Annotated in this window: 55 protein-coding genes; 41 read left to right on the top strand and 14 right to left on the bottom strand. The window is 32.7% G+C overall.

Annotation, left to right across the window (positions count from 1 at the left end; genetic code table 11):
- Window positions 1-26: 26 nt before the first annotated feature.
- From ACVC43_RS11615 to ACVC43_RS11585, 7 genes are all read left to right on the top strand, one after another.
- Entirely contained in the window at window positions 27-482 is a 456-nt protein-coding gene (locus tag ACVC43_RS11615; RefSeq protein WP_452224694.1) for a LysM peptidoglycan-binding domain-containing protein, read from the top strand.
- 49 nt (window positions 483-531) lie between these two features.
- Complete coding sequence (gene porQ, locus ACVC43_RS11610) at window positions 532-1,551, top strand: type IX secretion system protein PorQ (protein WP_452224693.1); 1,020 nt, start codon at window positions 532-534, stop codon at window positions 1,549-1,551.
- Window positions 1,552-1,644: 93 nt separating this feature from the next.
- Entirely contained in the window at window positions 1,645-2,505 is an 861-nt protein-coding gene (locus ACVC43_RS11605) for an alpha/beta fold hydrolase (protein ID WP_452224692.1), read from the top strand.
- Between the two features lie 167 nt (window positions 2,506-2,672).
- Window positions 2,673-3,368, top strand: a complete 696-nt coding sequence (cmk, locus tag ACVC43_RS11600; protein ID WP_452224691.1) for a (d)CMP kinase — start codon at window positions 2,673-2,675, stop codon at window positions 3,366-3,368.
- 188 nt (window positions 3,369-3,556) lie between these two features.
- Entirely contained in the window at window positions 3,557-4,504 is a 948-nt protein-coding gene (locus tag ACVC43_RS11595; protein ID WP_452224690.1) for an NAD(P)H-dependent flavin oxidoreductase, read from the top strand.
- 142 nt (window positions 4,505-4,646) lie between these two features.
- A complete protein-coding gene (locus ACVC43_RS11590) occupies window positions 4,647-5,210 on the top strand; it encodes a DUF4870 domain-containing protein (RefSeq protein WP_452224689.1) in 564 nt (187 codons plus the stop codon).
- Between the two features lie 15 nt (window positions 5,211-5,225).
- Window positions 5,226-5,666 (top strand): hypothetical protein, encoded by a 441-nt coding sequence (locus tag ACVC43_RS11585; protein ID WP_452224688.1) that lies wholly within the window; start codon window positions 5,226-5,228, stop codon window positions 5,664-5,666.
- Window positions 5,667-5,674: 8 nt separating this feature from the next.
- On the opposite strand, the gene ACVC43_RS11580 is transcribed toward ACVC43_RS11585, so the two are convergent.
- Entirely contained in the window at window positions 5,675-7,771 is a 2,097-nt protein-coding gene (locus ACVC43_RS11580; protein ID WP_452224687.1) for a DUF3857 domain-containing protein, read from the bottom strand.
- 99 nt (window positions 7,772-7,870) lie between these two features.
- On the opposite strand from ACVC43_RS11580, the gene ACVC43_RS11575 reads away from it, so the two are divergent.
- Together ACVC43_RS11575 and ACVC43_RS11570 are read left to right on the top strand one after the other, a co-directional pair.
- Window positions 7,871-9,142, top strand: coding sequence for a hypothetical protein (locus ACVC43_RS11575; RefSeq protein WP_452224686.1), 1,272 nt, complete (start codon window positions 7,871-7,873; stop codon window positions 9,140-9,142).
- Between the two features lie 326 nt (window positions 9,143-9,468).
- Window positions 9,469-10,422 (top strand): Fic family protein, encoded by a 954-nt coding sequence (locus ACVC43_RS11570; protein WP_452224685.1) that lies wholly within the window; start codon window positions 9,469-9,471, stop codon window positions 10,420-10,422.
- Window positions 10,423-10,586: 164 nt separating this feature from the next.
- On the opposite strand, the gene ACVC43_RS11565 is transcribed toward ACVC43_RS11570, so the two are convergent.
- Complete coding sequence (locus ACVC43_RS11565) at window positions 10,587-11,219, bottom strand: alpha/beta hydrolase (RefSeq protein ID WP_452224684.1); 633 nt, start codon at window positions 11,217-11,219, stop codon at window positions 10,587-10,589.
- A 48-nt stretch (window positions 11,220-11,267) separates the two neighbouring features.
- On the opposite strand from ACVC43_RS11565, the gene ACVC43_RS11560 reads away from it, so the two are divergent.
- From ACVC43_RS11560 to ACVC43_RS11540, 5 genes are all read left to right on the top strand, one after another.
- A complete protein-coding gene (locus tag ACVC43_RS11560) occupies window positions 11,268-11,693 on the top strand; it encodes a PaaI family thioesterase (RefSeq protein WP_452224683.1) in 426 nt (141 codons plus the stop codon).
- A gap of 3 nt (window positions 11,694-11,696) precedes the next feature.
- Complete coding sequence (locus ACVC43_RS11555) at window positions 11,697-12,824, top strand: chorismate-binding protein (RefSeq protein WP_452224682.1); 1,128 nt, start codon at window positions 11,697-11,699, stop codon at window positions 12,822-12,824.
- Between the two features lie 85 nt (window positions 12,825-12,909).
- Window positions 12,910-14,658 (top strand): 2-succinyl-5-enolpyruvyl-6-hydroxy-3-cyclohexene-1-carboxylic-acid synthase, encoded by a 1,749-nt coding sequence (gene menD / locus ACVC43_RS11550; RefSeq protein WP_452224681.1) that lies wholly within the window; start codon window positions 12,910-12,912, stop codon window positions 14,656-14,658.
- 120 nt (window positions 14,659-14,778) lie between these two features.
- On the top strand, window positions 14,779-15,120 hold the full coding sequence (locus tag ACVC43_RS11545) for a DUF2853 family protein (RefSeq protein WP_452224680.1): 342 nt from the start codon (window positions 14,779-14,781) through the stop codon (window positions 15,118-15,120).
- 129 nt (window positions 15,121-15,249) lie between these two features.
- Window positions 15,250-16,080, top strand: coding sequence for a CvfB family protein (locus ACVC43_RS11540; RefSeq protein ID WP_452224679.1), 831 nt, complete (start codon window positions 15,250-15,252; stop codon window positions 16,078-16,080).
- 117 nt (window positions 16,081-16,197) lie between these two features.
- Here ACVC43_RS11540 and ACVC43_RS11535 read toward each other — a convergent pair whose 3' ends face one another.
- From ACVC43_RS11535 to ACVC43_RS11525, 3 genes are all read right to left on the bottom strand, one after another.
- Window positions 16,198-16,635, bottom strand: coding sequence for a hypothetical protein (locus ACVC43_RS11535; protein WP_452224678.1), 438 nt, complete (start codon window positions 16,633-16,635; stop codon window positions 16,198-16,200).
- A 188-nt stretch (window positions 16,636-16,823) separates the two neighbouring features.
- A complete protein-coding gene (locus ACVC43_RS11530) occupies window positions 16,824-17,246 on the bottom strand; it encodes a hypothetical protein (protein WP_452224677.1) in 423 nt (140 codons plus the stop codon).
- A 141-nt stretch (window positions 17,247-17,387) separates the two neighbouring features.
- Entirely contained in the window at window positions 17,388-17,837 is a 450-nt protein-coding gene (locus tag ACVC43_RS11525) for a hypothetical protein (RefSeq protein WP_452224676.1), read from the bottom strand.
- A gap of 306 nt (window positions 17,838-18,143) precedes the next feature.
- Between ACVC43_RS11525 and ACVC43_RS11520 the strand changes: the two genes are divergently transcribed.
- From ACVC43_RS11520 to ACVC43_RS11485, 8 genes are all read left to right on the top strand, one after another.
- Complete coding sequence (locus ACVC43_RS11520) at window positions 18,144-18,983, top strand: 1,4-dihydroxy-2-naphthoyl-CoA synthase (RefSeq protein WP_452224675.1); 840 nt, start codon at window positions 18,144-18,146, stop codon at window positions 18,981-18,983.
- Window positions 18,984-18,992: 9 nt separating this feature from the next.
- Window positions 18,993-19,895, top strand: a complete 903-nt coding sequence (menA, locus tag ACVC43_RS11515) for a 1,4-dihydroxy-2-naphthoate octaprenyltransferase (RefSeq protein WP_452224674.1) — start codon at window positions 18,993-18,995, stop codon at window positions 19,893-19,895.
- Between the two features lie 136 nt (window positions 19,896-20,031).
- Window positions 20,032-21,066 carry an o-succinylbenzoate synthase gene (locus ACVC43_RS11510; protein WP_452224673.1) on the top strand — a complete coding sequence of 345 codons (1,035 nt, stop codon included), beginning with the start codon at window positions 20,032-20,034 and terminating at the stop codon, window positions 21,064-21,066.
- Between the two features lie 3 nt (window positions 21,067-21,069).
- Window positions 21,070-22,026, top strand: coding sequence for a CPBP family intramembrane glutamic endopeptidase (locus ACVC43_RS11505; RefSeq protein ID WP_452224672.1), 957 nt, complete (start codon window positions 21,070-21,072; stop codon window positions 22,024-22,026).
- A gap of 3 nt (window positions 22,027-22,029) precedes the next feature.
- Window positions 22,030-23,088, top strand: a complete 1,059-nt coding sequence (locus tag ACVC43_RS11500; protein WP_452224671.1) for an AMP-binding protein — start codon at window positions 22,030-22,032, stop codon at window positions 23,086-23,088.
- Between the two features lie 117 nt (window positions 23,089-23,205).
- The gene (locus ACVC43_RS11495) at window positions 23,206-24,840 is read left to right on the top strand and encodes a carboxypeptidase-like regulatory domain-containing protein (RefSeq protein WP_452224670.1); all 1,635 of its coding nucleotides are present in this window, start codon (window positions 23,206-23,208) and stop codon (window positions 24,838-24,840) included.
- Window positions 24,841-25,003: 163 nt separating this feature from the next.
- Window positions 25,004-25,660, top strand: a complete 657-nt coding sequence (locus tag ACVC43_RS11490; RefSeq protein WP_452224669.1) for a hypothetical protein — start codon at window positions 25,004-25,006, stop codon at window positions 25,658-25,660.
- Window positions 25,661-25,679: 19 nt separating this feature from the next.
- The gene (locus ACVC43_RS11485) at window positions 25,680-26,051 is read left to right on the top strand and encodes a carboxypeptidase-like regulatory domain-containing protein (RefSeq protein WP_452224668.1); all 372 of its coding nucleotides are present in this window, start codon (window positions 25,680-25,682) and stop codon (window positions 26,049-26,051) included.
- Window positions 26,052-26,085: 34 nt separating this feature from the next.
- Here the strand turns inward: ACVC43_RS11485 and ACVC43_RS11480 are convergent, their stop codons facing one another.
- The 3 genes from ACVC43_RS11480 to ACVC43_RS11470 are packed head-to-tail and all read right to left on the bottom strand — an operon-like array spanning window position 26,086 to window position 29,473.
- A complete protein-coding gene (locus ACVC43_RS11480; RefSeq protein WP_452224667.1) occupies window positions 26,086-26,952 on the bottom strand; it encodes a hypothetical protein in 867 nt (288 codons plus the stop codon).
- Between the two features lie 48 nt (window positions 26,953-27,000).
- A complete protein-coding gene (locus ACVC43_RS11475; RefSeq protein ID WP_452224666.1) occupies window positions 27,001-27,843 on the bottom strand; it encodes a hypothetical protein in 843 nt (280 codons plus the stop codon).
- 1 nt (window position 27,844) lies between these two features.
- Complete coding sequence (locus tag ACVC43_RS11470; RefSeq protein WP_452224665.1) at window positions 27,845-29,473, bottom strand: acyl-CoA carboxylase subunit beta; 1,629 nt, start codon at window positions 29,471-29,473, stop codon at window positions 27,845-27,847.
- Window positions 29,474-29,661: 188 nt separating this feature from the next.
- Here ACVC43_RS11470 and ACVC43_RS11465 point away from each other — a divergent pair, with 188 nt between their 5' ends.
- The 4 genes from ACVC43_RS11465 (at window position 29,662) to ettA (ending at window position 32,705) form a co-directional block, all read left to right on the top strand.
- A complete protein-coding gene (locus tag ACVC43_RS11465; protein WP_452224664.1) occupies window positions 29,662-30,192 on the top strand; it encodes an NADPH-dependent FMN reductase in 531 nt (176 codons plus the stop codon).
- Entirely contained in the window at window positions 30,192-30,629 is a 438-nt protein-coding gene (locus ACVC43_RS11460) for a MarR family winged helix-turn-helix transcriptional regulator (protein WP_452224663.1), read from the top strand. The genes ACVC43_RS11465 and ACVC43_RS11460 overlap by 1 nt, the downstream gene beginning before the upstream one ends.
- Before the next feature lie 162 nt (window positions 30,630-30,791).
- Window positions 30,792-30,974, top strand: coding sequence for a CAL67264 family membrane protein (locus ACVC43_RS11455; protein WP_452224662.1), 183 nt, complete (start codon window positions 30,792-30,794; stop codon window positions 30,972-30,974).
- 39 nt (window positions 30,975-31,013) lie between these two features.
- Window positions 31,014-32,705 carry an energy-dependent translational throttle protein EttA gene (ettA, locus tag ACVC43_RS11450; protein ID WP_452224661.1) on the top strand — a complete coding sequence of 564 codons (1,692 nt, stop codon included), beginning with the start codon at window positions 31,014-31,016 and terminating at the stop codon, window positions 32,703-32,705.
- Window positions 32,706-33,023: 318 nt separating this feature from the next.
- On the opposite strand, the gene ACVC43_RS11445 is transcribed toward ettA, so the two are convergent.
- Entirely contained in the window at window positions 33,024-33,812 is a 789-nt protein-coding gene (locus tag ACVC43_RS11445) for an MBL fold metallo-hydrolase (protein ID WP_452224660.1), read from the bottom strand.
- 218 nt (window positions 33,813-34,030) lie between these two features.
- Here ACVC43_RS11445 and ACVC43_RS11440 point away from each other — a divergent pair, with 218 nt between their 5' ends.
- The 8 genes from ACVC43_RS11440 to ACVC43_RS11405 all read left to right on the top strand — a co-directional run bounded on the left by ACVC43_RS11440 (window position 34,031) and on the right by ACVC43_RS11405 (window position 44,075).
- Window positions 34,031-35,371, top strand: a complete 1,341-nt coding sequence (locus ACVC43_RS11440) for a microtubule-binding protein (RefSeq protein ID WP_452224659.1) — start codon at window positions 34,031-34,033, stop codon at window positions 35,369-35,371.
- A 290-nt stretch (window positions 35,372-35,661) separates the two neighbouring features.
- Window positions 35,662-36,717, top strand: a complete 1,056-nt coding sequence (locus ACVC43_RS11435; protein WP_452224658.1) for a hypothetical protein — start codon at window positions 35,662-35,664, stop codon at window positions 36,715-36,717.
- Between the two features lie 48 nt (window positions 36,718-36,765).
- A complete protein-coding gene (locus tag ACVC43_RS11430; protein WP_452224657.1) occupies window positions 36,766-37,161 on the top strand; it encodes a hypothetical protein in 396 nt (131 codons plus the stop codon).
- A 12-nt stretch (window positions 37,162-37,173) separates the two neighbouring features.
- Entirely contained in the window at window positions 37,174-39,132 is a 1,959-nt protein-coding gene (locus ACVC43_RS11425; protein ID WP_452224656.1) for an AAA family ATPase, read from the top strand.
- Between the two features lie 177 nt (window positions 39,133-39,309).
- Window positions 39,310-40,545 (top strand): DUF6638 family protein, encoded by a 1,236-nt coding sequence (locus ACVC43_RS11420; RefSeq protein WP_452224655.1) that lies wholly within the window; start codon window positions 39,310-39,312, stop codon window positions 40,543-40,545.
- 40 nt (window positions 40,546-40,585) lie between these two features.
- On the top strand, window positions 40,586-41,113 hold the full coding sequence (locus ACVC43_RS11415; RefSeq protein WP_452224654.1) for a hypothetical protein: 528 nt from the start codon (window positions 40,586-40,588) through the stop codon (window positions 41,111-41,113).
- Window positions 41,114-41,174: 61 nt separating this feature from the next.
- Window positions 41,175-42,926, top strand: a complete 1,752-nt coding sequence (locus ACVC43_RS11410; protein WP_452224653.1) for a hypothetical protein — start codon at window positions 41,175-41,177, stop codon at window positions 42,924-42,926.
- 96 nt (window positions 42,927-43,022) lie between these two features.
- The gene (locus ACVC43_RS11405) at window positions 43,023-44,075 is read left to right on the top strand and encodes a T9SS type A sorting domain-containing protein (protein ID WP_452224652.1); all 1,053 of its coding nucleotides are present in this window, start codon (window positions 43,023-43,025) and stop codon (window positions 44,073-44,075) included.
- Between the two features lie 99 nt (window positions 44,076-44,174).
- On the opposite strand, the gene ACVC43_RS11400 is transcribed toward ACVC43_RS11405, so the two are convergent.
- Window positions 44,175-44,555, bottom strand: a complete 381-nt coding sequence (locus ACVC43_RS11400; protein ID WP_452224651.1) for a LysM peptidoglycan-binding domain-containing protein — start codon at window positions 44,553-44,555, stop codon at window positions 44,175-44,177.
- A gap of 311 nt (window positions 44,556-44,866) precedes the next feature.
- Here ACVC43_RS11400 and rpsA point away from each other — a divergent pair, with 311 nt between their 5' ends.
- From rpsA to ACVC43_RS11375, 5 genes are all read left to right on the top strand, one after another.
- On the top strand, window positions 44,867-46,705 hold the full coding sequence (gene rpsA / locus ACVC43_RS11395) for a 30S ribosomal protein S1 (RefSeq protein ID WP_452224650.1): 1,839 nt from the start codon (window positions 44,867-44,869) through the stop codon (window positions 46,703-46,705).
- A gap of 196 nt (window positions 46,706-46,901) precedes the next feature.
- Entirely contained in the window at window positions 46,902-47,441 is a 540-nt protein-coding gene (gene pyrR, locus ACVC43_RS11390; protein WP_452224649.1) for a bifunctional pyr operon transcriptional regulator/uracil phosphoribosyltransferase PyrR, read from the top strand.
- Window positions 47,442-47,502: 61 nt separating this feature from the next.
- Window positions 47,503-48,432, top strand: coding sequence for an aspartate carbamoyltransferase catalytic subunit (locus ACVC43_RS11385; RefSeq protein ID WP_452224648.1), 930 nt, complete (start codon window positions 47,503-47,505; stop codon window positions 48,430-48,432).
- A 3-nt stretch (window positions 48,433-48,435) separates the two neighbouring features.
- A complete protein-coding gene (locus ACVC43_RS11380) occupies window positions 48,436-48,768 on the top strand; it encodes a ribonuclease Z (protein WP_452224647.1) in 333 nt (110 codons plus the stop codon).
- A gap of 97 nt (window positions 48,769-48,865) precedes the next feature.
- Window positions 48,866-49,771, top strand: a complete 906-nt coding sequence (locus ACVC43_RS11375; protein WP_452224646.1) for a ribonuclease Z — start codon at window positions 48,866-48,868, stop codon at window positions 49,769-49,771.
- Here the strand turns inward: ACVC43_RS11375 and ACVC43_RS11370 are convergent.
- Window positions 49,768-50,082: a DUF3784 domain-containing protein gene (locus ACVC43_RS11370; protein WP_452224645.1), complete on the bottom strand. Its 315-nt coding sequence runs from the start codon at window positions 50,080-50,082 to the stop codon at window positions 49,768-49,770. The genes ACVC43_RS11375 and ACVC43_RS11370 overlap by 4 nt on opposite strands.
- 103 nt (window positions 50,083-50,185) lie before the next feature.
- Here ACVC43_RS11370 and pdxH point away from each other — a divergent pair, with 103 nt between their 5' ends.
- Window positions 50,186-50,833, top strand: coding sequence for a pyridoxamine 5'-phosphate oxidase (pdxH, locus tag ACVC43_RS11365; RefSeq protein WP_452224644.1), 648 nt, complete (start codon window positions 50,186-50,188; stop codon window positions 50,831-50,833).
- Window positions 50,834-51,020: 187 nt separating this feature from the next.
- Complete coding sequence (locus tag ACVC43_RS11360) at window positions 51,021-51,509, top strand: CAP domain-containing protein (protein ID WP_452224643.1); 489 nt, start codon at window positions 51,021-51,023, stop codon at window positions 51,507-51,509.
- 354 nt (window positions 51,510-51,863) lie between these two features.
- Here the strand turns inward: ACVC43_RS11360 and ACVC43_RS11355 are convergent, their stop codons facing one another.
- The 3 genes from ACVC43_RS11355 to ACVC43_RS11345 form a co-directional block, all read right to left on the bottom strand.
- Window positions 51,864-53,801 carry an OmpA family protein gene (locus ACVC43_RS11355; RefSeq protein WP_452224642.1) on the bottom strand — a complete coding sequence of 646 codons (1,938 nt, stop codon included), beginning with the start codon at window positions 53,799-53,801 and terminating at the stop codon, window positions 51,864-51,866.
- Window positions 53,802-53,806: 5 nt separating this feature from the next.
- A complete protein-coding gene (locus ACVC43_RS11350; RefSeq protein WP_452224641.1) occupies window positions 53,807-54,754 on the bottom strand; it encodes a PorP/SprF family type IX secretion system membrane protein in 948 nt (315 codons plus the stop codon).
- Between the two features lie 9 nt (window positions 54,755-54,763).
- Window positions 54,764-57,671 (bottom strand): DUF7507 domain-containing protein (locus tag ACVC43_RS11345; protein WP_452224640.1); only part of this gene is annotated, 2,908 nt, incomplete at its 5' end.

Here is a 57,671-nt window from a genome sequence, read left to right as displayed (position 1 = left end):
TTCTGGCACTTGCATGCTTAATAAGCATGAGTGCATTCGCTCAGAACTCTGTTGTAGATGTTGTAATAGATGGCAAACCAGCAAAAATGAACACCACCACTGGTGTTTACACATTTACTAATGGAACGCCAAGTAGTTATAATACTTCTGTAAAAGTATCTGCAAATGTGGTCGATGGCTCTACACATACAGTAAGTAGAGGAGAAACACTTTATTCCATTGCCAACAAATATGGTATAAGCATGGCGCAGATTAAAAGTTTAAATAAACTTAAATCAAACACACTTAGTGTAAACCAAAAATTAAAAATCGGCTATAATGAAGCCGCTCAAATTGCCGATAAAACAACACATATAGTTAAAAAAGGCGAAACCTTATATAGCATTGCCAAAAATGCAAGTATCACAGTAGAAGCGCTTAAAGCAATTAATGGCTTAGAAAGTAACACAATAAGCGTTGGGCAAACGCTAAAACTAAAATAAAAAAGACATCTTAACGTTTTAAGATAGATTTAGTTACTTTTGCAGCTTTATGCTTAAAAAAATTGTCCCGTTTTACTTTATTTTATTCAGCTCCTTTTGCTTCGCGCAATTGGGTGGACAATCTACTTACCAGTTTTTAAATTTAGTGTCCTCGCCAAGACAGGCAGCTTTAGGTGGCAAAGTATTAACCAATGTCGATTGGGATGTAACGCAAGCACTCTATAATCCTTCCACCATTAATGTGGAAATGGATAACCAGTTTGCCCTTAATTATACAAGCTATTTAGGAGGTGTAAAATACGGTACAGCAGCTTATGCTTATACTGTAGACAGACGTGTGCAAACCTACCATGGAGGTATAACCTATATTAATTACGGTGATTTTGAAGGTTATGATGAAAACGGACAAGAAACAGGCTCATTCTCTGGGTCGGAGACTGCCCTGTCTTTAGGTTATGCAGCGCAAATAGGTTACAGCGATTTTTACGCAGGAGCAAACGTTAAACTTATTAATTCCAGTCTGGAGCAATACAATTCGCTTGGTGTGGCTACAGATTTAGCCATTTTGTATATAGACGAGCGTTTGGAGTTTCAGGGCACATTAGTGGTTAGGAATTTGGGAACACAAATTACCACATATGCAGACAGGCGCGAATCTTTGCCATTAGAAATAGATATAGGTTTGTCTCAAACCTTGGAAAACGTACCACTACGCTGGCATTTAACTTTCGAGAATTTACAACAATGGCCAATTGGCGAACCTAATCCAGCACGAGCAACAACAGATTTAGAAGGTAACCAAGAGCAGGAACGAGTAGGTTTTTTATCGCAAGTAATAAGACACACCATATTGGGAGCCGAGCTGTTTCCCAGCAAAGGGTTTAATATACGATTGGGTTATAATTTTAGACGTGCCGAAGAACTCCGCATCGAAGACCAACGTAACTTCTCTGGGCTTTCTGCTGGATTTTCTGTAAAGCTTAATAAAATGCGTTTTAGCTACACACACGCTAAATATACTGCTGCTGCAAACTCCAACTTCTTTGGTTTACAGATTGATTTGAGGTAGGTTCTGTTTGACTATGTTGTTATATTCTTCTAATTTGCTTTAAGACATAATTAACTGAAACGACTTTATATATTATATCTTTAAGGCAACATTATGAAAAAAGCCTGTTTCCTTTTAAGCCTAATTTTTGTTTTAGTTTCAAGTTCTTCTTGTACTGTGTTGCAATGGCGGAAATCTGATAAGGAAATTCAAGAAAATTTTAAGGATTTAAAAATTGATAGTAAAATTTCCTATGTTAAAGTGGATAGCCTTGACTTGAATGTTCGTATTCAAGAAATTAAGTCTGATACAAAAATTATTAATTTAGTTTTTATTCACGGAGCACCAAGTTCGCTTTCCACTTGGGAAGGCTATCTAAAGGATACGTCACTTATTGCAATGGCAAATATGTATGCTATAGATAGGCCAGGTTATGGTTACACAAATTTTGGAAAAGAAATGGCAACTATAGATGGACAAGCTAAAATATTTAGTGCCATTCTTAAAGCAAAAGGCTTAGACAATATAATTGCCATTGGCTCATCGTATGGTGGTCCTATTGCAGCGAGGGTAGGATTTTTAAACGCAAATGTTAAAGCTGTAGTCATGATTTCACCAGCAATAGACCCAAGCATTGAAAAAGATTTTTGGGTATCTCGGTTTACCCAATGGAAATTAACGAGGTGGCTGGTGCCAACTGCATATCGGGTGGCAGGAGACGAAAAGAAAATCCACGCAAAAGAACTGTCCTTAATTGAAACGGATTGGAAAAAACTTACAATTCCAGTTTTACATATTCATGGAGAAAACGACAAGATTGTACCCTATGAAAACGTGTATTTCAGCAAAAACAATTTCCAGAATATAGACGTTATTTCAATTCCAGATAAAGGACATGAGATTTCATTTAAAAATGTAGACCTTATCATACCACACGTAATTGAACTTATTCATCAAATAAAAGTCGCTAATTAAAAACAAAAAATAAATCTGCTATTTTGTTTTCAATTATTGATGATTATGCGTTTACCTCCTCAAAGTTTGCACCACATGGTTCAGAAGTATAAATTTTAAAAAACTTCCAAAAACGCAATTCATCATTTTCAATTTAATAATCTTATTTTTGCATTTCAAATTATAGTATGCAAAACATAACCATAGCCATAGACGGGTTTTCATCTACAGGAAAAAGCACAGTTGCCAAGCAGCTGGCTAAACATTTAGGTTACATTTATGTAGACTCTGGCGCCATGTATCGCGCAGTAACGCTGTTTACTATGCAACAGGGTTTTATTAGTAAAGACCATTTTAATGTTAATGGTCTGGTAGAAAAGTTGGGTGACATTTCCATCTCTTTTAAATTTAATCCGGATTTAGGTTTCGCAGAAGTCTATTTAAACGGTAAAAATGTTGAAAAAGAAATAAGAACCTTAGAAGTTTCAAGTTATGTAAGTAAAGTTGCAGCCATTCCAGAAGTGCGATACCAGTTGGTAAAACAACAGCAACAAATGGGAAAAGACAAAGGCGTGGTAATGGATGGCAGAGATATTGGCACCGTAGTATTTCCATACGCAGAACTAAAATTGTTTATGATTGCGTCTGCTGAAAAAAGAGCCAAGAGACGCTACGACGAATTAATAGAAAGAGGAGACGACGTCGATTACCAAGCGGTACTTAAAAACGTACAGGAACGTGATTATATAGATTCTAACAGAGAAGATTCTCCTTTGCGCAAAGCAGACGATGCTATTGAAATAGATAATAGCGATTTATCCTTAGAAGAACAGTTTCAGAAAGTTTTGCAATTAGTAAAAATGACATTTGAGGATTTGGAATAGTCTTCAGTTTTCAGCTTCCAGTCTTCAGTCTTAGTTTTATAGTGGAAGTATGTAATAGTGTTTCAAATACTTCTTATTCATAAAAACTATGCATGCATAATAAATATTCCTTATCTTTGTTATTGCTTTTTAAAAGCAGAAATTTTTAATTTAATTACAAATAATTCAAACCTTCGTTAAAAATAGCTATGCAAACCAAACTCACACAACTTCTAAACATAAAGTACCCAATTATTCAAGCACCAATGTTTTTGGTCTCTAACGTAGCCATGGTTACCGAGGCGATGAAAGGTGGCATTGCAGGTTGTATTCCTGCACTTAATTATAGAACTTTAGATGAGTTGCGTGCAGCACTCAAAGCATTAAAAGCGAATAAAGTGGAAGGTGGTTCTTTTGGGTTTAATTTAATTGTAAATAAATCTAATCCAAAATACAAAGGACAGTTAGAAGTGATTTGCGAAGAAGGCTGCGATTTTATTATCACATCCTTAGGAAGCCCAGAAGAAACTATAAAGCAAGCACACAAAGTTGGTATTAAAGTATTTTGCGATGTAACCGATTTACGTTTCGCCGAAAAAGTACAGCAGTTAGGTGCAGATGCTGCCATTGCTGTTAATAGTGAAGCTGGAGGACACAGAGGTAATTTGTCGCCAAAGGATTTAACCAATTTGTTAAGTGAGAAATTAACGATTCCAGTAATTTCTGCAGGTGGAGTGGGTTGTAAGGCAGACATCGATAAAATGATTAGTTATGGAGCCGAAGGCGTAAGTGTTGGTAGTCCGTTTATAGCATCGATAGAAGCAGGTGTTACAGACGACTACAAGCAAGCTTGCGTAGATTATGGAGCGGATGATATTGTGATGACACAACGTATTTCTGGTACACCATGTACAGTGATTAATACACCTTATGTTCAAAAAATAGGTACTAAAGAATCGTGGATTGAATCGGTTTTAAATAAAAATAAGAAATTGAAAAAGTGGGTAAAAATGATTCGTTTTTCAATAGGTATGAGAGCCACAGAAAAGGCCGCTAAAGGAGCTACTTATAAAACTGTCTGGGTTGCTGGACCAAGTATTGAGCATACAAAAGCTATATTACCGGTTAAGGATATTATTGCTAACCTTGTAAACTAAAATCTTATTGTTAAGTTATTGTATTTAAAAGTACTGTTTTATTGACTTGGGCAGGAATGTCGTATAAATGTCGTAAACTAACCGTTACCAAAAGCTGTGGTTATTTATAGTTTTGTTTCAAACTAAAATTAAAAACCCTATTATGAAAACTATTGGAAACAAAATTAAAGACATAAGAAAAAGAAAAGGATATTCTCAGGAAGAATTAGCGGAATATTCTAAAGTTAATTTAAGAACAATACAGCGTATTGAAAATAATAAAAGCGAACCTCGTGGCACCACTTTAAATTTAATATGCACCGCTTTAGATATTACCACAGAAGATATTTTTGATTATGGCAAACAAGACAATGTAAACTACTTAGTGCTTTTTCATTTATCTGTACTTTCTTTTATTATTATCCCATTAGGAAATATTATTCTTCCTCTAATCTTATTCTTTTCTAAAAAAGATAAAATAAATGGTCTAAACAGTCTTGGTGCAAATGTTCTAAATTATCAAATAGTATGGACAGTATTAACTTATGCGTGTTTAATTTTTTATCTGTATGTTAAAATCACCCACATTTCAGGTTATAAATGGATAGCATATGTGTTTTTTGCGCTGTATCTTACCAATATAATTGTACCAGTTAGTCTGGCAATAGTTACCAATAAAAGAAAAACAACGGTCAAGTATCCATCAATAGTTTCAATTATTAAATAATACTAATAGCATGTAATGGCAATATCTAATAAAATTGTACTAAGAGTATTATTAGCAATTGCCATAGGTTTTCTATTACTTTTTGGCTTCGTTATTTTTTCAATATTATATGAATCGAAAAAGGATATTTCAACTAAAATGCCTTTTGCTAAGGTTTTAAATATTCCGCAAGAAGTTAAAAGGGTGAGTACCATTAGATGGAATAAAAACAACTTGAGATTTAGCAACTATGCTTTAGTTGTTAACGAAGCATCTTATTATAATGAGGACGATGTAAAGTCGGTAAAAATTTATGAGCCTGGCGACAAAATTACCTTTCACGCAGCAAAAACCTATTACAGTATTCATGTAGACAGAACCTATTATTTAATAGGAAGAGATACCTTAGATACTGGAGAAGTTATAGAGTTTGAATATTATTATTCACCAAGCAATACTGCGGTATTGTGGAGATAAAATAAGGATTACTCGCGCCTAACACGATAGAACAAAAAGTAAATAAGCGCAAACAAAGCGCATACTATTAACGCAGCATAAATAATGGTTTTAAAAAATGAACCCAGATTATCTGTTAAGTTATCCATATCATTAAAACCATCGAGATTCGCTACATTTTTAGGAATAAAAATAGTGTAACCCAAAGAGCTGTTAACCTTATTAGCGTCTTTAATATAAGTGCTTAAATCTTTACTTTCTAAATAGTCTTTTTGAAATTTCAAGTAGTAACTAATATCCAGAACTTTTGTACGATCGTTGTATTTAACTTCGTCTGAATAATAAAAAGCATCAGAGCTTATAACTTGATCATCCTTCTCTATAGCCCAAGATTCTGGTAAATGCACTTTTATTTTATGTTCTTTAACGGCTGGATAATACATGTCGATTTCTGCATGACGTTCAGTTTTATTAGGAACATAAAGCAAACTTTGTAGTGTAGTTGGAGCAAAATAGGCAGCGATGTAGCCTTTTTTATCTTCCATTGGGCTCCAAAGGCTATCAATTTTATATTCTTCGATAACAGTAAACGTATTGTCTTTTAAATTATCGGTGATTTCAGGATTTTTAGTCGCTTCAATATCGAAGTAGTAATTAGAATAAAATTTTTCGTATTCCTTGGCAATAGCATTAATACTGTTGTTTTTAAAATAATTACGCATGCCATCGGCTTCATTTTCATGATAAACAGATTTCACCTTTAACGTAGCGCCTTTACCAACAGCCTCGAGGATATATTCGTCCAGAACTTCAACTTTATTGTCTGCTCCATTATATATGGTGTCGAAAGCTGTGTTGTTTGGTTTTAAAACTAAACCATACTTATAGTTTGGAAAATACACTTTTTCATACGTGCCACCTTGATTAGTAATTGTTGGGTCGTACCATAATTCTCTTTCATCCATTGCAATAACTTTAACCACACAATGATCGAAGAAAATTGGTGATGGTAAAATTTCGGTAATGGTATGTTTAAGCGATGTGTTTACTAACATTGGGTAGGCTTCAATACCCATTTCGTTTAGCATGGTCGTCATCATTAAACTTTTGTCTTTACAATCGCCAAAACGTTGCTCAAACACTTTATTAGGTGTAAACGGTTTATAAGCACCAATACCATCTTCTAAACCCAAATACCTGATATCGTTTTGTACAAAATCTAAAGTAGCTTTAATTTTTTCACCTTCTGTGGCGTTTTCTTCTTCAATGTTTTTAATCTTGCTTTGTAAGGCTTTATTAGGTTTTTCAGATAAAGTATAAGTATCAATTCCCCAATTTACAACCTCTGCCCAACTATTGTAATCACTAACAAAAACAGTTTCAGCATCTAATTTCCATGCTGGTGAATTGTCCTCATAAACAATTTTTTTTGTGTTTTTATTATTCCAGAAATAAGTGGTTAAACCATTTTGAGTGCTAATTTCTGGTTCAAGGCTGGTATTAAAAGCTTTGTAATTTAGTGGTCCATTAGAAAACAGTGTTACACTAATTTGCCCAACAGGTTCGTAGTTAGTGAAATAATAGGAATGAGAAAACTTTCCTTTATGAATAGGGTTAAATCCAGAAACCGTATAACTATAAACTACAATATCGTCTGCTCTAACATCCGAAAGATGAAGAACAGCAGTCATTGAGCCATCGTATAAATTGTTTTCGGCATTTGTTTCACGCCTTAAAACCTGAAAGTTTTTTGGTTGTAATTTATCTATCGTTTCATCACCTCTTACAATATAAATTTCATGAAATTCTAAACTTTGATAAGTAGGGTCGTAATCCACACTAATGGTAGAAGCTTCCTGGACACCAACATTATCGGTAATCTTTGTTACAAATTTAGCATACACTTTCTCTTTCGGGATATCTGCCTGATAGTCGTAGAGTAGAACAGTGGTGCCTTGAGTAATATCGTCTGCATCAATAGCAGGCGTTAAGCTATAATCTATAGTATTAATCCAATCCGGAACTGCACTTGTTGCTACCTGTGCGTAAGACAACAGCGTAAAAGAAAAGGCCAATAATAGATTTAAAATAGATTTTTTTCGCATTGGTAATGATAATTTTTGCAAATGTAAATTTTTAATGCTGAATAAGTTAAAAACTATTTAAAAAGAACAACCTTTTCTCATATTTAGTCTTTATTTTTACTTTTAAATTTTAAGGCGACAATGAAAAAAATAGGAATGCTTTTTATACTTTTTTTAGTAGTATTTATACTATTACTTTATTGGTCGCTATCCAGTACAGATAAAGAATTCGATACCGCAAAACTTGTAAATATCGATAATATTGAGACTTTTAATTTTAAAAATGTCGATTCCGTACTCATTACTGCCAGTACATTATATAAAGCCGATGAGATAAAACGCATCATGCAAGGCGAACAATACCGTAAAGCATGGGAAACACCAATTAAAGTACCTGTTGTTTATTTAGATTCTCTTAAAGGTGGTATGGAGATAATAAAAAAAGGAGGCGGCAAACAAACGCATTCGTTAAAGTTATCCTCTCCTAAGGGTATAGAATATACACTTAGGTCTATTAACAAAGATCCGCAGGCGCTTATACCTGAGTTTGCGCGTACTTTAGGGTTAGAAAATATCGTGGTCGATGGTATTTCGGCACAACACCCTTATGGTGCAGTTTTGGCTTCTAAACTTGCTAAGGCTGCCAACATATTAAGCACCAATCCAAAAGTGGTGTTTGTACCCAAGCAAAAAATTCTTAAAGAGTATAATGCCGAATTTGGAAACCGCTTGTTTCTGTTAGAGTATGAAACCGATAGCCATAAAAACTGGACAAAATACAGTGGCGTAAAAGAAATTATTGATACAGACGATTTACAGAAACTAAAATTAAAACCCGAAAACAACGTACATATAGACAAACCCATGCTTATACGTGTGCGCTTATTCGATCTTTTAATTGGTGATTGGGACAGGCACGCAAAACAGTACGGTTGGGTACTGCAAAAGGACGGTAACAATTACACAGCCATTCCGTTAGCAGGCGATCGTGATAATGCTTTTTTTAATACTGAAGGCATAATACCTTCTATTTTATCTAACAGACACACCGTTCCAGAATTGCAATCTTTTGAAAAAGATATCGATTTTATGCCAGGCCTTGTATATCCTTTCGATAGTTATTTTTTAATTAATACAGACGAGAAATTATTTATAGCTGAAGCTGAAAAACTACAGAAGCTATTAAGCGATGAGGTGTTAAATGATGCATTAAGCGTTTGGCCAGAAGACATTAGAAAATTAGATGGCAACGACATTATGGAAAAAATAAAAGCCAGAAGAGCAGATTTAATAATGTATGCTAAGGAACTTAAAAAAGAAATTGACAATAAAGGCTTAGTAACAAAAGCCCTTAAAGGGTCAGAAAAATTAGACTTGCCAAAGGAATTATTGCAATGTTTTGATTGTAATTAAGACTTGACTTTCTCAAAAAAATAGTCGAACTTCGTTTAACGTCTGATATAAGTCATTAAAAAACGACGTCATATCAGCGAGCATTAAACGAACTTTTGTCTTTTCTTGTTTATATTCTAATTTAATGAATTGTAAACTTAAGACGTTCAAACTCAATAACTACTGAATTCCCTATCGGAAATTCAGCCTTTTTAATTAAATTAGTTGCTGAAACACGCAACTAACCATACACAAAACCGTTAGGTCCAATTAAAAAAATCCGTTTCATAACATAATTCTGGTTAAATGATTGTATTTTTGATAGTATCAAATGATAGTATCAACAAATGAAACCACCTTACGAAATAACCTCTTCTATTTTAAAATTAATAACCTCTATCTCAGAGAAAATAGGAGAAGTAAATGCGAATTTATTAAACCGACCTTCACCGAAATTGAGAAAACAGAATAGAATCAAAACTATTCATTCTTCTTTAAAAATAGAAGGAAACACACTTACAGAGGAACAAATAACAGCACTTCTTGAAAAGAAAAGAGTTGTTGGTCCTAAAAAAGATGTTCTTGAAGTTTTAAATGCAATCAAAATCTATGAAAATTTAGAAGATTACAAACCTTCTAATGAAAAATCCTTTTTAAAAGCACATCAAAACTTAATGGAAGGTCTAATTGAAAATTCTGGAAAATATAGAAATCAAAGTGTCGGAATTGTAAAAGGCTCAAATGTTGAGCATTTAGCACCACCTTTTGGAAATGTGCCATACTTAATGAAGGATCTTTTTGAATACTTAAAAAAATCTGATGAAATTGAATTAATTAAAAGTTGTGTTTTTCATTACGAAATGGAATTTATACATCCATTTTTAGATGGAAATGGCCGAATGGGAAGATTATGGCAAACTTTAATTCTAATGGAAAAATATCCAATATTTGAATTTTTGCCTTTTGAAACTCTAATTAGTAACGACCAAGAAAAATATTACAAAGCCTTAGCTGAAAGTGATAAATATGGAAAGTCAACTAAGTTTATTGAATATATGCTCAGCGTAATTGACATTTCAATAAGTCAATTATTAGATTTTAATAATCGAACTTTAACTGAAAAAGATAGATTAGAATATTATGTTTCATTAAATAAAACTGAATTTACAAGAAAAGATTATATGGATATTTTTAAAGACATTTCTTCAGCAACTGCGAGTAGAGATTTAAAGAAAGGAACTGAATTGGATTTATTTGAAAAAATAGGAGAAAAAAATAAGACAGTCTATCGTTTAAAATAACTGGGCACAACACCGTGTATAATTAATTGCTTTGGCAAGTGCTTATTTGGAAAATTCCTTCGGAATTTTCTCTGGTTCGTATTTGTTTGCTAATTTAGTTGCTTAACCACGTAACTAACCATACACAATCACGTTAAACGAACTTTCTAAAAAAGTAACCACAACTAAACCAACCCATTAATAATTTCCACATTCACCACATGCTTGCCATTAAAAGGCATAATGGTTACCTCTTTTCCAAACAATTCCTGAGCACGTTTCGTTTCGTAAGTAATTCTTTCGGCATTTAAATACTCGTCTTCAGTGCCATAAACCAAAGACACTTTAGCTTTTAAAAACTCAAAATCTTCAGCAATTAATTCTTTTGGTAAACCACCAGAATGCAACACCAATTGCGCGCATTGTAATTGTCGGTTTTTAATATAACGCGTGGCAACGCTAACACCTTGCGAATAGCCAAAAATAATCAGGTTTTTATCTTTAGGAATTTGCTCTTCGGCAAAAATAGCATCAAAATAAGTCATGATATTTTGGGTTTCTTCTAAAGTGTTTTCTTTAGTTAACCAGCTTGCTCCAACATGTTTAAATCCGTGTTGGTAATATAAACTGGGTGCCTGAGGAGCAATAATATAATTTTCGTCTGGATTTAAATTCTTAAAATAACGAATAAAGTATTTGCTTAAATAGCCCATGCCATGGCATACAAACCACACATTTTTTGTGTTTTCTGTTACATTATTTAAAGTAGAATAAGGTTTTTTGGTTGTGTAAAATATTTCCTTTTGGGTAGATTGCATTGCGTGTTATGTTTCGTATTTTTGAAGTCATAAAAATACAGTAAATAGATGAGTTTATCTAAAACCGAAATGCTTGCTCAAGCAAATGCAGCAAGCAAAAACACATTAATGGAAACCTTAAACATTGAAATGGTAGATTTTGGAGACGATTTCTTAGTTGCCAGAATGCCTGTAACACCAAGAGTTCATCAGCCAGATGGTGTGTTACATGGAGGCGCTACTGCTGCATTAGCAGAAAGCGTTGGGAGTTTTGCCTCGCATATTTTTACAAACACCGATGAGATGTTTGTACGCGGTTTAGAGATAACTGCCAACCATTTAAAAAGTGTTAAAGAAGGCTTCGTTTATGCTAAAGCAAGCTTTTTGCATAAGGGCAGAACGACACAATTATTAGATATTCGCGTAACAGACGAAGACGATAATTTAGTATCCATTTGTAGATTATCCACTATTTCTTTACCAAGAAAAAAGTAGTACATGTCTGATAATAATTTTGTTGAAATTGCTCAAAATCATTTTAACGATGCTTTACCTTTTGTACTTTACAGGAAGCCTAAAGCTAAGGTGTTAAAAGGGTTGTTTCAAAATAATGATACTGTTTATACAACAGAAAACCTTACAGAAAGTGGCTTTGTTTTCGCACCTTTTGAAACTGAAAAACAGACCGTTTTAATTCCGGCAAACCAATCTCATTTATTAGAAACTGAAACTATTACTCTTGAAACTGTACATAACCCATCCGAAGCTCCAATGGAGACCTCGAATAATAATTTGGTTGAAGAAAAGACAAATCATATTAACTTGGTTTTAAAAGCTACAGAAGCTATTGAAAACGGGCTGTTTAAAAAAGTAGTTATTTCAAGACAAGAAAACGTTAGGCTCATAGAGAGCAATCCAATTCAACTCTTTAAGCGACTGTTGTCGCTGTACAGTACAGCATTTGTATATTGTTGGTATCACCCAAAAATAGGGCTATGGCTTGGCGCAACACCAGAAACATTATTAACTGTAACGGGAAACCAGTTTACCACTATGGCTCTGGCAGGTACACAAAGCTATAAAGGTGAGGAGAATCCAGAATGGAACAGTAAGGAAACCGAAGAACAGCAATACGTAACCGATTTTATTGTGGATAGTTTAAATCCGTTATCAGAACAATTAAAAGTTGGTGATCTTAAATCTGTTAAAGCCGGTAATTTGTTACATTTAAGAACGCCTGTTTCAGGTGTTTTAAAATCAAATTTAAAAGCAGTCATCGATGCTTTACATCCAACTCCAGCTGTTTGTGGCATGCCAAAACAAGTGGCGAAGCAATTCATTTTAAAAAATGAAAATTATAACCGTGAGTTTTACACTGGTTTTTTAGGAGAGCTAAATATTAAAGAAACAACCACTCGAAATACTAACCGTAGAAATGTTGAAAACAACGCTTATAATGCTGTAAAAACGGTTTCTAATTTGTTTGTTAATTTACGTTGCATGCAATTAACAGATGTTAGTGCAACTATTTATGTTGGTGGTGGTATAACTAAAGCTTCTAATGCTGAAAAAGAATGGCAGGAAACGGTAAATAAAAGTGAAACCATGAAAAAGGTCTTGTTTTAATTCGGTTTAAAATGGTCTATTTCGTATTTTTGATTAATACTTTTTTTCAATTTTAAAAAGATTTCCATTGTCATGGAAAGTTTGCATGAAATACCCAAAAATTCCACTCGCACAAACCGTTGTAGTGCTTTGCAAAGCTAAAAATATACAGCATATTGTATTATCTCCAGGTAGCCGGAATGCGCCTTTAACTATAGGGTTTACTCACAATCCTTTTTTTAAGTGTTATAGTATTGTAGATGAGCGCTGTGCAGCCTTTTTTGCTATGGGAATTGCGCAGCAAATACAACAGCCAGTTGCGGTGGTTTGCACTTCTGGTAGCGCATTATTGAATTATTATCCAGCTATAGCAGAGGCCTTTTATAGCAATATACCACTGGTGGTTTTAAGTGCAGACAGACCTAAATATTTAGTGGGTATTGGAGATGGGCAAACCATTAATCAGGAAAATGTTTTCGAGAATCATATTTTATATTCAGCCAATTTAAAACAGGATTTAGACGAAAAGAACAAGTTTGAAAAAGAGGAGTTACCCATAATTAAAAACATAGAAAACAAACTTGAAAAGTATCTTGGCTTACAGCAATCCATTCAGCAGTACAATGAAGAGGAATTAAATAAAGCCATTAATATTTCGATATTAGAAAAAGGACCAATACACATTAACGTACCATTTAACGAGCCTTTGTACGATATGGTTAATACATTATCCGTGTCTCCAAAAGTAATTTCACCAGTTAAAAAGGAAATTAATATTGAAAACTTTGACGATTTTGTTAATACGTGGAATTCAAGTAAACGCAAATTAGTTTTAGTAGGCGTAAATACACCCAATACTGTAGAACAAAAATACCTTGATATTTTAGCAAAAGATGAAAGTGTGTTAGTATTAACAGAAACGACTTCCAATCTGCATCATGAGCGTTTTATTCCAGGAATTGATAAATTAATTGGAGCTTTAAATACAGAGGAATTCGAGCAATTACAACCAGATATTTTATTAACATTTGGAGGTTTAGTTGTATCTAAAAAAGTCAAGAAGTTTTTACGCAGCTACAAACCAAAACATCATTGGCACGTGGGTTTAAATACTGCAAACGACACTTATTTTGCCTTAAACAAAGTGTTTAAGCTACCTATAAACACGTTTCTTTCTCAATTTTTGAGTAAAACCAAATGGTTACAAAGTAATTACAATACCTTTTGGTTGAATGAGTTTAAAGGGAGGCGCAAGCGGCATGATCGCTATATGGAAAGCATTCCGTTTTGCGATTTTAAAGTGTTCGAGTATTTTTTAAAAAGTCTTCCTGTTGGTTCTCATTTGCAAGTTGGTAACAGCTCTGCAATTCGTTATACTCAGCTTTTTGATTTAAACCATAGTATAGAGGTGTTTTGCAACAGAGGTACAAGTGGCATAGATGGTAGTACAAGTACAGCTATTGGTGCAGCGTTGGCGACAAATAAACAAACTATACTAATAACTGGAGATTTAAGTTTTATTTACGACAGCAATGCGCTTTGGAACAATTATATTCCTAATAATTATAGAATGCTTGTTGTAAACAATGGAGGTGGAGGAATTTTTAGAATTTTGCCGGGACATAAAAACACTGATAATTTCGATGAGTTTTTTGAAACCAAACATAATCTCTCTGCCAAACAATTGTGCGACATGTACGGGTTTAAATATGAAGCAGCTAAAAACGCACAGGAACTATCTACAGCTTTAGAAACATTTTATATGGAAGATAACAGTCCTAAATTACTTGAGGTGTTTACACCAAGTATAATTAATGATACCATTCTCTTAGAGTATTTTAATGCAATTAAGTAATTAACCGATAGATTTTTCCGTTTATCGATATTGAAGTTAGAATTTATGAAACCAGTTAATTTATTAGTGTAAAAATATTGTATATTTAAGTGATTTTAAAAACAACTTAAAACTATAATTATGAGTAAAAGAGATGACCTAATTGCAAAATATGCTGCAGATTTAAAAGATAAATGTGGTACCAAACCGGATATGGATTTTTTAACTAAAGTTACAATTGGTTGTGGACCATCTATTTATAATAAAGATGCTGCAACGGTTTCAGGATCAGACCAAAGTGAGTTGGATACTGTAAAAAATAATTTCTTAATCAAGAAATTAGGATTAAAAGATAGTGCAGATTTAGATAAAGCAATCGATTCTGTAATGGAGAAATATGGTCGTTCGAACAAAAATAAATACAGAGCTGTTGTTTATTATTTATTAGCAAAGCACTTTAAAAAAGAATCTGTTTACAAATAGGATTGATTTACAACAAATAAAAAAGCGTTATAACATGAGTTGTAACGCTTTTTTAATATTTCGCTTATTTTAAAAATAATATTAAGGCTCTAATTAAAAAATACAATTCATTTAACTTATTTTTGTCACATGATAAATATTGGAGAATTTAATACATTAGAAATACTTAGAGATACCGAACCAGGTATGTTTTTAGGAGACGAAGATGGTAATGAAGTGTTATTGCCAAACCGTTATGTAGAAGATGTTTTTAAAGTTGGAGACGATGTAGAAGTTTTTATCTATTTAGATAATGAGGAGCGTTTAGTAGCAGTTACGGATGAACCCTACATAACTAAAGGTGATTTTGCAGTCTTACGTTGCAATGCAGTGAATGCGGTTGGTGCCTTTCTGGATTGGGGCATGGTAAAAGAATTATTTTGCCCATTTAAAGAACAGGCATTTCCAATGAAAAAAGGTGGCTGGTATTTGGTGCACTGTTACTTGGATGAAAAAACCGAACGATTGGTGGCTTCCAGTAAAACAAATCAGTTTTTAGATAATACAGACCTAACTGTTTCAGAGTTTGATGAGGTCAATTTAATTGTCTCTCATCCAAGTGATATAGGTATGAATGTTATTGTTAACAAGCAACATACAGGCTTAATATACAAGGATAATATTTTTCAAGAACTAAGTGTTGGAGACCGTTTAAAAGGGATTGTTAAAAAAATTCGTCCTGGCAATAAATTGGATATTACCTTAGGGCAAATAGGTTATAGAAATATAGAGCCAAATGCTGAAAAAATTCTAAAAATTTTAGAAGACAATTCAGGATATCTACCACTACATGATAAGTCTTCTCCAGAAGCAATTAAAGAGGCGTTAGAAATGAGCAAGAAGAATTTTAAAAAAGCAATTGGGACTTTGTACAAACAAAAGCAAATAACTATTGAAACCGACGGGATTAGGTTAAATTAATTGTATTTGCTATGCAGTAAACACCTTAAAGTTTATTAGCTCTAAAAAAAGAAAACCGCTTCACTACACTAATAGCAAAAGCGGTTTCTTACAAATAATTCGAAGGGATTCTATATATTAATTATTAATTTGTGTCATTTCTTTTTCAACTATGGATTTTGACCATCTATAAGCCTCTTCCAAGCAACTAAAATCTTGATAGGGTAACGTGCAAAAATGACGTTCTAAAGAGGTGTTTTTACTGTTAATATCTAAATAGGTTACCGCGCAATACGATTTAATATTTTTCATAAAAACTTGAAAATTAGTAAAATCTAATGGAGAAAGTGAAAAGTCGTTTACTCTGTTAGAGATATAACCAAATAAACCACGACCGTTATAAAACAAATTTATTCTTTCGGTTAGGTGATTGGCGGCCTCCATATCTACATGTTCGCCTTCATTGATTTCGGAGATTACCACATTATCTAAAAAATATAAAACACCGATATCGTGTTTATAAATTTCAACAATTTTATTGCTTAATTGCGATTGGTTCACATTGATTTTTAGCATAATTTTATTTAAATTAACACTTCAAAATTAAGTATTTAAAATGCTTAAAATAAGTGGTTTGTAATAAGTATTAGTGATTGTGTAATAAACGGGTTTGTGTAATTTGAAATTAAAAAAAAAGCTGTCAATCATTAGTTAGGTTTAATGATTTAACAGCTATCATAAGTAGTTTAGTTTGGGTAAAAATATTATGCGCTAATCGATTTAAAATTAGCAATATTATTATTTGTCCAAGAAATAGCATCAGCTATTTTATAAACTATATGAAATGGTTTGTGTGAAAATCGTTTTTCTATTTGCACATTCATTTGGTCGAAGCGATTATCATACAAAACAGCACAAAAAGAAATAATATTTTCTATTTCTACGCTATAATTAGCAAAGTCCATTGGAGAAACGGAAAATTGATTAATCCTGTTAGAAACATATCCAAAAGGTTTATTGTAATAAGAATTAGCTATTTCAAAAAATTCTTGAGAAGATTCTAAATCTATGTGGACACCCTCTCTAATTTCTGCAATAATGGCATTTTTTAAAAAGTAAAAGTCTCCAATAGAAAGATGATGAGTTTCCTTAACACACTCGAAAAGTGGTGAATCTACTATTTTCATTTTGAGGGTTTTATAGATGATTAATAACTCTACAAAATTATATTACTTCATACTTTTTAAAGAACTTGAGTTAGCGCTCTATTAAATTGACGACGAAATGCACAAAAAATAAGACAAATAGATTATTTTGTAAGTTATAAACTACAAATTATGGTGTTTTATGTATTTCACAGCACTATTTTCACTTTGCGCATTAATATAGCTATTTATCTGGTTATAAGCACTTTTAAGACTATCAAAATTTTTATATGGCATTTCACAGAACTGTTGCTCAATACGCATATTTATAGCATCATTATATTTATAGGATACTACTGCAAAGAGTTCTAAATTCCCAACGGCTCTGGTTAGTTTAGAATAATCTAAGGCTTGTATTGAATAAGAATTTATTCTGTTAGATAAATATCCAAAAGATTTATTGCAGTAGAAATCTTTAATAGTCATGATGAGATTATAGGCAGATTCATAACAAAAGTGTTCGCCTTCTTTTATCTCTGTTATTGCCAGGTGTTTAAACAGGTATAGCTTACCTATGTCGAATTTATGACTTTCTATGACGTCACAAAAGAAATCAGAATCCTTTACTTTCATTATAAATTTTATTGATTAATAGCATAACAAAACTACAACTTTGCTAAAAAGTCTAATCATAGGTAGCATATATAAACCCGCACACGTTAAAAAGACAGGATTTCTCGTTAATTAACGTAGTTTAGAAAGTTTTTTCCTACTTTTTTTGAAATTAATATTCTCTATATCTTCTGGGAATTAGAGGTAGAGCTATGTTATAAGACAACACTATGAGATAAATTGGATTAATTTTAACAATTAATAGATAATGCACTTATAGTAAAAACAAAATTGTTTATTTTTAAAAACTCAAATTTAAATTAATATATGAGTGAGATTAAATGGGTGAAAGCCAAAGACTACGAAGATATTACATACAATAAAGCCAACGGCGTTGCAAGAATTGCATTTAATAGACCAGATGTTAGGAATGCTTTTAGACCAAAAACAACTAAAGAACTTTATGATGCATTTTACGATGCACAGGAAGACACTTCTATTGGAGTAGTATTATTGTCTGCCGAAGGTCCTTCGACTAAAGATGGTATATATTCATTTTGCTCTGGCGGTGACCAGAAAGCACGAGGCCACCAAGGTTACGTTGGTGAAGATGGTTATCACAGACTAAATATTTTAGAAGTGCAGCGTTTAATTCGTTTTATGCCTAAAGCAGTAATAGCTGTCGTTCCGGGATGGGCAGTTGGTGGCGGTCACAGCTTACATGTGGTTTGCGATTTAACTTTAGCAAGTAAGGAACATGCTATTTTTAAGCAAACAGATGCTGATGTTACGAGCTTTGATGGTGGATATGGATCTGCATATCTTGCAAAAATGGTCGGACAAAAAAAAGCAAGAGAGATTTTCTTTTTAGGCAGAAACTATTCTGCTCAAGAAGCTTACGAAATGGGAATGGTGAATGCGGTAATCCCTCATAACGATTTGGAAACCACAGCTTACGAATGGGCACAGGAAATTTTGGAAAAATCGCCAACCTCTATAAAAATGCTAAAATTCGCAATGAATTTGACAGACGATGGTATGGTGGGCCAGCAAGTATTTGCAGGTGAAGCTACACGATTGGCATACATGACAGATGAAGCAAAAGAAGGTCGTGATGCCTTTTTAGAAAAAAGAAAGCCAAACTTCCCAAAACAGTGGATTCCATAACTTAAGCCGATGAAGAATATTTACATATGGCTTTCGGCAATAAGAGTGCGTACGCTACCATTGTCTATTTCCGGTATTATTGTAGCTGGATGTCTGGCAGAATATAATGGTGTCTTTAATTGGCAAATATTTCTCTTGGCTATTGCTACTACTATTAGTTATCAAATTCTTTCAAACTTAGCAAACGATTATGGTGATGCAGAAAAAGGCACAGACAATGATGAGCGCATTGGCCCTGAGCGAGCAATACAAAGTGGAAGCATTACACCAGACGAAATGTTTCATGCTATTAGAATGAATATATTAATTTGTATAGTGCTTACTGTTGGACTTATATTTTCTGCCTTTGGTTCTAAGCATTTATTATTAGCGCTATTGTTTTTTGCCATAGCAGGATTCGCAGTACGCTCTGCAATTAAATATACTATGGGTAGTAAAGCCTATGGTTACAAAGGTTTAGGAGATATTTATGTGTTTTTGTTTTTTGGTATTGTTAGTGTTTTAGGCTGTTATGTATTATTCGCAAAAGAATTTGATCATGTTGCTGTACTACCAGCAATAGCAATTGGATTGCTAAGTGCTGGAGTTTTAAACTTAAATAACATGCGGGATATTGAAACCGATTTAAAAAGTAATAAAATAACTACAGCGGTAAGGTTAGGAAAAGAAAAAGCAAAAAAATATCATTATTTTTTGATTATATCAGCTATAGTAGTTTCATTTTTATTTGGTATTTTGTACTATGTTTCGCCATTTAATCTCGTGTTTTTTATAGCGTATATACCTTTATTAATGCACCTAAAACGTATAAAGGCTATTAAAAATTTAAAAGATTTCGATCCTGAGTTAAAAAAACTGGCGTTAACTACGGTTTTATTAGCTATTTTACTTGGTGTTGGGCATTTGATTTAAATCGAAAATATTTAATACATGATTTTAGAAATTCAATGTTTTTATTAAAAATGCTATTTCTCTTTTAAAAGCGGTTTTTATATTGCTTTAATTCAAATTATAGAATAGCTTCTAAAAAGATTGTTAAGTAATAAGAATGAAAGCTACTTACCACAAATACATTCTCAATTTTAAACAACCCAGCGGTACATCTCGAGGTATTTTAAAAACTAAAGAAACCTGGTTTATTATTATTAAAACTGAAGATAAACAGGGTGTTGGTGAATGCGGTATTTTACGAGGTCTATCTATTGATGATAGAGATGATTACGAAGCGCAACTAAAATATACATGTACAAATATTGAAAAAGGTTTACCTTTTTTATTAGTTGAAAATATTGAATTTCCAAGCATTCAAATAGGTTTGGAAATGGCATTTAAATCGTTGCAGACTGAAGATAATTTTAGTTTATTTCCTTCAGAATTTACAAAAGGAAACGATGCTATCGCAATAAACGGTTTAATTTGGATGGGCTCTAAAACTTTTATGAAACAACAAATAAATGATAAAATTGAAGCAGGCTTTAAATGCATCAAATTAAAAATTGGAGCCATTGATTTTAATACAGAACTTGATTTATTAAAGAGTATAAGAAAGCAGTTTAGCGAAGCCGATATAGAAGTTAGAGTGGATGCTAATGGTGCGTTTAACACTCATGATGCTTTAGAAAAATTAAAAAGGCTTAGCGAATTTAAACTCCATTCAATAGAACAACCTATAAAACCAAAACAATATCAGGAAATGGCTTTATTGTGCGAGCAAACACCTTTGCCTATTGCTTTGGACGAAGATTTAATTGGAGTATTTACTAAAGAGAAGAAGGGAAATCTATTGCAAACTGTAAAACCGCAATACATTATTTTGAAACCAAGTTTTATAGGTGGATTTGTGGGAACTGACGAGTGGATAACTTTAGCCAATAAATGCAAGACAGGTTGGTGGATAACCAGCGCATTAGAAAGTAATGTCGGGTTAAATGCTATAGCACAATATACCTATCTTAAAGATAATACAATGCCGCAAGGCTTAGGCACTGGAGGATTATTTACCAATAATTTTTCATCACCATTACAAGTAAAAAATGGTACATTGCAATACAATATTAACAAAAACTGGAATTTTAATTTATAGATTATGTATATAGCTCAAGCGTTCAACGTATTACACGATTGGTGGAGGTATTTAATAGGAATAGTGGTGGCCATTATAGGCGTTTTTATTTTCTCAATACCACATTTTGCAGCCGTTTTTGTTAAAAGAATGGAAGCAGAGGTCGATTTAACACGCCTTGACGATATGAATTATTTATTGTCTCTATTCGACTCGAATACCAACTTAATATTTATATTGTTACCCTTTGCTGGAGGTTTAATTTTCTTATTATTTATAGTAAAATTGCTTCATAAACAAAGTATTACCAGTTTAACAACAGTGCGTCCTAAAACGGATTGGAAGCGTATCTGGTTTGCTTTTTTCTTTTGGGGTATTATATCTTCTGGAATGGTCTTGTTAGATTATTATTTATCTCCAGAGAATTATTTAGATAATTTTGAGCTTAACAGGTTCTTATTACTTGCTGTGATCGCTATAGTGTTAATCCCATTCCAAACCAGTTTCGAAGAGTACCTGTTTAGAGGGTATTTAATGCAAGGGATAGGTGTTATTGCAAAGAATAAATGGGTTCCTTTAGTTATTACTTCAGTTATTTTTGGGCTTTTACATATTGCAAATCCAGAAGTGGAGAAGTTAGGTTATGTAATTATGGTGTACTACATAGGTACAGGATTATTTTTAGGTATTATAACTTTAATGGATGATGGATTGGAACTGGCTTTAGGTTTTCATGCTGCCAACAATTTGTTTACTGCATTGCTTGTTACTGCAAATTGGACAGCATTTCAAACACATTCCGTTTTTAAAGATATTGCAGAACCAGACGTTGGTTTTATAGACTTAACGCTTCCTGTATTTATAATTTTCCCTATATTATTATTTATATTTAGTCGTGTTTATAAATGGACGAATTGGAAAGAGAAGCTCTTCGGAAAAGTTACCCAACCACCAAAAGAAAATTATAAAATTTTAGAGTAAATCATGTCAGCTTACACTAAAGTTCATGAAAGATTTAAGTACAACAATGTACACTATAGTTTTAATGAGCTCAATGCATTGGCGTTAAGTTTAAGAAACGAAAGTGAATCTTTTAAGAATGAAATAGGCAGATTTTTACTATCATGGGTGGAAAATAATCCTGTGATAAAACTTAAAACCTCAGGCTCTACAGGCACTCCTAAGACTATTTTAGTTAATAAACAAGCCATGGTTAATAGCGCCTTATCCACCGGTAGTTTTTTTAATTTAAGACCTGGAGATAAAGCATTATTATGTTTGCCTGCGCATTACATTGCTGGGAAAATGATGTTTGTTCGTGCTATGATTTTAGGTCTTGAATTAGATAGTATTGAGCCCAAATCCATATTAGAAATTGATGAAAATAAGTTTTATGACTTTGTGGCATTAGTACCAATGCAAGTTGAAAAAAATATCAACAAATTACAGCATATAAAAACTGTTATTATTGGCGGTGCAAAAGTTTCTGGTGAATTACAAAATCTTCTTAGAGGCTTAAAGACTGCTTTTTTCGAGACTTATGGCATGACGGAAACCGTCTCTCATATTGCCGTCAAGGTCCTCAAACATAGCGAAAATAATTATTTTAGAACGTTACCTAATATTAGTATTTCTCAAGATGAAAGACAATGTCTGGTGATACATGCTCCAAGCATTTCAGATAAAACAATTATAACTAACGACGTGGTAAAACTTCGGTCTAAAACTGAGTTTGAATGGCTAGGTAGATTAGATAATATTATTAATTCTGGAGGCGTTAAAATTTTTCCAGAACAAATTGAACATATATTAAGTGCTAAAATTAAAAATCGCTTTTTTATAGCTTCAGAGCAAGATAGCGTTTTAGGTGAACGTGTTATACTTATTGTAGAAGGAAAAGAAAACAGCATTATCAATACAATTTTTAACAATTTAGAATCATTTTCTAAACCGAAATTAGTATATTATGTAGATGAGTTTGTTGATACGGTTTCAGGGAAAGTTAAAAGGAAAGATACTTTAAAAAAAATTAAGAATACCTAAAATTATTTCACTCATTCAAAGTAACGTTTCACTCATTAAAAAGATGCGTTCACTCATTTTTACTTTATTTAATTAAAGCTACTGTGTAGCTTTAATTAAACCAAAAATTTAAATATTATGAAATTTATTTTACAAATCGTATTTATGCTTTGTCTTGTAAATCAAGCCTTTGCACAAAATCAAGCAACTCAAGATAAGGAGATTGTTTCGGGAATAGTATTAGATGAAGATGGTAATCCATTTCCTAATGTTAGCGTAATTATTGACGGAACCACAGAGGGTGTACAGACTAATCTCTATGGAAATTATACCATTAATGTTGCAGTGGGTAAAAATTTAATTTATTCTTTTAATGGTTACGAACAAGAAAAAGTGATGGTAACAAACGCTAACCCAATAAACTTGTCTTTAAAACCCGCTGTAATTAAGCAAGGAGACGTGGTAGTAACTTCATTAGGCTTAAAACGTAGTAAGGACAAAATTGGATTTGGATATCAAGAAGTTAATAATAAGCAGCTCAATCAGGCAAACAATCCTAACGCTCTAAGTTCGCTTGTTGGAAAGGTCTCTAGTCTGCAAATTAATAAGGATCGAAATGCAGTTGTATTAAGAGGCTTTAGATCATTAAGAGGAGATAATACAGCGTTAATTGTAATTGATGGTGCAATATCTAGTTTTACCTTTTTAGATGCCTTAGATCCTAATACAATAGAATCTATTAATGTGATTAAAGGTGCTGCTGGATCTGCACTTTATGGAAGTCAAGGTAGTAATGGTGTAATTGTGGTTACATCTAAGAAAGCGAATTATAATCCTACAACGACTAATAACACGTACCAACCTAAACCTATAAAATATAGAAAGAAATTAAAAATTAAAAACAAAAACGTTAAACCGCCTTACATTAAAGCGCTCGAGAAAGAAGTGAGCATTGATGATGCTTTTTTATTATATAATGACCAAAAGGATGATTATAAAAATCATAGTTCTTACTATGTAGATGTTTATAGTTTTTTTGCTGATAAGGGAGATAAGAATTATAGCAAGAAAGTTTTAAACGATATTGTAATTTCTAAGATAGACGATTATCAAACTTTAAAAGCTTTAGCTATGAAGTTATTAGTAGACCAAGAATACGATTTAGCTAGTACTGTTTATAAGCGATTGCTAATACTAAGACCAAGGGATGCGCAATCATTTATAGATTTAGCTCAAGTTTATAACGAGCGTGGCGAAAAGCAACGTGCATTTAATTTATTAAATGATTTATTGGAGTTAACTAAAAACGCATCTAAGATAAATGGCGTAGTTACCAATGAAATAAATGGTTTACTTCAAACCTCTAAAGGCATTGATGATTCTAATTTAGAAACTTACAACAAATTAAATACGAGTTTCGATTTAAGGATTTTGGCAAGTTGGAATAGAGAAGATAGCAATGTAAATTTAGAAGTTGTAAATCCTTCTTTAGAAGTGGCATCTAAAGAAAATATTAAAACCAGATTTGGAGGAGAACTAGTAAATGTTGCTGATGCTTTCGGTCCAGAGGAATATACCATTAGAAACGCGCGCAAGGGAGACTATTTTGTAAACTTGAAATATGATGCAGAGCAGCATCTCGAAGACCAAAATTTATTTGTTAAATTAATTATTTATAAAAATTTTGGAAAAGAGAATCAGGAAAAAGAGATTAAAATTATAAAACTTGATGCATCTCAAGGTGAAACTTTAGTTCATAAGATTAGCCTATAATTGATGAAAAGACATACTTCAAAAGAAGCGCACTGGCGCTTCTTTTTGTTTAAATTAATCTTAAAGGTAGCATTCCCTAATTAAAAACACCAGTTTACTCATTATCCTTTTTTTCAAATAGACTTTGGTTATAGTTTTACTCTAAACTTAAAAACCAAAGATTATGAAAACGCTACTCACTTTAATCATTTCAATATTTTTAATAACAGAAGTATCCAGTCAAAATAGTATAGAAACGCAATCGGTCGCGTTAGAAGATTTTATAACATTCATTGCAAATCAGTTTCCTTTAGAAATTAAAGAGGACACATCTAATGCTAAAGAGGACGCTACAGAAACACCTAAAACCCAGCAAATAAGTTTCATATTAGAAACTTCTAAAACCAACTTTTCTTCAGAAGATAAAATAATCCTTCAGCAAGCATTTAAATTTTTAGCCACACGATTAAATAAGGAGGATAAAATATCCTTATTAGCTTACTCAGGACAAAACGGCTTGTTATTAGACAGAATTTCGGCTAAAGGAATTAAAAAAACGCTGTCTGTAATTAATGATCTAAAAAACAGCATTACAGAAACGCACAAAGATGGTATTGCATTGGCCTATAAACTGGCTCAAGAGCATTTTAATGAAAATGCAGATAATTTAGTTGTAATGGTTAGAAATCCAAATGCAACGCAGGATACAGCACAGACGGAGACAATTAGAGAGGAGGACGATAGTGCTAAATCTAAAGTTATAAAAAGCAAGAATAGTAATGTAGTACTACTCACTGCTATGACCTTATTGCCAGAACTCATTACAATTATTAAAGACTAACATTTTAAATTTAACAATCATGAAAAACATTTTACACTTTATTATTATGTTATTTGTTACACTACAAATACAAGCACAGCAAAAAGAAATAACAGGAACAATTATAGATGGAGACAGTTTACCCTTACCAGGCGTAAATGTTATAGTAAAAGGAACCCAGAATGGTACAATAACAGATTTTGATGGGTATTATTCTATTATAACGAAGGTTGATGATGTTATTGTATATTCGTATGTAGGAAATACTGAAGAGAGAAAGGTAAAAGAGGTAGAAATAATAAACCTAATAATGATCGAAAAAGAGGAGTTAGAAGATTGGTTTTGTAGACCATTATTAATCCATAGAATAAAACCAGAGGTTACTTATCAATACGTTACAATAAAACTTTAAGGAAAGAAACGCAATTGCGTTCCTTTTTTTTATTTTACTCTTCGTGTAAAAAAACTATTCTTATATTTTTTTCTCTTAAAACCTCTTTTGCTTTTTCATGTTGAGTTATAAAGGATTTATAATCAGTGCCTTTGCATATTCCGTAGGAGTAATGATATTGAAGCAATTCTATGTCTAAATTAGATAAGGTTTCACTCTCTGCATAACAACCTGAAAAATAATTAGAGCAATCTAAATCTGTATTAAACTGAAAATAACCGAGACTTTGAAAGAATAAACGCTTCATTTCAATGAGTCTTAAATTCTCATTAAATAAATCATCAGATTTAATTCGTAGTGCTACTTTATAGATTTGATTTTTTCCATTCCAATGCATGTAAAAATCAGAATCTGTGTAATGCTCCATTCTCGATTCGTACTCAAAGCTTCCAGAATAATAAATAATGTAATTAGAATCTTCAATGCGTTTAACTTCTTTTAGCTTTAAGGAATCTACTTGATTAATAACGTTGTTTGCAAAATCTAAAAATTTCTTTTTAGATTTTTTCGGAATCTCTTTTGCGAAATAAATAGAAATATCGTCTTTCCAATATTTCATTGTTGCTTCGTTCTTTAGGCTATCATTTTTAAATTTAAAAGCAACTCTCGTGTAAAGGTCTAAAAATGTAGAATCTTTATATTCGTAAAAAACACTAATGCCCTTTGGTTTATAGTTTTCTATAACCACCAAGGTGTCATTGTCTTTGTAAACAAAATTTAAACTATCTTTTCTTGTTAATGGTTTTTTAAATTTTTGTTTATAATACTTTAAAGGCAATAACGCTCTACTGTGAGATGTTTCTATGGTCTCAGTATCTTTTTCCTTATGCGATGTTATTTTAGTTTCGATTTCTTGTCCCAAACTAATTAAGGAACATAGTAAACTAAAAATTATAAAATATATTCTCATCTAATTTATTAGTTGTTTTCTAAAATTAATCAATGTATCGAACCCGTTAGAATTAATGCTAAATTGGTACAGATGTTTGTAATGATATTTTAATACCATGATGTCATAGTCAGATAGATACACATTATTGATATCGGTTTTACTATTTAGAAATGACTCTTTTGGAGCGCGATAAGATTCGTAAAACCCTCCCAAGGAGCTAAAAAAACCTTTTTTTAATTTAGTTAAAAACAAGCTATCATTTATAATAGAAGGGCTAATTTTATAATGGCAGGAGATAAATTTGTTATTTTTATTAGCATATAACTTATAAGTCATTTGACTAAAAGTGTCATTTAATATCTCTTGTTCATCTAAAGCATTAAAATCATCTTTAGAATATGCACTAACCTCATTATCAACTATATCAATAAAATAATTTGCGTCTTCTAAGTTTTTTGTAAAAGAAAATTTTAAATTTTCAATCTCTGGAATATCTTCTATAAAATTTATAAAACTACTCTTAATTTCTTGTGGTAGTTTTTCATCAATTAAAATAACTATTGGCCCGAGGAATTGACTTATAGTTCTGGTTTTAGATCCAGAAAACACATGTCTTTTGTAGTTTCTAATGAGTTCATTATTGTCTAAAAGTGAAAAATCCTTTAAGAAGCTTAATTGAGATGAATCTATAGCAACAGTAAAAGAATCTAATTTAATAGTCTTTTTTTGTGGAAACCTTAATGTAATAGACTCATTATTTAAAACTTTAGAATACGTCTTATTTAATTTGAGGTTAGTTGAGCCTTGTGCTTTACTTTGAAGGAAAATCATTCCTAAAATAATTAATAGAGTATACTTCATATTACACTTGTAAAACGCCCATATTAAAAGGTTTCTCAATAGGAGCGTGGTTTGCCGCCTCAATACCCATAGAGATCCAAGTTCTGGTATCTAAAGGGTCTATTATGGCATCCGTCCATAATCGTGCAGCAGCATAATATGGTGAGACTTGGTTGTCGTATCTGTTCTTAATTTTAGAAAAAAGCGCCTCCTCTTTTTCCGGAGTTATTTCTTCTCCTTTTTTTAACAAGGATGCTTTTTCTATTTGCAGTAGTACTTTTGCAGCACTATTGCCACTCATTACTGCTAATTCTGCACTTGGCCATGCTACAATTAATCTTGGGTCATATGCTTTACCGCACATGGCATAATTACCTGCACCATAGCTATTACCAATTACTATTGTAAATTTTGGGACGACACTATTACTAACAGCATTTACCATTTTGGCACCATCTTTTATAATACCACCATGTTCGCTTTTACTTCCAACCATAAAACCTGTAACATCTTGTAAAAACACTAAAGGGATTTTCTTCTGGTTGCAATTGGCAATAAAACGAGTCGCTTTATCTGCACTATCGTTATAAATTACTCCACCAAATTGCATTTCTCCTTTTTTTGTCTTTACCAACTTTCTTTGGTTGGCAACAATACCAACTGCCCAGCCGTCTATTCTTGCGTAGGCTGTAATAATTGTTTGACCGTAACCGGCTTTATACTCATCATATTCGCTGTTATCAACCAAACGAGAAATGATATCAAACATATCGTATTGGTCTGCACGGGATTTTGGTAAAATACCATAAATATCTTCAGGATTATTTTTAGGTTTTTTTACTTCAGCACGATTAAAACCTGCTTTGTCATAATCACCAATTTTATCTACTAAGCGCTTAATAGTATCTAAGGCATCTTTATCGTCTTTAGCCTTATAATCTGTTACACCAGAAATTTCGCAATGCGTTGTTGCGCCTCCTAAAGTTTCATTATCTATAGTTTCGCCAATAGCAGCTTTTACTAAATAACTACCTGCTAAAAATATACTTCCAGTTTTATCAACAATAAGTGCTTCGTCACTCATAATTGGTAAATAAGCACCACCAGCAACACAGCTACCCATAACAGCTGCAATTTGAGTAATGCCCATACTACTCATGACTGCATTATTTCTAAAAATACGACCAAAGTGTTCTTTGTCAGGAAATATTTCATCTTGTAGTGGTAAATACACTCCAGCAGAATCCACCAAATAGATAATAGGTAACTTATTTTCGATCGCAATTTCTTGAGCACGTAGGTTTTTTTTGCCTGTAATAGGAAACCATGCGCCAGCTTTTACCGTGGCATCATTGGCAACTACAATACATTGTTTACCGCTTACATAGCCAATTTTAACAACAACACCTCCAGAAGGACAACCGCCATGTTCCTCGTACATACCATCTCCAGCAAAACCACCTATTTCAACACTTTTTCTCTTTTTATCTAAAAGATAGTCAATACGTTCTCTCGCAGTAAGCTTTCCTTTTTCGTGATGCTTGTCTATACGTTTCTGTCCACCGCCTAATTTTACTTTTGCAAAGCGATTTCGTAAGTCAGACAATAAAAGCTTATTATAATCTTCGTTTTTATTAAAATTGATGTCCATTACTAAAATTTTGAGCTAAAATACAAAGTTTAATACCATTTTCTATATGGATATAATTATTAAATTGAATGACTTTTTAAATCAAAAACCATAACACTATCAATATAGTTAATAATGTATTAATTGCCCATACCAATATATTCTATGGAATCTAATTTTATTATCTTTGAAATAATAGAACAATATTTATGAAAAACATTTTAGTCTTTGCCGGAAGTAACAGTAAAACCTCAATAAACAAGCAATTAGCAACTTATGCGAGCAACAAAATAGATGACGCAATAAAAAATGTGTTAGATCTTAACGATTTTAAAATACCGCTCTTTGGTGTCGATTTAGAAAAAGAGAAAGGTATACCAGAAGATGTAAATGTTTTTTTGGGACATATAAATGAAGCAGATGGTATAATATTATCGTTAGCAGAGCATAATGGTGCATATTCTACAGCCTTTAAGAATCTTTTTGATTGGCTATCTCGGGTAGAAAATAAATTCTTTGGTAATAAACCTCTACTTTTAATGGCAACCTCTCCTGGGTCTCGAGGTGGAAAATCTGTTTTAGAAATAGCAAAAGATCGATTTCCAAGACATGATGCAGCCATTGTTGACACCTTTTCTCTACCCTCATTTAATGAAAATTTTAGCCATCAAGGGATACAAAACGACCTACTGGAAGAAGAATTAAATAAAAAAATAGAAATTTTTAAAAAGCGAATATAATGGGAGATATCTCGAAGGAAATTCACTCTAAATTTCCAAATAACGACCTTAAGGCCTATATTAATATATTATTCACTGCAAGTTGGATTAATGGTTTGCAACAAGAATTTTTTAAGCCTTTTAATATCTCTCCTCAACAATATAATATTCTAAGAATATTACGAGGAGCAAAGCAGCCATTGAGTGTTCAAACTGTAAAAAATAGAATGGTACAACGTTCACCAAACGTAACAAGATTAATGGATAAATTAAATGCTAAAAATCTAATAGAAAGAATGCCCTCCAACGAGGACAGAAGGGTAGTAAATATAAACATTACTCAGATTGGATTAGATTTACTTTCCCAAATAGATAGAAAATTGAGTAACAGATTTTTACCTAATTTAAGTGAAGATGAAGCAGGCCAACTTAGTAATTTATTAGATAAAGCAAGGTAATCAGTTTACAACATTTTAGGATATAGATTTAAATGTTATCGCAGCGAATTGAAATTGATGTAAAAAGCATATTAAATGGGGTATTTTTTAGTTAAAATTGCGATATTTGTTATCTAACTAATTTTTATAAATAACCCTTTAGAAGAAACAAAGTAAGAGATTATGGCAATGAACAAAAACACAGTGTTAGCCTGGGCTACCACTATAATGATAATAGTTGGATTAGGATTAATTGCAATGGGAGCTTTTAAATACGATGACGTCGCTGGTTGGGGATTTGCATCTGTAGGGATAGGTTTTTTTGCAATTGCTTGGGTGTTTAATGCACTTAAGGGAAGAGTATAACATTAATTCTATAAATTTTAAATAACAATATTATATTTTATGTCTGACGATAAAAAAATAATTTTTTCAATGTCTGGAGTAACCAAGACATTTCAAAGTGCTAATACGCCAGTTTTAAAGAATATTTATTTAAGTTTCTTTTACGGAGCAAAAATTGGAATTTTAGGACTTAACGGCTCTGGTAAATCCACTTTACTTAAAATAATTGCTGGAGTAGATAAAAACTATCAGGGAGATGTTGTTTTTTCTCAAGATTATAGTGTAGGCTATTTGGAACAGGAGCCACAGTTGGATGATGATAAAACAGTCATGGAAATTGTAAGAGAAGGTGCTGCTGAAACTGTAGCAATCCTTGATGAATACAACAGTATTAACGACCAGTTTGGTTTAGAGGAAGTATATAGTGATCCAGATAAGATGGAAAAGCTTATGGCAAGGCAGGCTATCCTTCAGGACGAAATTGATGCTGCAAACGCCTGGGAGTTAGACACCAAATTAGAAATAGCAATGGATGCGCTTCGAACACCAGATGGAGACAAAAAAATAGCCGTTTTATCGGGTGGAGAAAGACGTCGTGTAGCACTCTGCCGTTTATTGTTACAAGAGCCAGATGTGTTGTTGTTAGATGAGCCTACTAACCATTTAGATGCAGAGTCTGTACATTGGTTAGAACACCATTTAGCACAATACAAGGGAACTGTAATTGCCGTAACACACGATAGATACTTTTTAGATAATGTGGCTGGCTGGATTTTAGAACTGGATAGAGGTGAAGGTATTCCTTGGAAAGGTAATTACTCGTCTTGGTTAGACCAAAAATCGAAGCGCATGGCACAAGAAAGCAAGACTGCTTCAAAAAGGCAAAAAACGTTAGAACGTGAGTTAGAATGGGTAAGACAAGGTGCCAAAGGTCGTCAGACAAAACAAAAAGCACGTTTAAAAAATTACGATAAATTAATGAGTCAAGATCAAAAACAACTTGACGAAAAACTCGAAATTTATATTCCTAATGGACCGCGTTTAGGAACAAATGTTATTGAAGCAAAAGGCGTAAGTAAAGGGTATGAAGATAAATTGTTATATGAAGATTTAAACTTTAATTTACCTCAAGCTGGTATTGTTGGTGTTATTGGCCCTAATGGTGCAGGTAAAACCACCATATTTAGAATGATAATGGGTGAAGAAACACCGGATAAAGGCGAATTTGTTGTAGGTGAGACTGCTAAAATCGCCTATGTCGATCAAAAACATTCTAATATAGATTTAGAAAAAACGATATGGCAAAATTTTAGCGACGAACAAGAATTAGTGATGATGGGAGGGAAGCAGGTTAATTCTCGTGCCTACCTGAGCCGTTTTAATTTTAGCGGAAGCGAACAAAACAAAAAAGTGAAATTATTATCTGGAGGAGAGCGTAACCGCTTACATTTGGCTATGACACTTAAAGAGGAAGGAAATGTGCTTCTTTTAGATGAGCCAACAAATGATTTAGACGTTAACACGTTAAGAGCGTTAGAAGAAGGATTAGAAAACTTTGCAGGTTGCGCTGTGGTTATTAGTCACGATAGATGGTTTTTAGATAGAATTTGTACGCACATATTAGCATTCGAAGGAAATAGTCAAGTCTATTTCTTTGAAGGCGGTTTTAGTGAATACGAAGAAAATAAAAAGAAACGTTTAGGTGGAGACTTAATGCCTAAACGTATTAAATACAAGAAATTGGTTAGGTAGATTAAAAACTTCAACATAAAAAAGCTGGCTTTTGAGCCAGCTTTTTTTCTATTATATTTTAAGCAATTATCTATTCTACTTTTCTCGTTCTCTTTTTTTTAATTTAGATTTATCTATTAAACTCATAACTAAAAGTACAAAAACAACAATTAATGCTATGGTTAAAAGTATTGCTAAGCTATTTGAGATTAATAAGAATATCATTAAAAAATTGTATGTCATTGATGTGTACTAATTAAAAATTGATGTAAACCTAAGCTAAATAACGATAAAACGAACAATTTATTCGTTGAATAGCTAAATTTTTAACATTTTGTTTTACTTTTCATCGGTTTTACTGTACCAATCTAACTGAATTACCTCTATATCTTTATTGCCTTCATTAACCAGTCTTTTAAACTCACTTACTTCACTAAACCCTTCAGTACCTCTATAATGATATGGGTAAACTTGTTTTGGTTTAAAATCTAATACGGCACTTGCAGCACTTTCAACAGTCATTGTATATGGTAAATTCATACAGATAAAGGCTTTGTCAATATCTTTTAAAGCCCTCATTTCTGGTATATCTTCAGTATCACCAGAAACATAAATTTCATCATAGCCAAAATCAAAAACATAGCCATTACCTCTTCCTTTAGGATGGTATTTTAACGCTTCTTCTCTTAAATTATACATCGGTATAGCCTTTAAAGTAAAATTTTCGAACGTTCTAGTTTCACCATTATTAATTACGATGGTGCTCGCAGCAAGATTTTCTGGAAGTTCACTAAATACTGCTTCAGGAGCAATAATCTTAGCCTTACTTAAATCTAAAGCTTTTAAGGTTTCTAAACTCATGTGGTCACTATGAATATCGGTAATTACAACATAGTCCGCAGGTTCGAAATTCTCATAAGACTCAGGGCCACCAGTTGGATCAATATAAATGGTCGCATTTTTATACACCATAACCATAGATGCATGTTCTATAGGTGTAATCTTCACCGCTTCGGTTTTTTTGGTTTCAGTAGCTTCTTCATCCTTTAGTGTTTCATCTTTTTTATCGGTTTTGCAGGCTGTAAGAGAAACAGCTAGAACAATAATTAAATAGTATAATCTTTTCATTAATATAAATTTTAAAGTTTCTATAAAGATAATTTCTTTATTTCAGAATCAAAAATTGTAACATTTAAATAAAAGTTAATACATATAAGTATGCAATTTTATTTTAGAAGTTAGATTTTTTAACGAAATTGCTAATCCAATTTATATTGTCTATTTGAAGAAAAAGCCAATATAAATTTATTTAAAAAACATGTCCAACCTTAAAACAAAAATATCCTATGTCTGATGATTTTGACTTATTAGAAACCAATGCCAACGAGAAAACCGAAAAAGTAGATGTTAATTGGGGAAAAGCAATAGATACTATGAAATCTAAACTTGCTCAAGAAGATGATCCAGAAAGTCGCCAAAAAATTCTTAATGCCACATTAGACGATGTGGTGCATATGGCAGAAAAAGACAGAACAACGCTGTTAGATGCTATTAAAGATTTAACCGATTATCAAGATGAAGTTGGTATTTTATTCGAGCGTTTTTCGTCACTTAATGCCGAAGAACAAAAGGTTATAGACGATGCTCAAAAAGCATTAGAACGTGCAAAAGTAGAATTAGAAGATGCACAAAATAAGCCAGATACTTGGTGGAATAACCTTTGGGGACGCAAAAGCAAAATTAAAAAAGCAGAACAAGCGTTAAAAGATGCCGAAAAAACACGTGCAGGAGCAGACAATAAAGCAAAAGCTATGTTTCAAGAACGTATTGAGAGTGCAGATATTCAAACACTTTTAAGCGAATTATCATACAAATCTCAAGCAGCTGTAACACGTTTAAAAAATCGTGAGGTAGAAATTAAAGAAGTAGAAGAAAAACTTAAAGATGCTATTGTAGAAGCATCTAAAAACCATACAAAAGCTTTAGAAAAAAAGAAAGAAACCGAAGCGAAGCTTGAAGAACAATACGCTTTATTAAAACAAGCACGACAAGCGCTTGAAGAAGTTGCAGATAAGCAGTCTTCAGAATATTCTGAAGCGTTATCTAAAGTCACAACTTTAGAGCAAAAAGTAGAAGAATTAGAAGGCTTAAAAAATGCTTACACAACATTAGCAGCTTCAAAAGACAGTTTCGTGCACAAGCATAATTTAACTATTAAAGTATTAACGTCGTTACGTTCTAATTTACAAACACATCGTGCAAAACTTAAAAGTGATACAGACGAGCGTTTAAAATATTACGATGGTTACGTGGTGGCTTTAAAAGCAAGAACCGACCAAGAATTTGCTGCAATTTTAGAGCATTTAGGTGTAAAGACAGATGAGCATATTGGCGAAACACTTGCATCTATGCATACAGCAAGCGCAAAAGCAAGACAAGAAATGATGGACAATATTCCAGTCCACGAAAAAGTTATGCAAGGCGTTTATAGTAGCTATGCCGAGGCTTTACAAGAAATTCGTGCAAAAGATGTAGACATCCAAAAGAATTTTGCAGAGCGTTATGGTATAGATATGAAAGAAATTTTCGAAGATTATTATGCAGCAGATGCCAACGCGCCTTCTGGTGATGGTGACAATGCTCCAGCTCCAAAAAAGGAATCAAGTGATGACGATTTATTAGGTTAAAATAATTAGGGCGTTACCTACTTTTGCTTTTAATGGCAAAAGTAGGTCAGGCTTTCCGCTATATCTTTTGCGAAAAAGCAAAAGGATGTCGCTTCAACTGCGAAGCAATCACGAGTTCTTATTTATTAAAATAAGAATGAACGAGTAATCCTTAACGCGCTTACTCAAGTACTCACTCAATTTAAAAGACCTCACAGGTTTTTTTAAAACTGTGAGGTTTAGAAAAGGCGCAAGAGTAATCAAAATCGAGTAACTACTGAAAACTGCGACTGTAAACCGTAAACTAAATTATGTCATTAAACCACATAGTAACACCTTTAGACTCTGCGCATTTAGACAGTAAAGAACAGTATGTTTTTTACCATAAAAAAGTAGATTTTGCTTTAAAAGAGCTCATTACCAGTGTGCAATTTAATAAGTTGTGTACCGTTCAGGAATTGACCTACTTTAAGCAATACTGCGATTTATTGCTGTATTCTATAGAAGCCATGCGTGTTAAGTACATGTATGATGATGAGGATAATATGAAAGTCGATTTAACAGACTCTGGTTTTCCTAATTATTTAGAATTTAGATACTTATATAACGATTTATCTTTACGTGATAATTACTTGAATAAGCTAAAAGATGTTTCCGAGTTACAGGAAGAATTCTTAACGCAATTAATGCATAAAAAACAGCCGATAAGAAGAGATAAACTCTTTCAAGCGGCTTCGATTGTGTATTACACTTCTGTAGAACAAAAATATATATTTAACCGTTTCGTACAAGGTAAAATTATAGATGCCGAAGCTGGAAGTCAGGCAGAATATATGGTGAGCTGGAGCTTTTATGATGTATCGTTAAACAGACCATTCATCTGTTTTATGTATTTCTATTATGATGGTAAACATCCAGAAAACGAGAAAGAAGAAATTTACGACACTTTAAAAAATGTAGCTGATAGAAAAATGCCTTTAGACACCATGGCTTATGGCATAGACAGACGTTTAAAAAACGTAAAACCAAAGCATATAAAACGTATCGATTTAGGTCCATTTCATAATATTTTCGCCAAAGACGAAAACATTTTAACACACAGTATTTTAGAAAGCATAGCCAAAAAAGAAGTGCCTTTAGAATCTTACGCATTATCATTTAAAATAGATGAAGTATTCTCTGGGAGCGAATTTAAAGAAGGTAGTTATTTTTCTAAGCAAACATTACAAAAATGGAGTGATGTCGTTAAGCAACGCTATGTATTTGCACCACATCGCATCATTCAATTATTATACAACAAGAATCCTGAAATCATGAACAAGTTGGCTAAGCCACCTTTTCAAGTAGCGGATTTAAAAATGAAATAAATATAATTGTATAGAAAATTTAAATATAAGGTTTCACTGCGAACGTATTTGAACGCTATAACTTGTTTAATCACTTCTGTAGTACTTTTATTTGGTACAATGTTTATTGACAATAATTGGATTAGATTTCTATTTTTAATTTTAGCTTTAATAAATATTTATGCTTTATATCTTTCATATCAAGCAATTGCGGATAAAAATATTAAGAATGAAATAATTATAAATAACAGTTTAATAGATTTACCTTTTATTTATAATTATAGAAAGCATATAATTGATTTTTCTGATATAGTTAACTTGGAGGAAGCATTGTTCAACAAGCAACATGTTTTTTATATACATACAGATAAAAAATTTTATATGATTGAAAAAGAGTGCATGAACACGAAACAATATCAAGAATTTCTAAAAATTTTAAAAACTAATACAAGCTTTAAAGCTTAAAGAAAAAATAATATGGAGCATAATTCCACTTTTCCAATAAAAAGAAACGAACTAAACATGCTTCGAGATGAAGCAAGCGGTTATTTAAAAAGTGTACAATGGGAACAAGGCGCAAGAGCAAAGAACAAAGATAAAGACGCAAAAGATGAATCAATTTTATTGTATTTGTCGCGTGCCAATAATGGAAGTGGAGCAACTGAGGTGACTTCAGTGTCTAAAACCATTTTAGCTTTAAAAAAACGTTTGTTACCAGATTCAATTGCCATTCCTGTACATTTAAATCAGACGTTATATGCAGTTCAAGAAGGTATTGCTCTGGGTATTTGGGTAAAAGACAGTTATTATGATGCTTCGGGCTTATCAGGCTTGCATGAGCGTCGCTCAGCATTAGATACAAATGGCAAAAGAGAATACGAAAGCAAAATGCAAACCGCCACTGCATTCATGCTGTTTTCAATGGCTTATAATATTCTGCACAATCTAAAACCACATGCTTCAGACGATTTATCTGTTATGAAACAAAAATTCGCTGGTTTACCAGAAGTGTCATTGATGTCGCCATTAAAAGGTATTGCGTGTAACTTATTCTACTTCGATAAGTATCTCGGTCATCCAGATATTATTAAAACAGATAAAGACGTTATCGACTTTACAGTTGTATATTTTGAAGCATTAATAGACGAAATACAACTACGTAAAAGCAGTTTAGAATATACCGAAACAATTGTAGACAGAACCTATAAACTTGAAAATAGTGATTTTGCCATTTCTGGTTGGGAAAATGTTTTTGCAGGTACAGCGGTAAGTGTAGAATTTAATAAAATTCAGTTCGAGCAAATTGTTGGAAATAAAGATGCAAAGCATTTTGCTAGACGTTTAACCGAGCGTATGTTAAGCTACGATTTCGAGGCTAAAAAGAATCCGTTTCAGGAACTTGGTGGTTTTATGCCAGTATTTATGGGCTACGGCATTCCAGGAACAGGAAAAAGTATGCTTATCGCTGCCATTGCAACACGATTAAAAGAACATTGTGATAATTTAGATATTCCGTTTTTATTTCACCCAATGCCAGATACGTTAATTAGTACGTTTCAAGGTGGAAGTGCCGAAAAAATGGTAGAATGGATGAAACCAATGCAAGATCCTTCAAAATTAATTTTTGCACCAATAGATGATGCCGAAAATAATTTACAGGAAAGAACAGCGCAAGGTGTTTCAGCAGGTGTGAAAGAAGTTATTGGCGTGTTTTTACGTTATACAGAAGGCGCTTACGCCGTAAATTACGGTAATAGCTCTATTGGGTTATTCACCAATTTACCAGAAATGTTAGATAAAGCAGTGATTTCTCGTGTACAAGGTCGTTTTAAAATAGATGGTGCACGAACTGAGCATGATTTCTTAGATCAGGATTATTTATGGTGGCGAAAGTTAGAAGAAACCATGCCAGAATTCATTAATATGAAAAGCCCAAGCGACTACCAATATCTTAAAGATCAAGGCTTAGCCAAAAACATGGGCGATATTTTAAATAGTGTAGAAAAACCAACAGAAGCAAGAGTTTTAGAGGCTTACCATAAAGCCGAAAACATAAATAGCATTAATGAACATGAGTTTTTTGCGAATCTGTATTTAGAAATTCAAAAAATATTTCCATTTTTCTCTTCAAGAGATGTTAGAAATATTCAAAGTGCCATTTCACTACGTTTAACAGATTTCGATTTAGAGCAAGACTGGTTCGATAATCCTGAGAAATATTTTAAAAAAGATTACGAAACCAAATTCAATATGCTTCAGGAATTAATGAAGCAAAACATGAAGGGTTTAAATTTTTCAGACATAAGAAAACAAGAAGTAGTACGCTATTTAGACAACGTAGCAACTATAGCAGATACCGATTTTAAACGAAAAGTGGATGCCAGAGTAAATCAATTAAATATTGAAACAAAGGCGAGAGAAACGTTTGGGAAATAAATATAAGTAACAAAATAAATTTCGTTTGTCACTTCGAATGATTTTTGAAGTATGAAAAAAATTTTATCGAGAAGCTTATAGATGTAAAATTTCCGAGCAATATATAAAGATTACCGCCTTCGCGGAAACAAAATAAAACTATAATAATAAGATTCCCACTTTTCATGGGAAGTGAACATGCAAAAACTAAAGCAAGCAAACCTATACAGAAGCGAACTGATTCCCATAAGCGGAAAATTAGTCGAGCGTTACAATAAATGCTTGGTGAAACTTGGATTTTTACCAACAAAACTCACCACTTTTTCTATAGATGGTAAAGGTTGGAGTCCTGAAATTGCTGAAGAAAAAGAGAATTTACATTATTTAAACAATGGAGAAGCGAATATGCATGCCATATTAATTTCTCCTTTACAAAAAGGAAAACCAGTTTATGTGCCGTTTCACACGTTCGATCGTGAAATGATGCAACATGTTTTTAGAATACATGAAGCTAAAATTAATAACATTACGCGAGATAGCGCCATTTGCTTAGATTTCGACCAAAATATCGACGCTTTTTACGAGCCATTAGATGTACTAAAATACGATGCTGTTACTATTCATTTCCATTTAATTGATAATTTAGATGTTGTGCAAAAAAATCAATTAGCACTCGTTCATAAATTTAAACAAGGCAATAATTTTATAGACGAAACACTCCATGCTCAATTAATAGAATCGGCTAATACTTATGGCGATTTAAGACATCGGGATTTAGAGCTTCATGAGCTTCAATTTACCGCCAATTCCTTTTACACTAAAGCTTTTGGAGGTGTTTATGTTTTAAGGGATTTTATAAAAGAAATTGTGGTTTTCGAAGATATAAAATGGTATAAAGAAGCCATAAAAGATACCACTCACGATGTGCTAATATACCATATTTCGCAGCCCGAACTTATGGATAAATTGCGAGATCATATAATAATTGAATGCGATTTAGACGAAGAAGTAAAAACAGAACGCTATCAACGCATTAAAAAGTTTGTTTTTGCAGAAGTTATTAAGCAACCACAACATCCTTTTTCTAGTATTTTAAATGATAAAGTATTATATAAAAGCTACCTTAATAAATTAGATATTGATAGTAGAAAACGGGTGATGAGCGTAGAACGCTATCTTGAAAAATTAGAAGTTAGTAACGAATTTAAAATTGCAGACATTGTCGATTTAAACTTTTACAAAGCTTTACACAAACCGCACTCTTCATTGAACCCTAAGCATCAGGATTTAATTTGGAAGCTTTTGGTTAACGTTTCTGCTAAAGATGTTTTATTTTTATATTGGTATGACAAAGAACAATTTTATAAAGTGTATAATACCTGGGAAGACTCGTTGAAAGTTTGGGTAATAGAGGAAATTAGTAACAATATATAGTAAACTTATACTAATAGGTAAACAAAAAAACTTAGAAATTATGCTAACTATAGAAATAATAATATTTATAGCTTCAATTTTATTTGGGATACTGCTGTATTGGAGAGAATCTAAAAGTAATAAAGTCTACCGTTTTTTTAATAAGTTGTTCTACTCAAAAGAGCTTCAAATGAAACCCGATAGCAAAAAAGGTTTTCTTTACGAGCAATCCTTTTTAATGCGATTGGTATATTTAGGTTTTTTATATTTGATAGCAATTGTTATTATTCAATTTTTAATTCCGTTTGATATGGGATTAATAAAAATAATTGCACCAAGTCTTTTTGGTACCTTAATAGGAACCTATTTAGCAAATTTCGTTTTTAAATCTTCAGAAGTTATGGATGAAAAGGGAGACTCTTTAGTAGACGTGATGAAAGATACTGTAGAAAAAGGAAAAGATTTTATTAAGGACTTGGAAACAAAGGATACTAAAGCCGTTGAAGAAGCGAAAAAAGAAATTAAAACAGAACCTGAGGCCAATAAAAAAAGTGCAAGAGACCGTTTAAAAGATAAAGGATATATGTAATTTATTAAAACTTAAATGCACCAGAAACTATCCCAAAGCAAGAAGCTAAAAAAATAGAAGTATGATTAGAAATTACTGGAATAAAGGCGGAAAGCAAAAACGAATTGTTGTCATTTTAACCATTGTATTAATAGCACTATTGTTTTTTTTACGTGATGACTACCAGCCAGCCTTATTATTTATTAGAAAATTTATTTTTGTAATACTACTATGCGGTTTAGTGTTGTTTTTAGGGCTCAGAACGTTTAGAAAACAAGCTTCTACAGGCAAACGCATCTTTATTCTGGTGTTATTAGCTGTTTTTTTTGGAGCATTCTACTTTGTAGGATGGAAAATGGAACTTTACGACTATATGAAAACCTACAACGTTTTCAACGACTTAAATAAAGTTAATATTACGGAGTTGCCACTAACCCAAAACGAACGCATACAACCATTAAAGAATATCCATTCTATGGGAAATGAAAGTGTTGGGGAAACCAAAGATGTTTCATTACCACATCTGGTTAGAGTAGATGGAGAAAATAAATGGACGATGGCGATTCAGCCTACCGAAAAGTATTACTGGCAAGGTATGCGTGATAATACAGAAGAGGTGTTTTCGGTATCTAGTACAACACCATTTCCACGTTTTTCTAACGAAAATAGAATTCCGGTAACATTTTCTATTGGAGAATCTTTAAAATTTAGCCGTAACACCTATAACGCAGTCGTACAACGTTTTAATCCTTGGATGCTAATAAATTATGAGCCAAGTGACACTTTTTATATGAAAAACGATACAGGGCAGTGGGTGGAAGTTGTGAGTTTAATTAAATGGAAGGGGTTCTTTTTTCCCTATCCATCATTTGGTGGAGTTATGGTTATAGACAATGGTGAGCATGATATCAATGATTATTTTGAGCGTATAACTATTGGAAAAGGACAATACATTGCACCAGATAAACTGAAAAATTATCCTTATCTAACAAAACAGAATACCTTAGCAGAAAAAGTATCAAGATTACAGGCCGAGTCCCTAAAGTTCTTAGGAGGATTTAGTGATCCATTACCTTGGAATATGGAAACAGCTGTAAAGATTCCGGACCTTGCAGACGACCAGAACCAACAACCCTTCGTAACAGATTTTAATTTTGAAGACACAAATATCGGCGCATATAGTGGTTTATACCATTGGTTTGGATTAGAGCCAGTAGGAGTGGAGCGTACCAGTTTAACGTATAGTGTCTTTGTGCCAGCCGATGGTACCGATAAACTTTATTATTACGACCACGCCGCAAAAAAGCAAGGCTATGCAGGCGTTTCTGCAATGCCATTAAAGGTTATAGAATCGCGCAAAGAGTTCGATTGGAGTGTTAATAAACCAGTAGAGTTTAGACCTTACATAAAAAACATAGCAGGAAGAAAACGATTGTTTTTCTTGGGTACAATTGCTGCCATTCGAGAGGGATCAGATAACTTTGACGGCTCAGCAACACCAGATTTGGCCTTAATAGACAGTGAATACAGAGATGTAGTATGGATAGATGTTAAGCATCCAAGTACGTGGGAAAAGGAGGTGTATAAGCAATTAAACGAAGCATGGAGATCAAGCGAAGGGATTGGATATTACTTTAACGGAGACGAAAAAATAATTGATGTTGTAGGAGATAGTATTAACCAAATAGATATTAATCCAATAGACAAAGAAGTTACTAAAGAATTATCTGTTGAAGAATTACAGCGCAAAGTAGACTCTTTAAAAAAACTTAAAGGTGAAGAAAAAATAAAACGTTTAAAACGTGAGTTAGACTCCTTAGAACGTTTAAAGTAAATATTCGTTTAAATCTGATTAATTTTTTTAAATCAAAAAAATTAACTAATCTTGTACTTTAATCAAAAACGCTAAAATAACCCAAACCTACATTTTATGAAACCTACCTATACCTTAACATCTTTAATGATGCTATTCGCTATGGCATTATTTGCTCAAACTACTGTTGTATCCTCAAACGTAGCAGACCCTTACAGATTAGCACTTTCCGGTAACGATTTATTTATTTCAGAGTTTAACAATGGTGTAATATCTAAGTTAGATATTAATGCAACGTTACCAACCACAAAGTCTAATATTATTACAGGATTAACTAACCCTATGGGATTGGTTATAAAGGATGATTTCTTATATATAGCTCAATCTGGAGCTAATAAAATTTCTAAAATAGATATCACGTCTCCATCACCAGTTATTATTGATGTTGTTACAGGATTAAATCAGCCATCTGGTTTAGCTATTAAAGGAGACGAACTTTATTTTGCAGAGTTATCTGGAAACAACATCTCTAAAATAGATTTAACTGCTGCAACACCAACCGTAATTTCAATTGCCACAGGAGTAATTTCGCCTTACGATATAGCGTTTAGCGGAAACGAATTATTTATAGCTGAAACTGGAGGTAATAAAATATCGAAAATAGATGTTTCTGCAGCTACGTTGTCGAAAACCAATGTAGTAACAGGACAAAGTCTACCAATAGCTTTATCTGTTGTTGGTAGTGATTTGTATATTGCACAATATAGTGGAAACAAAATTTCAAAAATAAATTTAAACAGTGGAAACCCAACAGCAACAGATGTTGTAAATTCAGTAGTGGCACCAATAGGTTTAGCAGGCAATACAAGCGATTTGTACATTGCAGAATTTGATGCCAATAGAATATCTAAATTTACCTTTTCCACTTTATCTACGGATGAATTTAGTTTAGAAACTAAATACAGTCTTTTCCCAAATCCTTCAAAAGACTTCGTTAGTATTTCAGGATTAAAAAATGCTTCAGCATATACTATATATAATAGTATTGGAACTGAGATTGCAAAAGGGAAAGTTTCTGAAAATGAAAAAATTATAACTGAAAATTTAAAAACAGGTCTTTATATATTAAATTTGGAAAACGGACAGACTTTTAAGTTTTTAAAAAATTAGATAATTACTTTATTTCAATACTTTTAATAAAGAACAAATAAAAAGCGAGTTTACATAGTGTAAGCTCGCTTTTCAAATAAAGAAATTCGCTATTAATCCCTACAAGTTCGGGATTATTAATTCTTGATCTGGGCGTATTACATCAGGGTTGTTTAAAATGTCTGTATTAGCTTTAAAAATAGTATTGTACTTACCTGCACTTCCATAATATTGTTTGGCAATTGCACCTAATGTTTCACCACTTTTAACTGTGTGTCGAGCATAAACGCTGGTATCTGCAACATTAATATCTGCCACAATATCGCTTGGATTTTCACCACCAGTGGCTTTTATTTTATCCCATAGCAGATTTTTTTCATATTGTGTTGCAGCAGTACCTTTTATATGTAGGACTCCATTTGACTCAGAAACATCTCCATTTTTAATGTTTAATTTCTCTCCTAAATCAAGTACCTCTTGATATTTTGCCTTTATAGCCATAGCATTTAAATTTTGATTACTAAAGATAGATAATTTAATTAGATTATATAGATACCTTAGAGCAATTATTTTACTGGTACTCAATGTTTTATTTTTTTTTAATAGTAATTAGGCAATATTATTAAAAAGTAGTATTTTTGCACTCCTTTTTAGCACTTACAGGAAAGATTAAAAGGAAATAAAACAAAACAATTTATAACACTTTTGTGTGTTAGTGCATTAAAATCTTCCAAAACACACAAAATACAAACCACATTGTTATTAGGTTTTCTTAAAGATGAGAATATTTTAAACAGTGTATTATTACTTAAATGGCTGAAAAAGCAAAACAAGCAGAAGTTGAAGCTCAAGAAGCAACAACAGCAACAAAAGAAGCTCCAGTAGTATCTGAAGCACAAGCAAACCCTGAAAAATTCTTAAAAGAATTTAACTGGCACAATTACCAAGAAGGTATTGACGAGGTTGAAGATTCGCAATTAAAAGAATTTGAAAAATTAGTATCAGAAAATTTCGTAGACACATTAGATGACGAGGTTGTAACTGGAGAAGTAGTACACATGACAGATCGTGATGCTATTATCGACATCAACGCAAAGTCTGAAGGTGTTATTTCTTTAAACGAATTTCGTTACAATCCAGACTTAAAAGTTGGTGACAAAGTAGAAGTATTAATCGATGTTCGTGAAGACGCAACAGGACAATTAGTATTATCTCACCGTAAAGCACGTGTTATCAAAGCTTGGGATCGTGTTAATAATGCACACGATACAGGTGAAATCGTTAATGGTTTCGTTAAATGTAGAACAAAAGGAGGAATGATTGTAGATGTTTTTGGCATCGAAGCATTCTTACCAGGTTCTCAAATTGATGTGAAGCCTATTAGAGATTACGATCAGTACGTAAATAAAACTATGGAATTTAAAGTGGTTAAAATCAATCACGAATTCAAAAACGTAGTAGTTTCTCATAAAGCTTTAATTGAAGCTGATATTGAAGAGCAGAAAAAAGAAATTATTGGTCAATTAGAAAAAGGTCAGGTATTAGAAGGTATCGTTAAGAACATTACTTCTTACGGTGTATTCATCGATCTTGGTGGAGTTGACGGATTAGTACATATTACAGATTTATCTTGGTCAAGAATTAACCATCCAAATGAGATTGTTGAGTTAGATCAGAAATTAAATGTTGTAATCCTTGATTTCGATGAAAATAAATCAAGAATCCAATTAGGTCTTAAGCAATTATCTAAACATCCTTGGGATGCGTTAGGTGAAAGCGTAGCTGTTGGAGATAAAGTTAAAGGTAAAGTAGTTGTGATTGCTGATTACGGTGCATTTATTGAAGTTGCAGAAGGTGTTGAAGGTTTAGTTCACGTTTCTGAAATGTCTTGGTCTACACACTTACGTTCGGCTAACGATTTTGTAAATGTTGGAGATGAGATTGAAGCTCAAATCTTAACTTTAGATAGAGAAGATAGAAAAATGTCTTTAGGTATTAAGCAATTATCGCAAGATCCATGGACAGATATTACAACTAAATACCCAGTAGGTTCTAAGCACACAGGTATTGTACGTAACTTTACAAACTTTGGAGTTTTTGTTGAATTAGAAGAAGGTATCGACGGATTAATTTACATCTCAGATTTATCTTGGACTAAGAAAATCAAGCATCCATCAGAGTTTTGTGCCGTTGGAGATACATTAGATGTGGTTGTATTAGAATTAGATGTTGAAGGACGTAAATTATCTTTAGGTCATAAACAAACAACTGAGAATCCTTGGGATAAATACGAAACTGAATTTGCTTTAGGTACAACACATACAGCAGAAATTGCTGAAGTTGTAGATAAAGGAGCAACAATTGATTTTAATGAAGATATTGTAGCATTCGTTCCTTCTCGTCACTTAGAAAAAGAAGACGGAAAGAAATTGAAGAAAGGCGATTCTGCAGAATTCAAAATCATAGAATTTAACAAAGAGTTTAAGAGAGTAGTAGCTTCGCATACTGCAATCTTTAGAGAAGAAGAAATGGCAAACGTAAAAGCTGCACAAGCTAAGCAAGCTTCTCAAGCTGCCGAAGCCAAACCAACTTTAGGTGATGCTAACGACGCTTTACAAGCTCTTAAAGATAAAATGGACGGGAAGAAATAATAACATTCTTGCGTAAGCAGGAATCTCATCCGCTATATTAATAAAAGCCTTTCGGAAACGAGAGGCTTTTTTTATGTTGTCGAGAGCATGTTTTGCTACCTACCAATTTTTATAAAATGGCATTAAGTTTTAAACTTATCTTTCAACTTCAAATAAATTAACCTAACTTTGCTTATCAAATACCGTAATCGAGTATATGAGTCAGAAAGTGCTACTTAATGCAACAGCCATAAACATCATTCTTCATAGATTGGCTTGTCAATTAATTGAAAACCATAAAGACTTTTCTAACACCGTTTTAATAGGCTTACAGCCAAGAGGCAAGTTTTTAGCTCACAGGTTAGCGGCTTTGCTTAGAACGGAATACAAGATAAAAGACTTACAATTAGGGCTCTTAGATATTACTTTTTATCGAGACGATTTTAGACGAGGCGATAAAATACATGAGGCAAATACAACTAAAATCGATTTTATAGTTGAAGATAAAAATGTTGTTTTTATAGACGATGTATTATATACAGGCCGTAGTATTAGAGCAGCACTAACTGCAATACAGTCCTTTGGGAGACCAAACGAAATAGAATTATTAACACTTATAGACAGACGTTTTAGCAGACATTTACCAATACAGCCAAATTACCGAGGCAGGCAAGTAGATGCTATAAACGAAGAAAAAGTTAAAGTAAGCTGGATAGAGAATGATGGAGAAGATGCGGTTTATTTAGTAAAAGGTTAAGTAAAGAAAAGATATAATAATTTGCCAATAGCTAATAGCTAAGAGCCAAAAGCAAAAAAACATGAGCGAATTAAGTGTTAATCACTTATTGGGAATTAAACATCTTCAAGAACAAGATATTCAACTTATTTTTGAAACAGCAGATCATTTTAAAGAAGTAATTAATCGCCCAATTAAAAAGGTACCTTCACTTCGAGACATAACAATTGCAAATTTATTTTTTGAAAACTCCACTAGAACTAAATTATCTTTCGAATTAGCAGAAAAACGTCTATCGGCAGATGTTATTAATTTTTCAGCAGGACAATCTTCTGTAAAAAAAGGAGAAACCTTAATAGATACCGTAAATAATATCCTATCTATGAAGGTAGATATGGTAGTTATGCGTCATCCAAATCCTGGAGCATGTGTTTTTTTATCAAAACACGTAAAAGCAAATATTATTAATGCTGGCGATGGTGCACACGAGCATCCAACTCAAGCCTTATTAGATTCTTATTCCATAAGAGAACGCTTAGGCGATGTTGCAGGAAAAAATGTAGTTATTGTAGGCGATATTTTACATAGTCGTGTTGCATTGTCTAATATTTATGCTTTAAAATTACAAGGTGCTAACGTTATGGTTTGTGGTCCAAAAACACTTCTGCCCAAATATATTGGAGACTTAGGAGTTAAAGTAGAAACTAATTTAAAAAAAGCATTAGAATGGTGTGATGTAGCAAATATGCTACGCGTTCAAAACGAACGTATGGATATTAGCTATTTCCCATCGACAAGAGAATATACACAACAATTTGGAGTTAATAAAGCGTTATTAGACTCTTTAGACAAAGAAATCACTATCATGCATCCAGGACCCATTAACAGAGGTGTTGAGATTACAAGTGATGTGGCAGATTCTAAACAAGCTATCATTTTAGATCAGGTGCAAAATGGTGTGGCTGTTAGAATGGCTGTAATATATTTATTAGCTTCAAAAATAAAACAGTAAATTATGATTATAGATCAAGAGGAAAATATTTCCATTATTACACAAGAAAAGGCAACCATAGTAGAATTGGTAAAAAAAATAGAAGCTTTATATCCAAAATTTGAAAAGCATAACATCATCGTAAAGTTATCTTCTTTAGGAAAAATAACATTACAGGATATTATCGAGTTTTTACGACTTTCTAATACGCATCGTGCATCAAAAAGATCGTTTGTAGTGGTTACAAATGCTATAAATATTAATGAAACTCCAGATGAGATAATTGTAGTGCCAACACTTAAAGAGGCATTCGATATTATTGAAATGGAAGATATGGAGCGCGATTTAGGTTTTTAACAGTTAAATTAAGTTTATAAAGTTGAGAATATAAAAGTTTTATAAACAGCTAAACGCAACATATTATTTTATGCTTTTACCATTTCAAACTAAATGAATGAAATTAAATATTTTAGGCTGTTATAGTGCCACACCACGGACATTTACTAATCCAACCGCTCAAGTTTTAGAAATAAATAATCATTTGTTTTTAATAGATTGTGGTGAAGGCACGCAAGTGCAGTTACGTAAGCATAAGATTAAGTTTAACAGAATTAAGCATATTTTTATATCGCATTTACATGGTGACCACTTTTTTGGGTTAGTAGGTTTAATTTCAACTTTTAGATTACTTACACGTGAAGCAGATTTACACATCTATGCTCCAAAAGGACTGAAGGAAGTTATTACACTACAAATGAAATTGGCCAATTCCTGGACAAATTATAATCTTATTTTTCATGAATTAACGAGTACTGCTTCCGAAATTATTTTTGAAGACAAGAAAGTAGAAGTACACACTATCCCATTAGATCACCGCGTTTACACCAATGGTTTTTTGTTTAAAGAAAAGAAAGGCGAGCGTAAGTTAGATATGAACGCAGTTTTAAACGCCAAAATTGATGTGGCTTATTACAGAAAGCTAAAACAAGGATTTAGTGTAGAAAATAACGAGGGACAATTAATAAGAAATGAAACCGTAACACATCCACCAGCAAAGGCTAAAAGCTATGCTTTTTGTAGTGATACGGCATATAACGAGACCATAATTCCTTTAATAAAAGATGTAGATGTTTTATATCATGAATCTACGTTTTTAGAGCAACACGCACATTTAGCGCCAAAAACTAAACATAGTACTGCAAAAGAAGCGGCTATTATTGCACAGCATGCCAATGTGGGGAAACTTATTTTGGGTCATTATTCTACACGGTACGACGATTTAAGTGCTTTTAAAACAGAAGCTAATGAGTATTTCGATAATGTAGAGCTGGCCGACGACGGTAAGATATTTGAAATTTAGTTTTTAAACTTATTATTTACATTAGCATAAATAAGTCCTAAAATAATACCAACTAATATAATTACTGTGTTTATCTTAATAGCATCAGTTTCATTTAAACTAAATAATTTAAATGCTATATAGACCAAAGCTGTAATTATACCTAAGCCAATTAGAAGTTGTTTTAAAAAAGAAGATAGCGCATTGATGTTAATCTTCTCCTTTTCCACTTGAGGCATTGTATTATATCCTGCTATTAAATTAGGATATTTTTTAACTAAGAATCCACAAGTAATAAGAATTATACTTATTAGTATTTGAGAATATATCATATTTTTTTAGATAGAATTATTAATAGATTTAAATGAAATAAGTTTAATGATAAAGTTAATGAAACTTTTTTAAGATAATTTTTAAATCTTGTAAATTGCAACTATGGAAAAAGATTTAGGAAATTACAGAAAATCGTACGAGAAAGGAGAACTGTTGGTAGAAAACACTCCAGAGAACCCTATAGAATTGTTTAAAGATTGGTTTATGGAGGTTGATAAAAACTTCCCGGAAGAAGAAACAAATGCTATGACGATTTCTACTATAGGATTAGATGGTTTCCCAAAGAGTAGAGTAGTCCTGCTTAAAAAATACAGTACCGATGGGTTTATATTTTATACAAATTATAGCAGTGAAAAGGGTAAAGCTATAGATGCAAATAAAAATGTTTGTATATCCTTTTTTTGGCCTGGAGCAGAAAGACAAGTTATTATTAAAGGTCAGGCTGAAAAAATTGCGGCGAATTTAAGTGATAACTATTTCGAGTCGCGTCCACGAGGAAGTCAATTAGGAGCTTTGGCATCTAACCAAAGTACAGAAATAGATAATAGAGAATACTTAGAAAATATATTAGCTAATCTTGAGAATGAACTTAAAGGTAAGCAAATACCGAGACCTGATTTCTGGGGAGGCTACATCGTTAAGCCTGTTGAAATGGAGTTTTGGCAGGGTAGAGCAAATAGATTACACGATAGGATAAGCTATCAATTAAATACTGAATGCGATTGGGTAAAAAGAAGATTAGCCCCATAAAAAGATTATCGATTAAAGTTATTATTATTCGATTAAAGGCATATTAACTAATATTTAAAATGTATTTCATCGATTAAAAACATAAGTTTTCGATGAAATACATGTTTTTAATCGATTTTAACATTTCTTTAACATTTCATAAGAAATAGGTTGGGTATATTTAAGTCCCCAAACTAATTTACCCCTTATGAAAAATGTACTTAACCTATTAATGTTAGCCTTATTTTTAACTTTTGCCACCTCTTGTTCTAAGGATAGTGCAGAAGATTTACAAGATCCTCAAAACATTGTAGTTCCAGCAGCTAAGACTATAGAGCTTGAGATAATGGAATTAATAAATGAATATCGCATAGAGCAAGGTTTAAATGCCTTAGTTAATCATGATTTGGTTAAATCTCAGGCTTACACACATTCAGATTATATGGTAGAAACTGGTAATGTTTCTCATGTTAACTTTTATTCAAGGAAATCATTTTTAGTCAATAACGCTGGTGCCAATGTTGTAACTGAAAATGTTGCTTATGGCTTTACCTCGGCAGAATCTGTTGTTAATGCTTGGATTAATAGCGATGGACATCGTGCTAATATGGAAGGCGACTATACCAATTTTGATGTTTCTGCAGAGCAGAACGAAGAAGGTAAATATTATTTTACGAACATTTTTATGAAAAGATAACCATTACATTTATACACACACACACATATTTTAAAGCGTTTCGATAGAAACGCTTTTTTTATTTATTATATACTATTAGAATTAATAACGAATTTGAGCTTGAATTTTTGCGATAAAACTAAGTCAGGCTATAAATAGTAGAGTAGCCATAATGACAACGAAGTTACTTAGATAAGTACGATATCTATCATGTAAGACTATTCACAAAAGATATTTAGAATGCTATTTACAGCTACCAGAATTAGCTCTTCTTAAACTCAATAAGCTAGCGTTTTTATGCGCTAATTATCCGAGCGAAAAGGCTAACTTTTGAAAGATAAAATTAATCAGAAGCACTAAATTTTAAGTCTATAATTACTTATTGTAGCCACTGGTAATAATAAACTTAGAACGTCTGTTTTGTTGATGCTCAGCTTCGCTACACTGTACTCCATTACCACAATGGTTTATAAGTTGTGATTCTCCATAACCAATGGCACTCTCTATACGATCTATAGCAATACCTCTTGAGAACAAATAATCTCTAGTGGATTTTGCTCGCCTATCGGATAACTTTTCATTGTACGCATCGCGACCGCGACTATCGGTATGTGCTTCAATTTTAATAACCATTGTTGGATGCTCACGCATAACTGCAACAATATTTTCTAACTCGTATGCTGCGTCTGGTCTAATATCAGATTTATTGTAATCGAAAAAGATAGGATTTATAACAATTTCACTATCAATAATTAGAGGTGTTAAAAACAATTCTACAAACGTTTCTTCACCACTTCTTTGAGAGGTTTTAAGTTCTCGCTGGTCTGGTCTATATAATACTTTTTCACCCAAAACAACATATATTTTATCGCAACCTACATCTTTAAATTGGTAAGCTCCGTTTTCATCAGATGTTACTGTTTCAATTACTTTGCCAGCTTCGTCCAATAGCTTTACAACTGCTTTTGCTAAAGGCTCATTAGATATTTTATCTCTGGTAATGCCTTTAATAATTTGTTTACACTCAAAACGACCAAAACTGTAAATATCGTCACCACCTTTGCCACCCTCTCTATTTGAAGAAAAGTAGCCAGTGTTAGAATCTGTATCTATAAAAAAGGCAAAATCATCAAAGCCGCTGTTAAATGGTGCACCAAGATTTTTAATATGTATTGCAGATGTATCTCTTTTTAAAATGTTAGATTCAAATATATCTAACAGTCCTAAATTTAAATGTGCATCCGAGGAGAAATAAAGTGTAGAGTCTTTGGCAATAAAAGGGAAATTTTCACGGCCTTCGGTGTTAATTTTTGCGCCTAAGTTTTTAGGATCACCAAAAGTACCATCTTTATTAATAGCTACACTATATAAATCTGTCTGTCCATAGCCTCCTTCGCGATCTGATGCAAAATAGAGTCTTTTACCGTCTGGACTTAAGGCAGGAGATCCATTTGAGAATTTGTCATCATTAAAAGGAAGATCTTTAGGTTCAGACCATTTATTGTTTTTTAATTTTGCTCTATATATTCTTAAATTAGAAGTACCGTCTTTATCGTAATTTACTTTCTCTTTTTTGTTTAAATTATCTCTTGTAAAATACATGGTCGTACCATCATTGCTAATAGCTACCGATGCTTCGTGAAATTCTGAATTTATACCACTTCCATTAATTATTTCTGGGTCACTAACTATTTTTATAGTGTCGTTAATTGTTACCTTAGATTGATATATATTAAGAAAGGGTTCTTTATTCCATTGATATAATTTCTTTTCATCAATTATAGAATCTTTTACTCTTGAAGAAGCAAAGTATAAAATATCATCCTTTTCAAAACTCCCAAAATCTGAATATTCTGTATTAATTTCAAGATTTTCAAAATCAACATACACTTGTTCTGTAGACTCTAAAGCTTCAAATTTTTCAATATCGAAAACTTCATCTTCTTTAACACGTTTGTCGTTTCTTTTACGTTCCTTAAATATAGCCGTCCACTTTTTGGCTTCTTCATATTGATTTAAACTACGTAGTGTTTGAATGTATTTATATATATATTCTGGATTAACATCATTATATTTAGTAACGGCTTTTTTATACCAGTAGCTCGCAAGCTGTACATTAGAGTTATTGTAGTAACAATCTCCAAGTCGTGTTAAAACGTGCTCTGAAGTGTCTCGTTTTTTTAAAACCTCCAAATAGAGTTCTGTTGCCTGATAGTAGGCATAGTCTTTAAAAAAATTATCAGCAACTTTTACTTGCGCAGAAGCAAAAGAGAATGAGACTAAAACTAATATGTATAGAAATGTATGTTTCATTTATATTAAAAGTATCTAGGCGATTTAATACGTTTTCTTGGTTTGTAAACTTCAAACATGAGTAATATCTCATGAGTTCCGCTGGTATAAGGTCTCAAATCTGAAAGAAAATATTCGTAAGTATAACCAATTCTTAATTGTTGAGAAACTTGAAAATCTGCCAGGACTCCAAGAGTCGTGGTGTCTTGATTATATCGGTAACCACCACCAATCCAAAATTTTTCGTAGAATAAAAAATTGGCATTAACATCAAATGAAATAGGTGCACCATTAGTAGCCTTGATTACAGTTGACGGTTTTAGCTTCGTGTTTTCACTAAGGTTAAACACATAGCCTCCAGTTAGGTAATACCCAATACGTTCTAAGGCTAAATACTCAGGTCCAGCCTCTTGGTTACCTCTTAAATTATAATCGGTATTCAATATTCTTGGAGCAGATAACCCAACGTACCATTTGTTACTATGTAAAAATAAGCCAACACCGATATTAGGATTCCAACGGCTGGAAATATCACTAAAAAACGGATCGGAATAGACTTGCTCTTCCTCAAGGAATCCAATGTTATCTAAACTATAATGCGTAAAACCACCTTTTAATCCAAAAGCAAGCTTTGTTGTTTCGCTTGTATTAATAGTGTAAGAAAAGTCACCATATATAAAAACAAAATTTTCATAGCCTAACTGATCATTTATTACAGAAAGTCCTAATCCAACCTTCTCGTTTTTCATAGGAGAATGTATAGATAAAGTTTGGGTGCTTGGCCCACCTTCTAATCCAACCCATTGACTTCTATGCAATCCGACAATACTTAGCGTTTCTCGGCTTCCTGCATACGCAGGATTGACAGAAATGGTGTTAAACATATATTGCGAAAATTGAGGTAATTGTTGCGCAAAGGAAAACACACAGCTCAATAATACAATCGTTAATATGTAAATTCTATTTTTATTCATTAATTTTTTTTATTTAGTACCTAAATACAATGGACCAGTAATAGGATCCAAGCCACTATTTCTAAGAACAACTACATAATAATATGTACCATTTGGTAATTTATTTGCACTACCAATAGATTGTTTTATAGCTTGACCGCTCCAGTCATTCTTATAATTTTGAGCTTCATACACAATCGCACCATATCTGTTAAATATTTGTAAATCGATTATAAAACCACATTTCTGGTCTCCCTGTACAAAGAAGAAATCGTTATGTCCATCTCCATTAGGAGTTACTGCTTTAGAAATTCTGAAGCCCTCTACGCCACATGGCAGAACAATACATTCTTCGTTTATCTCAATCGTTACACGTGTTGTTGTTCTACATGCATCGGTTGCAATAGAGTAACTAAAGATATAATCACCAAGTTCTAATCCTAACGGATCAAAAGTACCATCACTATCAACAATAACATCACCTTGTTCAATAGTCCAAGTTCCTGATGTATCTGTTCCTACTGGTAAATACTCGAATAAATCAATTATACCATCCTCAGTACAACGCTCATCATCTAAATCATTTACAAAATCTTCACTAATTACATTTAGTGTATGTGTATAAACATTTGCATTATCACAGCTATCGGTTACAGTCCATTCCCAAATAATTTCATAGTCATCACCATTTCCTGGATTAGTATTGGTTTCAGTAAAATCAATATTTACTTCAATGTTTGAACATGAATCTGAAAATTCTAATGTTGGAGGCTCAGGAATTTCTGAACATATAACATAAGACTCAGGCTCAAGGTCTGTTAATAAAACAGGAGCAACGGTGTCTTCAATAGTTAATGTTGCCACTAAAATTGATTCGTTTCCACAATCATCAGCTACAGTATAATTAACAACAATTGTTCCACCAAGTCCACACGTGGTAGATAGGTTTGTATAACTGTAATCTGAGGTTACCGTGAATATTGCATCTGCATCACAATCATCTACACCACAATTAGCAAGTGTTGCAAGGTTTGTTGCATTCCAGTTATTAGCAACTGTTTCGTTATCCTCACCATTACATTCTATGGTTTCATCCGTTACTGCACAATTTGTTAAATCCGGACCAGAAGAATCTGCTAATGTCAATGTAGCTGTTATTGTTGATGTGTTTCCACAGTCATCGGCCACTGTATAATTAACTACAATAGTTCCTCCAAGTCCACAAGTAGAAGACAGATTTGTATAGTCATAGTCAGAAGTAACTGTATATGTAGCATCTGCATCACATGCATCGACACCACACGTAGCAAGTGTAGCAAGATTGGCTGCATTCCAATTATTGGCAGTTGTTTCGTTATCTGTACCAGTACATTCTATAGTTTCATCAGTCACTGTACAGTTCGTTAAATCAGGACCTGATGTATCTTCTAATGTCAACGTAGCTGTAAATGTGCTAAAGTTTCCAGTCGCATCAGTTAAAGTGTACGTTACAGTAATTGTACCACCCAAGCCACAAGTAGAAACAAGGTTTCCAAAGTCGTAGTCCGATGTTACCGTGAAGTTATCATCACATGCATCTGTTGCACAGTTCTCTAATGCTAAAATATTAGCAGCATTCCATGCATCGGCAAGCATTTGATTATCTGTACCGCTACATTCTATAGTTTCATCCAGCACCGCACAATTAGACGTATCTGGTGGTGTGGTGTCTTCTATTAAATCGGTTGTTGTTTGAGAAGTAGCACTTACAGTTGTTCCGTCTACAACTTCTTCAGCAGTTACAGTTGCGGTATTAATTACTTCTGTAGCATCGATATCTATTTGAGTAACTAAATATGTAGCATTATACAGCCATGTTTCAGTTGGATCTAATTCATTATCACCATCTGTATCACCAGAGACAAAATTAATTGTTACTGGAGGTGTTGCATTATCTAATAATGGATCAGTAATTATTAGATTTTCTAATGATATATCTCCAGTATTAGTTACTGTGAATGTATAGGTTATAGTTTCATCAATCTCTGTACAGCCATTTCCATTTTCATTATTAAAAACACCCGCTTTCACAAGATCAATACCTGAATCATTACAAAGTGTCACATCTGGATTATTAGCATCAATAATGTAAGTATCTGTTGCTTGTACAGGCGTTGTTCCATCTGGAGCAAATCCATCAACCGTTGCTATGTTAGTAATGTTACCAGCGTCAACATCTGCTTGCGTAATAGTATAATCAGGAGCTATAAATATCCATGTTTCAGAAACATCTAAAAGATTATCATTATCAAGATCTCCAGAAGATAGAGTATTTGTGATGTCACCACCTAATAGTGTATCCGTTAATACTATTGAATTTATAGTTGTATTTCCAGTATTAGTTACAGTAAACGTATAAGTCACTGTATTTCCAACACCAGCACAACCATCACCATTATCATTTAAAGTTGCTTCTTTTAATAACACCATCGTGGTATCACCTTGACATAAAGTAATTACTGTCGCATCATCCGTCGTTGCTGTTGTACCAGAGACATCTGTTACCGTAGCATCAGTCAATACATTTTGACCGTTTACGGTTGCTTGGTTTGTTACTTGTCCAGCATCGATATCGTCTTGTGTTACAGCATAGTTGGCTGTGTAAGTCCATATTTCAGTAGGATCAAGCTCGTTATCACCATCGGTATCACCAGAAGCAAATACGATTGCAACCACTGGGTTAGGTGCTTCTAATAAAGGATCGGTTACAACCACATTATCAATAGACACATTACCAGTATTCGTTACAGTGAAGGTGTAAGTAATCGTTTCATCAACATTAGTACAGTTGTCTTGATCTTCGTCGTTAAAGATTCCAGACTTGACAAGTGCAATAGTTGTATCACCTTGACATAAGGTAATCACTGTTGCATCGTCTGTTGTAGCAGTAGTACCAGAC

It is taken from the genome of Lacinutrix chionoecetis (genome assembly GCF_053604665.1).
This window is presented reverse-complemented; position numbering and strand designations above follow the sequence as displayed.

Bases quoted from the DNA above. Each gene is read 5' to 3' on its own strand.
- ACVC43_RS11615 (WP_452224694.1), top strand. From the start codon at position 27: ATGAGTGCATTCGCTCAGAACTCTGTTGTAGATGTTGTAATAGATGGC.
- porQ (WP_452224693.1), top strand. From the start codon at position 532: ATGCTTAAAAAAATTGTCCCGTTTTACTTTATTTTATTCAGCTCCTTT.
- ACVC43_RS11605 (WP_452224692.1), top strand. From the start codon at position 1,645: ATGAAAAAAGCCTGTTTCCTTTTAAGCCTAATTTTTGTTTTAGTTTCA.
- cmk (WP_452224691.1), top strand. From the start codon at position 2,673: ATGCAAAACATAACCATAGCCATAGACGGGTTTTCATCTACAGGAAAA.
- ACVC43_RS11595 (WP_452224690.1), top strand. From the start codon at position 3,557: ATGCAAACCAAACTCACACAACTTCTAAACATAAAGTACCCAATTATT.
- ACVC43_RS11590 (WP_452224689.1), top strand. From the start codon at position 4,647: ATGAAAACTATTGGAAACAAAATTAAAGACATAAGAAAAAGAAAAGGA.
- ACVC43_RS11585 (WP_452224688.1), top strand. From the start codon at position 5,226: ATGGCAATATCTAATAAAATTGTACTAAGAGTATTATTAGCAATTGCC.
- ACVC43_RS11575 (WP_452224686.1), top strand. From the start codon at position 7,871: ATGAAAAAAATAGGAATGCTTTTTATACTTTTTTTAGTAGTATTTATA.
- ACVC43_RS11570 (WP_452224685.1), top strand. From the start codon at position 9,469: ATGAAACCACCTTACGAAATAACCTCTTCTATTTTAAAATTAATAACC.
- ACVC43_RS11565 (WP_452224684.1), bottom strand. From the start codon at position 11,219: ATGCAATCTACCCAAAAGGAAATATTTTACACAACCAAAAAACCTTAT.
- ACVC43_RS11560 (WP_452224683.1), top strand. From the start codon at position 11,268: ATGAGTTTATCTAAAACCGAAATGCTTGCTCAAGCAAATGCAGCAAGC.
- ACVC43_RS11555 (WP_452224682.1), top strand. From the start codon at position 11,697: ATGTCTGATAATAATTTTGTTGAAATTGCTCAAAATCATTTTAACGAT.
- menD (WP_452224681.1), top strand. From the start codon at position 12,910: ATGAAATACCCAAAAATTCCACTCGCACAAACCGTTGTAGTGCTTTGC.
- ACVC43_RS11545 (WP_452224680.1), top strand. From the start codon at position 14,779: ATGAGTAAAAGAGATGACCTAATTGCAAAATATGCTGCAGATTTAAAA.
- ACVC43_RS11540 (WP_452224679.1), top strand. From the start codon at position 15,250: ATGATAAATATTGGAGAATTTAATACATTAGAAATACTTAGAGATACC.
- ACVC43_RS11535 (WP_452224678.1), bottom strand. From the start codon at position 16,635: ATGCTAAAAATCAATGTGAACCAATCGCAATTAAGCAATAAAATTGTT.
- ACVC43_RS11530 (WP_452224677.1), bottom strand. From the start codon at position 17,246: ATGAAAATAGTAGATTCACCACTTTTCGAGTGTGTTAAGGAAACTCAT.
- ACVC43_RS11525 (WP_452224676.1), bottom strand. From the start codon at position 17,837: ATGAAAGTAAAGGATTCTGATTTCTTTTGTGACGTCATAGAAAGTCAT.
- ACVC43_RS11520 (WP_452224675.1), top strand. From the start codon at position 18,144: ATGAGTGAGATTAAATGGGTGAAAGCCAAAGACTACGAAGATATTACA.
- menA (WP_452224674.1), top strand. From the start codon at position 18,993: ATGAAGAATATTTACATATGGCTTTCGGCAATAAGAGTGCGTACGCTA.
- ACVC43_RS11510 (WP_452224673.1), top strand. From the start codon at position 20,032: ATGAAAGCTACTTACCACAAATACATTCTCAATTTTAAACAACCCAGC.
- ACVC43_RS11505 (WP_452224672.1), top strand. From the start codon at position 21,070: ATGTATATAGCTCAAGCGTTCAACGTATTACACGATTGGTGGAGGTAT.
- ACVC43_RS11500 (WP_452224671.1), top strand. From the start codon at position 22,030: ATGTCAGCTTACACTAAAGTTCATGAAAGATTTAAGTACAACAATGTA.
- ACVC43_RS11495 (WP_452224670.1), top strand. From the start codon at position 23,206: ATGAAATTTATTTTACAAATCGTATTTATGCTTTGTCTTGTAAATCAA.
- ACVC43_RS11490 (WP_452224669.1), top strand. From the start codon at position 25,004: ATGAAAACGCTACTCACTTTAATCATTTCAATATTTTTAATAACAGAA.
- ACVC43_RS11485 (WP_452224668.1), top strand. From the start codon at position 25,680: ATGAAAAACATTTTACACTTTATTATTATGTTATTTGTTACACTACAA.
- ACVC43_RS11475 (WP_452224666.1), bottom strand. From the start codon at position 27,843: ATGAAGTATACTCTATTAATTATTTTAGGAATGATTTTCCTTCAAAGT.
- ACVC43_RS11470 (WP_452224665.1), bottom strand. From the start codon at position 29,473: ATGGACATCAATTTTAATAAAAACGAAGATTATAATAAGCTTTTATTG.
- ACVC43_RS11465 (WP_452224664.1), top strand. From the start codon at position 29,662: ATGAAAAACATTTTAGTCTTTGCCGGAAGTAACAGTAAAACCTCAATA.
- ACVC43_RS11460 (WP_452224663.1), top strand. From the start codon at position 30,192: ATGGGAGATATCTCGAAGGAAATTCACTCTAAATTTCCAAATAACGAC.
- ACVC43_RS11455 (WP_452224662.1), top strand. From the start codon at position 30,792: ATGGCAATGAACAAAAACACAGTGTTAGCCTGGGCTACCACTATAATG.
- ettA (WP_452224661.1), top strand. From the start codon at position 31,014: ATGTCTGACGATAAAAAAATAATTTTTTCAATGTCTGGAGTAACCAAG.
- ACVC43_RS11445 (WP_452224660.1), bottom strand. From the start codon at position 33,812: ATGAAAAGATTATACTATTTAATTATTGTTCTAGCTGTTTCTCTTACA.
- ACVC43_RS11440 (WP_452224659.1), top strand. From the start codon at position 34,031: ATGTCTGATGATTTTGACTTATTAGAAACCAATGCCAACGAGAAAACC.
- ACVC43_RS11435 (WP_452224658.1), top strand. From the start codon at position 35,662: ATGTCATTAAACCACATAGTAACACCTTTAGACTCTGCGCATTTAGAC.
- ACVC43_RS11425 (WP_452224656.1), top strand. From the start codon at position 37,174: ATGGAGCATAATTCCACTTTTCCAATAAAAAGAAACGAACTAAACATG.
- ACVC43_RS11420 (WP_452224655.1), top strand. From the start codon at position 39,310: ATGCAAAAACTAAAGCAAGCAAACCTATACAGAAGCGAACTGATTCCC.
- ACVC43_RS11415 (WP_452224654.1), top strand. From the start codon at position 40,586: ATGCTAACTATAGAAATAATAATATTTATAGCTTCAATTTTATTTGGG.
- ACVC43_RS11410 (WP_452224653.1), top strand. From the start codon at position 41,175: ATGATTAGAAATTACTGGAATAAAGGCGGAAAGCAAAAACGAATTGTT.
- ACVC43_RS11405 (WP_452224652.1), top strand. From the start codon at position 43,023: ATGAAACCTACCTATACCTTAACATCTTTAATGATGCTATTCGCTATG.
- ACVC43_RS11400 (WP_452224651.1), bottom strand. From the start codon at position 44,555: ATGGCTATAAAGGCAAAATATCAAGAGGTACTTGATTTAGGAGAGAAA.
- rpsA (WP_452224650.1), top strand. From the start codon at position 44,867: ATGGCTGAAAAAGCAAAACAAGCAGAAGTTGAAGCTCAAGAAGCAACA.
- pyrR (WP_452224649.1), top strand. From the start codon at position 46,902: ATGAGTCAGAAAGTGCTACTTAATGCAACAGCCATAAACATCATTCTT.
- ACVC43_RS11385 (WP_452224648.1), top strand. From the start codon at position 47,503: ATGAGCGAATTAAGTGTTAATCACTTATTGGGAATTAAACATCTTCAA.
- ACVC43_RS11380 (WP_452224647.1), top strand. From the start codon at position 48,436: ATGATTATAGATCAAGAGGAAAATATTTCCATTATTACACAAGAAAAG.
- ACVC43_RS11375 (WP_452224646.1), top strand. From the start codon at position 48,866: ATGAAATTAAATATTTTAGGCTGTTATAGTGCCACACCACGGACATTT.
- ACVC43_RS11370 (WP_452224645.1), bottom strand. From the start codon at position 50,082: ATGATATATTCTCAAATACTAATAAGTATAATTCTTATTACTTGTGGA.
- pdxH (WP_452224644.1), top strand. From the start codon at position 50,186: ATGGAAAAAGATTTAGGAAATTACAGAAAATCGTACGAGAAAGGAGAA.
- ACVC43_RS11360 (WP_452224643.1), top strand. From the start codon at position 51,021: ATGAAAAATGTACTTAACCTATTAATGTTAGCCTTATTTTTAACTTTT.
- ACVC43_RS11355 (WP_452224642.1), bottom strand. From the start codon at position 53,801: ATGAAACATACATTTCTATACATATTAGTTTTAGTCTCATTCTCTTTT.
- ACVC43_RS11350 (WP_452224641.1), bottom strand. From the start codon at position 54,754: ATGAATAAAAATAGAATTTACATATTAACGATTGTATTATTGAGCTGT.